Genomic DNA, 57068 nt, shown 5'->3' on the forward strand with positions numbered 1-57068 from the left:
TAGCCGCGCTGGCCGGCGCAAAGTACGTCGCGCCTTACGTTAACCGCGTCGACGCCCAGGGCGGGGACGGCATCCGCATGGTGCAGGAGCTGCAATCCCTGCTGGAAATGCATGCGCCCGAGAGCAAAGTTCTGGCGGCAAGCTTCAAAACGCCACGCCAGGCGCTGGATTGTCTGCTGGCTGGCTGTGAAGCAATCACCCTTCCACTAGATGTAGCGCAACAAATGCTCGGCACCCCTGCGGTAGAGTCAGCCATAGAGAAGTTTGAACAAGACTGGAATAACGCCTTTGGCACGCTGAATCTGTAACCGGATCCGCGAGCCGCCTGCGGGCGGCGTCACGGTCATCGAGGAGGAATCGAAATGGATCGCATTATTCAATCACCAGGCAAATATATCCAGGGCGCAGGCGCCATCAAGCGCCTCGGCGACTATCTGAAACCGCTGGCCGAGCGCTGGCTGGTGGTCGGTGATAAGTTCGTCCTGGGGTTTGCGGAAGAGATGCTGCGTAAAAGCCTGGCCGACGCTGGCCTGGCGGCCGAAATCGCGCCGTTTGGCGGTGAGTGTTCGCATAATGAAATCAACCGCCTACGCGATATCGCCGGCAACGCGAAGTGCACCGCCGTGCTGGGGATCGGCGGTGGCAAAACCCTGGATACCGCGAAAGCGCTGGCCCACTTTATGAATGTGCCGGTGGCGATCGCCCCCACCATCGCCTCCACCGATGCACCGTGCAGCGCGCTGTCGGTGATATACACCGACGAAGGGGAATTCGACAGCTACCTGATGCTGCCGCGCAACCCCAACATGGTCATTGTCGATACGCAGATCGTTGCCGGCGCGCCGGCCCGCCTGCTGGCCGCCGGGATTGGCGATGCGCTGGCCACCTGGTTCGAAGCCCGCGCCTGCTCCCGTAGCGGCGCCACCACCATGGCGGGCGGGAAGTGCACCCAGGCGGCGCTGGCGCTGGCCGAGCTATGCTACAACACCTTACTCGAAGAGGGTGAAAAAGCGATGCTGGCCGCCGAACAGCACGTGGTCACCCCGGCGCTGGAGCGGGTGGTGGAAGCCAACACCTATCTGAGCGGCGTGGGTTTCGAAAGCGGTGGTCTCGCGGCGGCGCACGCGATTCATAACGGCATGACGGCCATCCCTGACGCCCATCACTATTATCACGGGGAAAAAGTGGCGTTCGGAACCCTGACGCAGCTGGTGCTGGAAAATGCGCCGGTGGACGAAATAGAGACCGTCGCCGCGCTGTGCCACAGCGTTGGGCTGCCGATCACCCTGGCGCAGCTGGATATCAAAGGTGATATCCCGACCAAAATGCGTCTGGTGGCGGAAGCCGCCTGCGCTGAAGGCGAAACCATTCACAATATGCCGGGCGGCGTTGATTCCGACCAGGTCTACGCCGCACTGCTGGTGGCCGACCAGTATGGTCAGCGCTTCCTGCAGGAATGGGAATAAACCAGAGCAAAACACCCGGCGTCAGCCGGGTGTTTTTTATGCATCTCTGCAGGCCGGAGCAGGCTATGCCCCTCGTCTCTTGATACTGATCATCGCCAACGCCAGTACTATCAACGCAATGCCACAACCTTCCACCTTTCCTGGATTTTCATGTAGTAGCCACCAGGAAAATAGCACGCCACAGACCGGTACGGCCAGCGTACTCAGACCGGCTATACTTGCCGGTAAATTACGCAGTACAAAAAGCCACAGACTCCAGGCCAGCGCCGTTGCAAGGATTGCGCTGTAAGCCAGGGCCCAGAAAACGTCGGGCTGCCAGTCTACCGCTCGTTGCGGGACGAGCCAGGCCACTACGCTCATTACTACGGCGGCATATAGCATCTGCCATGTCGTTAGCGCCAGCAAATCAACCTGCGGATACCGGGTATACATACGCTTCGCGACGATCGCACCTGCCCCCCAGCTCACGCCGGAGAGGATCGCCAGCAAGGCGCTTTTCAGGGAGGTAAAGTCGAGTTGCCAAGGCTGAAGTACGAGTATCAGGCCCACGCATGCCACCCCGATGGCGATATACTGCCATCGCCGCATGCGCTCACCTAAGAATAACGCGGCCATCACCACTACCCAGAATGGCATGGTATAACTCAGGATCGCCACTTTACCGGCGCCACCGCTCATTAGCGCCCACTGTGCCAGACCGACCATGCCGCAGGTTTGCAATAACGCGATCGCCAGGGTGTAGCCGAAAGGCGTCGGCTTGAGCGCTTTACCGCGGATCAACATCACTATCCATAGCACCACGGCGCCAAAAATACAGCGCAGCGCCGTGAAGTCAAAAGCGCCGATATAGCTCGTCACTTGCTTCATCGCGATCCAGCTAAAGCTCCAGATCAGCGTTAATAACGCCAACCCACCAAACGCCAGTGGATCGCTCTTCCTTGCCATTGCATAACCCATCCCTGTCAATTATCAGGCTGGCACTATACGCGCTTTATCTTCTGCTCTCCCCTGACCTGTATCAGCGTTTTGGGCAAAAAAAAGCGATGGCGAATACCGGCTTCGCCATCGCACTAAACGTTAATGAAAACTCAGGCCGGGCGTACGCCCAGCGTATGGCAGATGGCGTAGCTCATCTCGGCGCGGTTCAGGGTGTAGAAGTGGAAATCCTTGACCCCTTCCCGGCTTAAGATCTTCACCATGTCCATGGCGATATTCGCCCCCACCAGTTGACGGGTTTCGGCGTCGTTATCCAGCCCTTCGAACATTTTTGACATCCACACCGGGATACGGACGTTGGTCATATCCGCAAACTTTTTCGCCTGTTTAAAGTTGGAGACCGGCAGGATACCGGGAATGATTTCCACGTCGATGCCTGCCGAGACGCAGCGATCGCGAAAACGCAGGTAGCTTTCCACATCGAAGAAGAACTGGGTGATCGCGCGGTTGGCCCCTGCTTCTACTTTGCGCTTCAGGTTCAGTAAATCCGCCTGCGCGCTTTTCGCCTCCGGATGCACTTCCGGATACGCGGCGACAGAGATATCAAAATCGCCTACCTCTTTCAGCAACGTCACCAGATCGGCGGCGTACATATCCGGTTTACCGCTGCCCGGCGGCAGGTCGCCGCGCAGGGCGACGATATGGCGGATACCGTTGTTCCAGTAATCCTGAGCGATAGTGCGCAACTCATCGCGGCTGGCATCGATACAGGTCAGGTGCGGCGCTGCTTCCAGACCGGTTCGCTCTTTAATGCCTTTGATGATGCTGTGGGTGCGATCGCGCTCGCCAGAGTTCGCGCCATAGGTTACCGAAACAAACTTCGGTTTCAGACTGCTCAGGCGATCGATGGATTTCCACAGGGTTTGCTCCATTTCACTGGTGCGCGGCGGAAAGAATTCAAAAGACACATTAATCTGGCCCTGGACTTCCGCCAGGCTCTGATTCAGGGCTTCCCGCTGATTGGCGTGAAAAAAGCTCATACCTTACCTCATCAATCGCATGTAATGGCTGTTATATTACGAACTTCTATACGTTTAGACGTCCAGATGTAAAAATGACGGAAAAGCGTGCGGGCGTCAATAGAAAAATCTGCGTAAAGAGTGAGGAATAGGTCACCTACATGAAAAAAGTTCATCTTCCGATCACCTGGCCACGCACAGGAAGCGGCTCGGTGGGCAATATAAGGTGGCTCGCGAGTCAGCCTGAGACTAGCCAGTCGCCAGAATGCCATCCAGCAGAGAAAGCCATTGCTGCACGGACTCTGCCTGGTGAGGCGCATAAATCACCCCAAGGCTTAACGGCATCGCGTCGCCCTCAGCCACCGGGCAGAACGCCACCCCCTGACGCTGAATCGCGGAAAAGGACGCCGGCAGCAGGATCATGCCTTCCCCGCGCGCAATACGCGCCAGCAGCACATCATGCTCGGCCGGTTCTTCCACATACGTCGGGGCATAGCCAGCCCGGTCGAAAATGCGGCGCGTGTAGTCAAAGAAACCAGGATTACGCTCGCGTTTAAACCAGAACAGCGGCCGATGATTGAGCGCGCTTAACGTCAGCCCTGGCCTGGCGGCTTCCGGCCAGGAGGCAGGTAATGCCGCAATGAGCGGCTCATGATACGGCAATGGGTGCAGGTGCAGCCCTTCAGTATTGAGCGGCAACGCGACCAGCGCCGCATCGAGTTTGCCTTTGCGTACCTGCTGAGCCAGCGGCGGTGAGGCGTGGCGGGTGATATGCAACGCGCGGGTATGTTCGCTCAGCGCAGCCTCAACGGCGGCGAAAATGCCCTGTTCGAAGGCCGTCGTCACGCCCAGACGTAGAGCCTGCGGCGAGTGGGCGGCGAGCTCACTCAATGCCGCCAGCGTGCGTTCCTGGAGCGCCAGCAGAGGTTGAATCATCTCCAGCACCTCTTTACCCGCGTCGGTCAGGATCAGGCCTTTGCTATGGCGCTGAAACAGCGTCACCCCCAACTGCGCTTCCAGATGGCGGATATGGCGGGTCAGCGGCGGCTGCGAGATAAATAACCGCTGCGCCGCCCGGCTGATGTTATTTTCCTCCGCTACCACGGCAAAGGCGCGCAGCAGGCGAATATCCAGGGAATGTAATCGCGATGTTGTCATACTGAAAAGGTATCACGAAAAGGGTATTACTCAAGTCCGGCACACTTCCCTACCCTTCCTCTTAACGCACCATCACAGAGAGGAAAAAAACGATGTCCAGCGAACGTTATATCATCGGTCAGGAAATGCTTCAGCGGGTGGATGGTAAGGGCGGGGAAGCCGTCGTCGAGAGCCTGCGGGATATCGCCCCCGATTTCGCCCGCTATCTGATTGAGTTCCCCTTCGGCGATATTTACGCCAGGCCAGGGCTCGATTTACGCAGCCGGGAAATCGCCACCATCGCCGCGCTCACGGCGTTGGGTAACGCCGAGCCACAGCTGAAAGTACACATTGCCGCAGGATTAAACGTCGGCCTGACGCAAGAGGAGATTACGGAAGCGATCATGCAGATGGCGGTCTATGCCGGATTCCCGGCGGCCCTCAACGGCCTGTTTGCCGCCAGGGCGGTATTTGCGGCCCACTGATCGCTTAAGGCCGGGCTGACTGCCCGGCCTTAAAAACTTATTTCTTCACATCGACAACGCGCTGCCCGTTAAGCTGCTCATCCGTTATCTTTTGCCCGGCTTTGAAATAGTCTACGACCGCATTTGAAACGTAATAGCCGCCGGAGGTATTACGCGCCTGCCCCTCGGTAAACGCGACAAAACCATCGCCGCCATCTGCAAGGAAGCTGTTGGTGACAATATGGTAAACCGTCGTATCGTCAATCGGTTTACCGTTTAGCCTGAATAACACAACGCGCTGGCCCACAGGTTTGCTGCTGTCATACTTCATTTCCAGTCCCCGGGAGACCTGCAGCACGCCGTTGCTCAACCCGGCGCCATGCTCCATCAGGCTACGCAACTGCTTCCCGGTTAGATCCATGGTGACCAGCTCGTTGGGAAACGGGAAGGTGCTGATAACGGCGCCCATGCTCACCGCCCCGGCGGGGATCTCATTCCGGATCCCGCCCGAGTTGGTTAACGCCATCTGCGTACTCCTACCTGCTGCCAACAGCAAGGCGTCAGCGGCAAGATTGCCCAACGGCGAAGAGATACCATACGCACGGGTCAGTTCAACGGGCGATTGTGTAATGACCTGCTGCACCAGTTGATCAAGTTGCTTATTCCAGCCGTCGATGACCTGTTTTGTCTGCGGATCAGGCTTCCACTCATCGGCATAAAGCGTCTTCAGCTCAAAGTGCTTCACCGTGAATTGGTGCGGTTTCTCCTGATAATCCAGCACCAGTTTACCCACATCGATGCCGCCGCTATCGGTAGAAAGAATCAACGTATTACCCACTTTAATGGGCTCCGGTGTGCCAACGTGAGCATGGCCGGTAATTAAAACGTCCAGGCCTTTCACCTGACCCGCAGTCTGAATATCTTTATCCAGCGCACGACGCACATCGGTTCCCCCCTGGCTCGACTGACGCGCCGGGACGCCTTCATGGATCAGGGCCACGGTCAGATCCACTTTACCGTTAAGTTCATCGATATAATGCTGTAGCCATTTCACCTCATCGCGCGCTTCGATACCCACTCGCGTCGCGGCAGAAACGGTGTCATTAAAAGCAAACACGCCGTGCAGGCCAATCACGCCAATTTTCACGCCATCTTTTTCGATAATGGTATAGGGCTTATCCCAGAACGATTTATCGCTGTTCTGATAAAAAATATTGCCCTGAACAATCGGGAATGTCGCCTGGCTAAGCTGAAGCAACGTATTATCCCAGCCGTGATCGAACTCATGATTACCGATAGTCACCGCATCGTAGGACATCGTATTCATAATATCGATTATCGCTTTGCCCTTCGTCAGGCTACTGATATAAGGCCCGGTAAAATAATCCCCGGCATCAAAAAACCAGGTCGCGTTATTTTTCGCTTTTTCCTGTTTCACCATCGTCGTGATATTCGCCCAACCACCAATATCTCGTTTACCATCCGCTATCCATGGCACTTTATAAGGTTCGACATGGGCATGAAGATCGTTGGTATAAATTATGGTGACATCTTTGGCGCAGGCCCAGAAAGGCAAAGTCAACAGAAGTGCTGCGCTCATTGCTTTTAGTTTCATCGGAGTTCCTTTCAGAGTGATAAAGAACCGCTAAGTTACGTTCTGAAAGACTTTTTTATGTGAGAGCATTCACAGTTGTATGCAACCTGAGCAGGACAAAATTAACGACCTGTAAAAATCGTTGGTATTGACCTGCCAGTGGATACTCTCTTTACCATTAATGCCTGTAAAACTTTTGGCTGCCGCAATTTAGGTTTACCGTCTGCGGCTGAGTATCATTTCCCGAATTTTCGGCTGGGCTACCCGGCGCTCTACTGCGCAGCCTGCGGCAGCTATCCCCCCCTGTTTAACGAACGGGAATTCCGCCCCTGGCTGGCGGCTTATCTGACGGATCATGCCCGCCGCTACGGCTATTTTTGCCCGGTATGCTATCAGCGGGATATTATTCGCTACGGCCGCAATCCGCAGGGTACGCAACGCCTTCAGTGCCGCCACTGTAAAAAGGTCTGGACGCCAAAATTCCCACACATCGCCCCAATTGAAGCCCCACGACGTATTTGCAGCGTACCGTTGATAGCGCCATTCCAGGGTAATGCCGCCGGGCAAAAGCTCTATTTTTTATTAAGCTTTGATGCCGTGCGCGGTAATGTTATTCATCTTACCTCTAATTTCACTCCTTTCGCGGTAGGCGAATCATTACGCTATCACTGGCGCGGCGGACAAGCCGACAGGGAGGAGACTGACGATATTATTCAACGTATTTCTCTCACTGAAATGCGCTTTTTACAACGCAGTCAGTTCGATGAAATCCAGTACGGCAGCGCAATGCAAAAGCGCCATGCCCGCGGCAATATATTGCGCCCGGTTATCGCCGCGCACGGTCATTTCAAACTGCTCAGCCAGCGGTTTCCAGAGGTGAAAACGCACGTTATTGCGCATGAATGCTTTTTACGCGGCGCGGCGATCGTTGCCTGGGCGCCGCTTTTTCGTCAGCGGCAAGGCGATCTATGGTATGTGGAAGAAGAGATAAGGAACCCAGCCAGCCCGGCTCCGTGGCAGCTACAGGGGAAAACCCATCATGGCTGGTGGCAAAATTCATGGCAGCGTTGGACGCAGGAAGAGAATCAGAAAATGGTCTGCCGGCTTGCCGGCACTGCAGAAGAGAACGCCTTCCTACCAGACCTTGCGGCCAGCCGACGGTTTACAATATGGCTGGAAAACAGACCCGCGTTTGCGCAGAGCGCCCTGTATTCCGCAGGGCGCGTAACGCAAATAGTGGCCTCACTGGTTCAAGAGTATAACGCGACGCTTACAGCAGCTGCGCCAGGCGGTTAATATCCGACTGGATTGCCCCGGCGGTCACATCGCGCCCGGCGCCGGGCCCGCGGATCACCAGCGGGTTATCGCGATACCAGCGGCTTTCGATGGCAAACACGTTATCGCACGGCAGCAGCGCCGCCAGCGGGTGCTCTTCGCGTACCGCTTCCACACCGACGCGTGCTTTGCCGTTGGCATCAAAGCGCGCCACGTAGCGGAGCACCAGCCCCATCTCGCGGGCCGCTTCCAGACGCTGCAGCATCTGCTCGTTCAGCTCTTCGCCATTCTCAAAGAAGTGATCGACCGACCCCTCTTCACAGTGCGCCGGTACCAGTGATTCCACACGCACCTGATCCGGTTCGATGTCATAGCCCGCTTCCCGCGCGAGGATCACCAGCTTACGCATCACATCCTTACCGGACAGATCGACGCGCGGATCCGGCTCGGTCAGCCCCTGCTGCCACGCCTGATCCACCAGGTCGGTGAACGGCACGGTGCCATCAAACTGCAGGAACAGCCAGGAGAGCGTTCCCGAGAAGATACCGCTCAGGCCGAGAATAGTATCGCCGCTGTCGATCAGGTCGCGCACCGTATGGTTCACCGGCAAGCCGGCGCCCACGGTGGCGTTATATAGCCAGTGGCGCCCCGTCTTCTCAAACGCGTCGTGGATCTGACGATATTTATCACTGCTGCTGGCGCCCGCCAGCTTGTTGGCGCTAATGACGTGGAAGCCATGGCTGGCGAAATCAAGATACTGGTCGGCCAGCTGTTCGCTGGCGGTGACGTCCAGCACCACTAAATCATCATACGGGTGCGCGCGCATCCACAGGAACAGCGACTCTTCATCCTGCTCCACCGCTTCATCGTTGAAGAAAGCCAGCGCCCGGCTGGCATCCAGCCCGTCGTAATTCAGCAGGCTGCGTTTACTGTCGACTACGCCGGCGAGAATAAACTCGAAACCGGTACGCGCCGAGAGCGTAGTTTGTTCACGGGCGAAAAGCTCCAGCCAGCGGGAACCAATGTTCCCTTTGCCGAACAGCATCAGGCCAATACGCTTTTCGGCGCGAAACAAGGACTGATGCAGCCCCTGGATCAGGCTTTCCGTCGGCCCGGCGCGTAGCACCGCCACCAGGCTGATCCCCTCTTCAGACTGCCAGGTGAACTCCACCGGCTGCCCTTTGAGCTGCTGCCAGAAACGGTGGCAGTGCAGCGGGTTACGGGTGACTCCCGCGCCCACCATCGCCACCAGCGCCAGCTTCTGACGCAGACGCAGCTCGCCCGGCAGACCGGCTTCATCGAGCAATTTCAGCGCGCTGTCGGCCACCTCGGAGGTATAGCAGAACTGCAGCAGCTTACGGTCGGCATGGACGCCAACGGCTAACGGGCGCAGCTGGGCGCGTTTGAGCAGAGCGTCCAGCTCTTTATGCGCCAGTTTGAAATCGTGACCGGCCGGCACCTGGAACTCCACCAGGCAGACGTCGTCATGGCTGGTGACAATCCGTGCGCCGGTACCGGAGGCCAGCACGCGCTCAATGCGCGTGGAACCCTGTTCCGGCGTGTAGCTGCAGCGTAACTGCAGATCGATATCACTGGCGGAAACCGGCTGTAGCGTGCGGGCATGGAGCACCGGCGCGGCCAGGCGCGCCAGCTCGCTGGCTTCGTCCAGACGCAGCAGCGGCAGCAGGCAGGCGTCTTTCACCTTGCGCGGATCCGCGCTGTACACCCCGGCAACGTCGCTCCAGATAGTGACCCGGGAGGCGCCCGCCAGCGCGCCGATCTGGGTGGCAGAGTAGTCAGACCCGTTACGGCCCAGCAGGACGGTTTCGCCGGCCTGGTTGCGGGAGATAAAGCCGGTCACCACCAGACGTTTGTTAGGATGCTGCGCCATCAGCTGCTGCAGCAGTGGGTAAGATAATCCCTCATCCACCTGCGGCTGCGCGGCGCGTTCCGCGCGCAGGAACGCGCGCGCGTCCAGCCAGGCGGCTTCCATACCCAGCTGGTTGAGAACCGCCGCCATCAGGCGCGCGGACCACACTTCCCCATGGCCGACCACTTCCGCATAGACCGCTTCGGAAACCCCGCCGTCCAGCAGACCAGCCAGACGCTCAAGGTCGTGGATAAAGGCGGCTATCAACGTATCCGCCGCCGCAGGCTCCAGCAGACCGCCAATCAGCTCGGTGTGATAGCGGCGAAGCGACTGCTGAACCTGATGCGCAGCAAGGCGATCGCTCTGGCTAAGCTTAAGCCAGCTGATCAGCTGGTTGGTGGTGCTGCCAGCGGCGGAGACGACCATCATATCCCCCGCCTGCGAATACTCCTTCATGATCCCCGCGACGCGCAGGTAACATTTCGCATCCGCTAAACTACTCCCACCAAATTTGTGCAGCTGACGACCCTTCGCCCCTGCCTGCGCAATCACACTCATCTTTATTCCTCGTTTGCTGCCCGGAAGCCATTTTCCAGGTCGGCAATTAAATCTTCACCATCTTCAATACCGGTCGATATACGCAGGAGCGTTTCTGAAATTCCGGCGGCGGCACGCGCTTCAGGCGCCATGCCGGCATGCGTCATCGTTGCCGCATGGGAAATCAGGCTTTCAACGCCCCCCAGCGATTCCGCCAGTGTAAACAGCGACAGCCCGCTCAGAAAACGGCGCAGCGTCTGCTCGTCACCGTCAAGCTCGAAGCTTAACATTGCGCCAAAACCTTTTTGCTGACGCGCCGCAATTTCATGCCCCTGGTTTTCCGGCAGCGATGGATGATACAGCTTTTTCACCAGCGGCTGGGTTTTCAGATACTCAACGATCGCCAGGGCATTTCGCTGCGCCACTTCCATCCGTGGAGACAGCGTCCGCAGCCCGCGCAACAGCAGATAGCTGTCGAAGGCGCTGCCGGTGACGCCAATATTATTCGCCCACCATGCCAGTTCGGTGACAGTTGCCGGATCTTTGGCAATCACCACCCCGGCCACCACATCGGAGTGACCATTGAGGTATTTGGTACAGGAATGCAGCACCAGATCGGCGCCCAGCGCCAGCGGGTTTTGCAACGCCGGGCTCAGGAAGGTGTTGTCCACCACGCTAATTGCCCCGGCCTCACGCGCCAGACCACAGATTTTCGCAATATCCACCACCCGCAGCAATGGATTACTTGGGCTTTCCACCAACACCAGCTTCGGTTTTTCCGCCAGCGCCGCCCGCAGCGCCTGCTCATCGCTTTGATCGACAAACTGGACGCGATAGCAGCCGCGCTTCGCCAGGCTGTCGAACAGACGGTAGCTGCCGCCGTAGCAGTCGTGCGGCGCCACCAGCAGATCGCCAGGTTTAAGGAACACCGTCGTCACCAGCAGGATCGCCGACATTCCGGTATTGGTCAGCACCGCGCCGGCGCCGCCCTCCAGCTCCGCTAAGGCGCGCTGCACCACATCGCGCGTCGGATTGCCACGACGGGAGTAGTCGTGGGCGCGCGGTTCATTAAAGCCGGTGAAGTTATAGGTACTGGAGAGGTGAATCGGCGGGACAACGCAACCGTACTGCTCGTCGTCATTTAAACCGCTACGCACTGCGATGGTGGCCTGTTTACGCGTCATGTTGGGAAGTTCCTGGGCTGAATCGGTGAAAAGTCAGGCTCCAGAGTAATCATTGTCACAATAGACGTCAATACATCTGGACATCTAAACTTCTTTGCGTATAGATTGAGCAAAGTGCAAATAGCCGTTAAAATTATATGCATTAGCGCACGTCGTCGGCGGCTTATCTCATGTCAGAAAGCCCGCGCATACGGTAAACTACGCGCAATTATAGCCCGGGCGGAATATTCTGGCCCTTCACTAATAAACAGAGGATTAAGGTATCTCATGGCTGAATGGAGCGGCGAATATATCAGCCCATACGCTGAGCACGGTAAGAAGAGTGAACAAGTAAAGAAAATTACGGTTTCCATTCCTCTGAAGGTGTTAAAAATCCTCACCGATGAACGCACGCGTCGTCAGGTGAATAACCTGCGTCACGCGACCAACAGCGAGCTGCTGTGCGAAGCGTTTCTGCATGCCTTTACCGGACAACCGTTGCCTAACGATGAAGACCTGCGTAAAGAGCGCAGCGATGAGATCCCGGAAGCGGCGAAAGCGATTATGCGTGAACTGGGAATCGACCCGGATACGTGGGAATACTGAGACGAAAAAAAGGGCGGAATAATCTTCCGCCCTTTTTTTCTTTCCCGCCCAGGCAGGCGGGAGAGACAAAAAAGCCGCCCTGAGGCGGCTTCTTCTGGCAACTTACTTGCTGCCCGGGATGCTGAAGCGCTTGTTGAAGCGGTCAACACGGCCACCGGTAGCAACATCACGCTGTTTGCCGGTGAAGAACGGGTGGCATTTGCCGCACACGTCGAGGTTCAGGTCGTGACCAACGGTGGAGCGGATTTTCATGACATTACCGCAAGAACAGGTAGCAGTAATTTCGTCGTAATTTGGGTGAATACCTTTTTTCATGGGAGAACCTCAGTTAAGGCCGCGTCGCTCTTCCAGCCCTAACGCCAGACACCACGCGATATTAGTAATTTCCCGTCGCCTTCTACGCTGCTGACAGCGTGAAGCACGCGGTAATGGTCAATCTTCAATGCGATATAAAGCGCATCAAAGGCGGCGAATCATACAGAATTTGACCAGCATATGCAAACTGATCCGCGCCGCCTTATCGTAATGTGTATACTATCCCGCCAGATTTCAAGTCAGGAAGATGACATGTCCGTCGCCCACGTTGCCCTACCCGTTCCGCTACCGCGCACTTTTGACTACCTGCTGCCTGAAGGCATGGCGGTCAAAGCGGGCTGTCGGGTGCGGGTGCCGTTCGGCAAACAGGAGCGGATCGGCATTGTCGCGGCGGTGAGCGAGCGCAGCGAACTGCCGCTGGATGAGCTAAAACCGGTCGCCGAAGCGCTGGACGACGAGCCGGTCTTCTCCACGACTGTCTGGCGACTGCTGATGTGGGCGGCTGAGTATTACCATCACCCGATCGGCGATGTGCTGTTCCATGCATTACCCGTTATGCTGCGCCAGGGCAAACCCGCCAGCGCCACGCCGCTGTGGTACTGGTTCGCCACCGAGCAGGGGCAGGTTGTCGACCTTAACGGTCTGAAACGCTCCCGGAAGCAGCAGCAGGCGCTGGCGGCGCTGCGCCAGGGCAAAATCTGGCGTCATCAGGTTGGCGAACTGGAATTCAATGAAGCGGCGCTGCAGGCGCTGCGCGGTAAAGGGCTGGCGGAGCTGACCTGCGAAGCGCCCGCCCTCACCGACTGGCGCAGCGAGTATTCGGTTGCCGGCGAACGCCTGCGCCTGAATACCGAGCAGGCCACCGCCGTCGGGGCGATCCACAGCGCCGCCGATCGTTTCTCCGCCTGGCTGCTGGCGGGTATTACCGGCTCCGGGAAAACGGAAGTCTATTTGAGCGTGCTGGAGAATGTGCTGGCGCAGGGGCGCCAGGCGCTGGTGATGGTGCCGGAGATCGGCCTGACGCCGCAAACCATCGCCCGATTTCGCCAGCGCTTTAACGCGCCGGTGGAAGTGCTGCACTCCGGGCTCAATGACAGCGAACGTCTCTCGGCCTGGCTGAAGGCGAAAAATGGCGAAGCGGCCATTGTGATCGGCACCCGCTCCTCGCTGTTTACCCCATTTAAAGATCTCGGCGTCATCGTCATCGACGAAGAGCATGACAGCTCCTACAAGCAGCAGGAAGGCTGGCGCTACCATGCCCGCGACCTGGCGGTATGGCGCGCCCACAGCGAGCAGATCCCGATAATTCTCGGCTCGGCGACGCCGGCGCTGGAGACTCTGCATAACGTCCGCCAGGGTAAATACCGCCAGTTAACCTTAAGCAAACGCGCGGGCAATGCGCGCCCGGCCCAGCAGCACGTGCTCGATCTCAAAGGGCAACCGCTGCAGGCGGGCCTGTCTCCCGCGCTGATTAGCCGTATGCGCCAGCACCTGCAAGCGGATAACCAGGTGATCCTGTTTCTTAACCGCCGCGGCTTTGCGCCAGCGCTGCTGTGCCACGATTGCGGCTGGATAGCGGAATGCCCGCGCTGCGACAGTTACTATACGTTGCACCAGGCGCAGCACCATCTGCGCTGCCACCATTGCGACAGCCAGCGCCCGATCCCGCGCCAGTGTCCTTCCTGCGGCTCCACGCATCTGGTGCCGGTAGGGATCGGCACCGAGCAGCTGGAGCAGGCCCTGGCGCCGCTGTTCCCTGAGGTGCCTATCTCGCGTATCGACCGCGATACCACCAGCCGCAAAGGAGCGCTGGAGGAGCATCTCGCCGCCGTCCATCGCGGCGGGGCGCGTATTCTGATTGGCACCCAAATGCTGGCCAAAGGGCACCACTTCCCGGACGTCACCCTCGTCTCCCTGCTGGATGTCGACGGGGCGCTGTTTTCCGCTGATTTCCGCTCCGCAGAGCGTTTCGCTCAGCTTTATACCCAGGTCTCCGGACGAGCGGGCCGGGCAGGAAAACAGGGCGAGGTCATTCTTCAAACCCACCATCCGGAACACCCTCTTTTGCAGACCCTGCTGTATAAAGGCTACGACGCCTTTGCCGAACAGGCGCTGGCAGAGCGGCGGACGATGCAGCTGCCGCCGTGGACCAGCCATGTGCTGATTCGTGCGGAAGACCATAACAACCAGCAGGCGCCGCTGTTTTTGCAACAGCTGCGCAATCTGCTGCAGGCCAGCCCGCTGGCCGACGAAAAGCTATGGGTGCTCGGTCCGGTTCCGGCGCTGGCGCCAAAGCGCGGCGGCCGCTGGCGCTGGCAAATATTGCTGCAGCATCCTTCGCGGGTGCGTCTGCAACATATCGTTAGCGGTACGCTGGCGCTGATCAATACGCTTCCGGAGGCGAGAAAAGTGAAGTGGGTGCTGGATGTCGATCCGATTGAAGGATAAGCCTTCTCTTGCGAGCCGGATCGAAAAATTTAACAAGCATCACGTTTTTCATGAAAATTCTGTAACTCACTGCCGCGACTATCTGATAAAAATGATGCAGCAGTTAGCGCCCAAGGGAAATGCCAGCGCCATTCAGCGAGGAGAAACCAGGTGAAGCCCAAAAAACAAGTGGTTGCCGCCACCATGAAAGACGTCGCCCTCAAGGCAAACGTTTCCACGGCAACCGTGTCCCGAGCGTTGATGAACCCTGATAAGGTGTCGCAAGCCACCCGTAACCGGGTCGAGCAGGCGGCGCTGGAAGTCGGCTATTTACCGCAGTCGCTCGGACGCAATATGAAGCGCAACGAATCGCGAACGATCCTCGTGATCGTCCCGGATATCTGCGATCCCTTCTTTAGTGAAGTGATCCGCGGTATTGAAGTCACTGCCGCCGAGCACGGCTATCTGGTGTTAATCGGCGATTGCGCCCACCAGAATCAGAAAGAAAAAACCTTTATCGACCTTATCATCACCAAGCAGATCGACGGCATGGTGCTGCTCAGCTCGCGCCTGCCGTTTGACGCCAGCGTGGAAGAGCAGCGCAATTTGCCGCCAATGGTCATGTCGAATGAGTTTGCGCCGGAGCTGGAGCTGCCCACCGTCCATATCGATAACCTGACGGCGGCCTTTAACGCGGTAAATTATCTCCACGAGCTGGGACATCAGCGTATCGGCTGTATCGCCGGCCCGGAAGATATGCCGTTGTGCCATTATCGCCTGCAGGGTTATGTGCAGGCGCTGCGCCGCAGCGGTATCACCGTCGATCCGCACTATATTGCTCGCGGCAACTTTACCTTCGAAGCCGGCGCCAATGCGCTGGAGCAGCTGCTGGCGCAGCCGGTGCCGCCCACGGCGGTCTTTTGCCATAGCGATGTGATGGCGCTGGGCGCCTTATCGCTGGCAAAACGTCGCGGTCTGAAAGTGCCGGACGACCTGTCAATTGTCGGCTTCGATAACATCGCGTTGTCTGAATTTTGCGATCCGCCGTTGACCACGGTTTCACAGCCACGGTTTGATATCGGCCGTGAAGGAATGCTGCTATTACTGGAGCAAATGCAGGGGCATAACGTGAACAGCGGCTCGCGTCTGCTCGATTGCGAACTGATTGTTCGCGGCAGTACGCAAAAAATCAGACGATAACCATCAGGCTTTCGGGCCTGCTCTTCTGGTCAAAGGCCCGCCGCTTAAGTAACATGGCGGGCTGACGAACGAATATAAGACAGCGAAACGATAGTGGCACAACGAGATTATGTACGCCGCAGCCAACCGGCTTCTTCGCGGCGCAAAAAGAGCACGACCCGAAGCTCAAGGAATAAGCAAAGCAGCCTTCCGGCGATTTCACCGGCGATGGTGGCGATCGCGGCGGCTGTGCTGGTGGCCTTTATCGGTGGCCTCTATTTCATTACGCATCATAAGAAAGAAGAAGCGGAAGCGATGCAAAATCGCCAGGCCGCCGGCAACGGCTTGCCGCCCAAACCGGAAGAGCGCTGGCGCTATATTAAAGAGCTGGAAAGCCGCCAGCCTGGCGTCCGCGCGCCGACCGAACCGACCGCCGGTGGCGAAGTCATGAAACCGGAACAGCTGACCGACGAGCAGCGCCAGCTGCTCGCCCAGATGCAGGCCGATATGCGCCAGCAGCCGACCCAGCTGACCGAAGTGCCGTGGAACGAACAAACGCCGGCGCAGCGCCAGCAGACGCTTCAGCGTCAGCGTTTAGCGCAGCAACAGCAGCAGGCGCAGCAGCAACAGTGGGCGCAGACTCAGGCGCAGACCGTCCAACAGCAGCCGCCGCGCGTTCAGCAGCCGAAGCCGGTTCAGCAGCAACAGCCGAAGCAGACCGCGTCAAACCAGCAGCCGTACCAGGATCTGCTGCAGACGCCAGCGCATACCAATACCACGCAGCCGCGTACCCAGGCCGCGGCGCCGGTAACTCGGGTGGAAGAAGCGCCGAAAACCACCGCCGAGAAGAAAGACGATCGTAGCTGGATGATCCAGTGCGGCTCCTTTAAAGGCGCCGAGCAGGCCGAAACCGTCCGCGCTCAGCTGGCTTTCGAAGGGTTTGCTTCGCACATTACCACTAACAACGGCTGGAACCGCGTGGTTATTGGCCCGTTGAAAGGCAAAGAAAGCGCCAACGAGATGATCACCCGCCTGAAGATGGCTGGACACGCGAACTGCATTCGTCTCGCCGCCAGGGGTTGAAACCCTCAAAATCCCCCCCATCTATAATTGCATTCGGCCCCGCGGACAGCGCGGGGCCCCTGTTCCGCTTTTGCAACCAAGGGGTCTGCTCGTGACTACAATTGTAAGTGTTCGCCGTAACGGCCATGTTGTTATTGCCGGTGATGGCCAGGCCACGCTGGGCAACACCGTGATGAAGGGCAATGTGAAGAAAGTGCGTCGTCTGTACAACGACAAAGTGATTGCCGGTTTCGCTGGCGGCACCGCCGACGCCTTCACGCTGTTCGAACTGTTTGAACGTAAACTGGAAATGCACCAGGGCCATCTGGTGAAGGCCGCCGTTGAGCTGGCCAAAGACTGGCGAACTGACCGGATGTTGCGCAAACTGGAAGCGCTGCTGGCCGTCGCGGACGAAAACGCGTCGCTTATCATCACCGGTAACGGTGACGTGGTACAGCCGGAAAACGATTTGATTGCTATCGGCTCCGGCGGTCCTTACGCCCAGGCCGCGGCCCGCGCGCTGTTGGAAAATACCGATATGGGCGCGCGCGACATCGCCGAGAAAGCGTTGGATATTGCAGGTGATATCTGCATCTACACCAACCATTTCCACACCATCGAAGAATTACCTTCTAAAGCGTAAGGATCTCCCATGTCTGAAATGACCCCACGCGAAATTGTCAGCGAACTGGACAAACACATTATCGGTCAGGACGCCGCCAAGCGTTCTGTTGCTATCGCCCTGCGTAACCGCTGGCGTCGGATGCAGCTTAACGAAGAGCTGCGTCATGAAGTCACGCCGAAAAACATTCTGATGATCGGCCCAACCGGCGTCGGTAAAACCGAAATCGCCCGTCGTCTGGCAAAACTGGCCAACGCGCCGTTTATCAAAGTTGAAGCGACGAAGTTCACCGAAGTGGGCTATGTCGGTAAAGAAGTGGACTCCATCATCCGCGATTTGACCGATGCGGCGATCAAAATGGTTCGCATGCAGTCCATCGATAAGAACCGTTACCGCGCGGAAGAGCTGGCGGAAGAGCGCGTGCTTGACGTGCTGATCCCACCGGCGAAGAACAACTGGGGCCAGACTGAGCCGTCGCAGGAACCGTCTGCAGCGCGCCAGGCGTTCCGTAAAAAACTGCGTGAAGGCCAGCTGGACGATAAAGAGATTGAAATCGATCTCGCTGCGGCGCCGATGGGCGTTGAAATCATGTCCCCTCCGGGCATGGAAGAGATGACCAGCCAGCTACAGTCTATGTTCCAGAACCTCGGCGGCCAGAAGCAGAAACCGCGTAAGCTGAAAATCAAAGACGCGATGAAGCTGCTGATTGAAGAAGAAGCGGCCAAACTGGTCAATCCGGAAGAGCTGAAGCAGGAAGCCATCGACGCTGTAGAGCAGCACGGTATCGTCTTTATCGACGAAATCGACAAAATCTGTAAGCGCGGCGGCAACACCTCCGGCCCGGACGTCTCCCGCGAAGGCGTACAGCGCGACCTGCTGCCGCTGGTGGAAGGCTGCACCGTCTCCACCAAACATGGGATGGTCAAGACCGACCACATCCTGTTTATCGCCTCCGGCGCATTCCAGGTGGCCAGCCCATCCGATCTGATCCCGGAACTGCAGGGGCGTCTGCCGATCCGCGTTGAGCTGAAGGCGCTGACCACCCACGACTTCGAGCGCATCCTGACCGAGCCGAATGCCTCCATCACCGTGCAGTACAAGGCGCTGATGGCGACCGAAGGGGTGAACATCGAATTCACTGAAGACGGCATCAAGCGCATCGCCCAGGCCGCATGGCAGGTAAACGAAACCACCGAGAACATCGGTGCGCGTCGCCTGCACACCGTGCTGGAGCGCCTGGTGGAAGATATCTCCTATGATGCCAGCGAGATGAACGGCCAGACCGTCACTATCGATGCCGAATATGTGAGTAAACACCTGGATGTTCTGGTGGCAGATGAAGATCTGAGCCGTTTTATCCTATAATCCGGTGCAATGCATTTTCATCACTGTTGATGGGGGCTATCGCCCCCATTTTTATTGGCTAGAATAACTATGACTGATATCAGCCGTTCACAGGCGTGGCTGGAAAGCCTGCGTCCTAAAACGTTACCGCTGGCATTTGCCGCGATTATTGTTGGCACCGTCCTTGCCTGGGAGCAGGGCCATTTTGATCCCTGGGTTGCCCTGCTGGCGCTGATCACCGCCGGCTTGCTGCAAATTCTTTCCAACCTCGCCAATGACTACGGCGACGCGGTTAAGGGGAGCGATAAACCGGATCGCATCGGGCCGCTGCGCGGGATGCAGAAAGGGGTGATTACCCCCCAGCAGATGAAGCGCGCCCTGATCGTCACCGTCGTACTCATCTGCCTGTTTGGTTTGGCGCTGCTGTGCGCCGCCTGGCAGAGCGTCGGCGATTTCATCGGCTTCCTCGCCCTGGGAGGCCTGTCTATCGTGGCCGCCATCACCTACACGGTGGGCACCCGTCCGTATGGATATATTGGTCTGGGTGATATCTCAGTACTCGTTTTCTTCGGCTGGCTGAGCGTCCTCGGCAGCTGGTATCTGCAAGCCCATAATGTGGAAGCGGCCATTTTTCTGCCGGCGACAGCCTGCGGTCTGCTGGCGACCGCCGTGCTGAACATCAATAATCTGCGCGATATCGACAGCGACCGGCAGAACGGGAAGAACACCCTCGCCGTGCGCCTGGGCCCGGTCAATGCCCGCCGCTATCATGCCTGCCTGCTGCTCGGCGCCCTGCTGTGTCTGGCGCTGTTTAACCTGCTGGCGCTGCATTCAGCCTGGGGCTGGCTGTTTATTCTCGCCACGCCGCTGCTGGTGAAACAGGCGCGCTACGTCCTGCGCGAATCCGATCCGCTGGCGATGCGGCCAATGCTCGAAAAGACGGTCAAAGGGGCTTTACTAACCAACCTGCTGTTTGTTATCGGAATTATTGCCAGTAAGCTGATGGCTTAACTGACAAATATCAATTAACAATTGATGATTTTGCCAACAATGCGATTCGCGGGATATACTAAAAACTCTCGCAGCAACTGAACGTTAAGCCTATGAAATACGATACTTCCGAGCTTTGTGACATCTACCAGGAAGATGTCAACGTCGTGGAACCGCTGTTCTCTAACTTTGGAGGACGGTCGTCGTTTGGTGGACAGATCATTACGGTTAAATGTTTCGAGGATAACGGGTTGCTCTACGATCTGCTCGAGCAGAATGGCCGTGGTCATATTCTCCTGATCGACGGCGGCGGCTCAGTACGACGCGCGTTAATTGACGCAGACCTGGCGCGTCTGGCCGTCCAGAATGAATGGGAAGGGTTGGTGGTCTATGGCGCGGTGCGCCAGGTTGACGACCTTGAGGAACTGGACATTGGTATTCAGGCGCTGGCGGCGATTCCGGTCGGCGCGGCTGGCGAAGGCATCGGCGAAAGCGACGTGCGCGTCAATTTCGGCGGGGTGACTTTCTTCTCCGGCGACCATCTGTATGCCGATAACACCGGGATGATCCTGTCGGAAGACCCGCTGGATATCGAATAAACCTTCCGCCATAAAAAAGGCCTTCTCCATGAGAAGGCCTTTTGTTTATCCGGCGCGTAACTTAGTACAGTTTCTTCGCGCAATCCAGCCAGTCGTTCTTGAACGGACGCTTCATGTTCTCGATGGCATCGATGATGTCGTGGTGCACCAGCTTCTCGTTCTGGATGCCGACGCAACGGCCGCCATGGCCCTGCAGCAGCAGCTCAATCGCATAGGCGCCCATGCGGGAAGCCAGGATGCGGTCGTAAGGAACCGGGGAACCGCCGCGCTGAATGTGGCCGAGGACGGTGGCGCGAGTTTCACGGCCAGTCTCTTTCTCGATGTAGCTTGCCAGCTCGTCAACGTCGCACATGTGCTCGGTGATGGCCACGATAGCGTGTTTTTTCCCTTTCGCGATACCGGCTTTGATTTCTGCCACCAGATCGTCACGGGTATATTCCACTTCAGGCACCATGATGAACTCACAGCCGCCGGCAATCGCCGCCGCCAGGGTCAGGTCGCCACAGTAACGGCCCATCACTTCCACCACGGAGATACGCTGGTGCGAAGAGGAGGTGTCGCGCAAACGGTCAATCGCTTCCACCACGGTGCTCAGGGCAGTAAAGAAGCCGATGGTGTAGTCAGTGCCTTTGATATCGTTGTCGATGGTGCCCGGCAGGCCGATGCATGGGAAGCCCATCTCGGTCAGGCGCATCGCCCCCATATAGGAACCGTCACCGCCGATAACCACCAGCGCGTCCAGGCCGCGCTTCTTCATGTTTTCGATAGCCACAGCGCGGATGTGTTCTTCGCGGAATTCCGGGAAGCGAGCGGAGCCCAGGAAGGTGCCGCCGCGGTTGATCATGTCGGAAACGCTGTAACGGTCGAGCTGAACCATACGGTCTTCATACAATCCGAGGTAACCGTCATAGATTCCAAAAACTTCCAGACCTTCCGTTAATGCCGCGCGCACAACGCCACGAATTGCTGCGTTCATGCCCGGCGCATCACCGCCACTTGTCAACACACCGATTTTCTTAATCATGACTACCTCTGAACTTAGGAAGCAAAAAATAATTCTGTTGCCTGAAGCGCTCCCTCACCAGGAGTGCACGACGCTAATGACAATAGTATATCAAACGCCTCAAGCTGAATTGATTCAGGTCAGACCAAACGGCGGTAATTTATACAAAAAATGCCGATCTGCCCCACATTTTTACATCGAGTTTACAGACTATAACCTAACGCTCAAAAAAGCCCTGCTGCGCCGCTGGCACCACAGAGCTGGGATCCTGATGGATAATGACATCGGACCCCGGGAAACGGCGCAGAATCGCCTGCTCCACCTGGTCTGCAATCACGTGGGCTTGCACCAGCGGGAGATTATCTTCCATTTCCAAATGAATCTGAATAAAGCGGGTCGGCCCTGACTGCCGCGTTCGTAGATCGTGCGCCCCGCGGATGCCGGGCCATGCGGTCACGATGGTGATAATGTCCTGACGCTCCTCGTCAGGCAAGGCGCGGTCGAGTAGTGACTGAACCGCCTCATAGCCCATCCGCAGCGCGCTATATAAAATATAGATGCCAATCCCCAGGGCAAACAACGCGTCGGCGCGATGCCAGCCGTACCAGGATAGGCCCAGCGCCACCAGAATGGCGCCGTTCATCATAACATCAGACTGATAATGAAGCATATCCGCCCGCACCGCCTGGCTCTGGGTTTTTCGCACCACCCAGCGCTGGAAAGTCACCAGCGCCAGCGTACTAACGAGGGCGATCAATGTGACGACGACCCCGACGCCGGCGGCCTGCAGCGGCTCCGGACGCACCAGGTGCTGAATGCCGGTGAGAAACAGGAACAGCGCCGAGCCGGAGATAAACATGCTTTGCGCCAGCGCCGCCAGCGACTCCGCTTTGCCATGACCAAAGGTATGTTCTTCATCAGCAGGCTGTAGCGAATAGCGAACCACCAGCAGGTTGGTCAGCGAGGCGGCAATGTCCACCAGCGAATCCACCAGCGCAGCCAGAATACTGACAGAACCGGTATACCACCACGCAAAAATTTTGATCAAAAGTAACGCGGAGGCCATAGCCGTCGCGGCGATAGCGGCGCGACTGACCAACCGGCCATAAGATTGATTCATATAGGCTCCTTCTCCTGCAATGCGCTTAGTATAACCCGAACTTGTGACGCTCACGGGATAGGCGAAGGAGTTGATTTACCGTAAAAAGGGCAAAAAAAACCCCCACATCATGTGGGGGAAGACAGGGATGGTGTCTATGGCAAGGAAAACAGGGTTTGTTACTGGGGTTGCAGGGTGTTGCTACTACTCGAAAGCATCATCGCTGAGCCTTTCTGCATCCTTGCAACCTCACGCAACTGATCCATACGCTGCTGGTGCTTAGCATTTAAAACCGCTTGCTGCTCTGGCGTAAGCAGGTGGTACATCTGGTTGCGAACCTTAGCCATCTCGACCTGGCGGGCAACCTGTTCCTGCGCCATCTTTTCTGCCTGAGCGCGCACAGCGTTTTCATCAAAATTTTCTGCGGTGACAAGGCGATGCATTGTCTCCATTTCGCTAACATTAACGGGGAGCCTGTCGTGGCGTGCCCGTTGCATAAGATCCCGTAACTGCTGACGTTGCTGCTCGGTTAAACTTATGCCGTCAAACATATGGCTTTGGCTACCGCGCTGTCCCCCTTCGTCTCCGGGGAGCCAGTTAACGCTGGTAACGACTTCAGCGGCCTGGCTATATGCACTTAGCGCCAGCGTTGAGGCCATGACGGCAGCGATAACATTGCGCATCACATACTCCCAAAACGTTTGTGTCGCGATTCAACGAGAGACAGTCTACGATTCAGGCTGCAAACATGCGTCAGGGGGTGTAAAACAACGTAAAGTCATGGATTAGCGGGCCTTGATGACGTAATTTCTGCCTCGGAGGTATTTAAACAATGAATAAAATCCTGTTAGTTGATGATGACCGGGAGCTCACCTCCCTGTTAAAAGAGCTGCTCGATATGGAAGGTTTTAACGTGCTGGTGGCCCATGATGGGGAACAGGCGCTGGCCCTTCTGGACGACAGCGTTGATTTATTGCTGCTCGACGTGATGATGCCGAAGAAAAACGGTATCGATACGCTGAAAGAGCTGCGTCAGACACACCAGACTCCGGTTATCATGCTAACAGCGCGCGGAAGCGAGCTGGATCGCGTTCTCGGCCTCGAGCTGGGCGCGGATGACTATTTGCCTAAGCCATTCAACGATCGCGAGCTGGTGGCCCGTATACGCGCGATTCTGCGCCGTTCCCACTGGAGCGAGCAGCAGCAGACGACCGAAGCCGGCTCACCAACCCTGGAAGTGGATGCCTTAAGCCTCAATCCGGGCCGCCAGGAAGCCAATTTCGATGGCCAGACGCTGGAGCTCACCGGCACCGAGTTCACCCTGCTCTATCTGTTAGCGCAGCATCTCGGTCAGGTAGTCTCCCGTGAGCATTTAAGCCAGGAAGTGTTAGGCAAGCGCCTGACGCCGTTCGACCGCGCCATCGATATGCATATTTCCAACCTGCGGCGTAAGCTGCCGGAGCGCAAAGATGGCCATCCGTGGTTTAAAACGCTGCGTGGCCGCGGGTATCTGATGGTTTCCGCTTCATGATTGGAAGTTTGACTGCACGCATCTTCGCCATCTTCTGGCTCACGCTGGCGCTGGTGTTGATGCTGGTGCTGATGTTGCCCAAACTGGATTCCCGGCAGATGACCGAGCTGCTGGAAAGCGAGCAGCGTCAGGGCATCATGATCGAGCAGCACGTCGAGGCCGAGCTGGCCAACGATCCGCCAAACGACCTGATGTGGTGGCGTCGTTTGTTTCGCGCCATCGATAAATGGGCGCCTCCGGGACAACGCCTGCTGCTGGTGACCAGCGAAGGCCGCGTGATCGGCGCAGAACGCAACGAGATGCAGATCATTCGTAACTTTATCGGCCAGGCCGATAACGCCGATCATCCGCAGAAAAAACGCTATGGCCGCCTGGAAATGGTGGGCCCGTTTTCCGTCCGGGACGGGGAGGATAACTATCAGCTCTATCTGATTCGTCCCGCCAGCACCTCACAATCCGACTTTATCAACCTGCTGTTTGACCGGCCGCTGCTGCTGCTGATCGTCACGATGCTGGTCAGCGCCCCGCTGCTGCTGTGGCTGGCGTGGAGCCTGGCGAAACCGGCGCGTAAGCTGAAAAATGCCGCCGATGAAGTCGCCCAGGGCAACCTGCGCCAGCATCCGGAGCTGGAAGCCGGGCCGCAGGAGTTTTTAGCCGCTGGCGCCAGTTTTAACCAGATGGTGACGGCCCTGGAGCGGATGATGACCAGCCAGCAGCGGCTGCTGTCCGATATCTCGCACGAGCTGCGCACGCCGCTTACGCGCCTGCAATTAGGTACCGCCCTGCTGCGTCGCCGCAGCGGAGAGAGTAAGGAGCTGGAGCGTATCGAAACTGAAGCGCACCGGCTGGACAGCATGATCAACGACCTGCTGGTGATGTCGCGCAATCAGGCGAAAAACGCCCTGGTCAGCGAGACGGTGAAAGCCAATCAGCTATGGAACGAAGTGTTGGACAATGCGGCCTTTGAAGCTGAGCAGATGGGGAAATCTTTTACCGTTGAGTATCCGCCGGGCCCATGGCCGCTGTACGGTAACCCCAATGCGCTGGAAAGCGCGCTGGAGAATATCGTGCGCAACGCCCTGCGCTACTCGCATACGAAAATTTCCGTCAGCTTCTCGGTGGATAAAGACGGGATTACGGTTAACGTCGATGACGACGGCCCGGGAGTCAGCCCGGAGGATCGCGAACAGATTTTCCGGCCATTCTACCGGACCGACGAGGCGCGCGACCGCGAGTCCGGCGGCACCGGCCTGGGGCTGGCGATTGTCGAAACCGCTATTCAGCAGCACCGCGGCTGGGTGAAGGCCGACGACAGCCCGCTGGGTGGTCTGCGTTTAACAATCTGGCTGCCGCTGTATAAACGAACCTGACGCCGACCCGGCCTGCGCTGTGCGGCGCTGCGCCGGGAGCATCCCCGGGAATACTTAATATGGGGGATTATTTCCCCCATAATCTCCGCGAACTATCCTCTATCTTGCCGCTTAAACGCCGTTTCTGCATCGTTCGGCTCCAGCTAACAGACAGGCCCGCTGCCGACAATAAGCGGTGGTACTGATCATCATCAAACGGCATCTGCCAGGCAATCGCCCCGGCCTCATGAACGCTGACATCACTCAGCCGGGAAACCAGCTCGAGCGGCGCATCGCTGGAAACTTGCCCTCCGGCAATCACCCGGTACAGCCAGCCGGTTTTTCCGCTGTTTTGCATCAGCTGCGCCATATCATTGATCGCAAAATGAAAGTTGAGCTTGAAGCACGGCGATCGCGGCTGGGTGACCTGGATCAGCGCCTCGCCCCAGCGAAAGATATCGCCGATATAAACGTTTTGCTCGGTAAGCCCGGTGGTGGAGAGGTTTTCGCCGAACGCCGGCGCGCAGAACCGCTCGGCCTGCTGGGGGAAGTCACGGATCCAGTCGGCATAGTGTTCGCGCGGATAATGACACAGCGCGCGGTCCGGCCCGCCGTGGATTTTCTTCTCCGCCTGCTGGTCCCCATTGAGACCGAGATCGCCGAGCTGCAATTCTCCGTCGACCTGGATTTTGCCGATCGCGCTGGGGCGACTGCCCGCGTAGTCCCTGATTTTGCCGACAAAGACATTCACCGGATAATGCATGGCTGCTCTCCTTGCTACAGATATAAAAAAAGCGAGTCATCAGACTCGCTTCTCTTTTAGCGCAATGCAACCTTATTTTTTGGCGGCAAAACGCGCTGCAGCTTCGTCCCAGTTCACTACGTCCCAGAAGGCTTTGATGTAGTCCGGGCGGCGGTTCTGGAATTTCAGGTAGTAAGCGTGTTCCCAGACGTCCAGGCCGATAATCGGGAAGCCGGAAGCGCCGGAAATGGCTTCGCCCATCAGCGGGGAATCCTGGTTGGCGGTGGAGACAACGGCCAGTTTGTCACCTTTCAGGACCAGCCACGCCCAGCCGGAGCCGAAACGGGTAGCAGCGGCTTTTTCGAATTCCGCTTTGAAGTTCTCCACGGAACCGAAATCGCGCTCGATAGCCGCTTTCAGGTCGCCCTGCAGGGTGGTACCGGTTTTCAGGCCTTTCCAGAACAGGCTGTGGTTCGCGTGGCCGCCGGCGTTGTTACGCAGTACGGTTTTTTTGTCAGCCGGCAGCTGATCCAGCTTGGTAATCAGCTCTTCAGCGGACAGGTTAGCGAACTCCGGCAGGCTTTCCAGCGCGGCGTTGGCATTGTTCACGTAGGTCTGGTGGTGTTTAGTGTGATGGATCTCCATCGTCTGCTTGTCGAAGTGCGGTTCCAGAGCATCGTAAGCGTAAGGCAGGGATGGCAGGGTATAGCTCATAATCATCTCCATTATTGTCGAGCGGCTCAAGTGTTAACGCCGCGTAAGCAGTTTGTCCATTATAGTTAATTAAATGGTATTGAAAATGCTTATCAATGCCGTATTTTTCATATGGATATAACCAGAAGAAATACCCGTCGTTTTGTGATGTAGAACAACTAATTAAGCCCATGGTTGCCAGGGTTCGCCATCCTGTGGCAACGTCCTGAAGGCGGCCAAAGCGGCCAATTTTTACACTCATCCCATCGGAAGCCGCCGTCTCCGATAAAAAAAAGATGAGGATAAAATCAATGAACCACGCGATTACGATGGGTATTTTTTGGCATTTGATAGGGGCCGCCAGTGCCGCCTGTTTCTATGCCCCGTTCAAGAAAGTAAAACACTGGTCGTGGGAAACCATGTGGTCGGTCGGGGGGATCGTCTCCTGGCTGATTCTGCCCTGGGCCATCAGCGCCACGCTGTTACCCGACTTCTGGGCCTACTACCGCTCTTTTAGCGCCTCCACGCTGCTGCCGGTCTTTCTGTTCGGCGCCATGTGGGGCATTGGTAATATCAACTATGGCCTGACCATGCGCTATCTTGGCATGTCGATGGGGATTGGCATCGCCATTGGCATCACGCTGATTGTCGGCACGCTGATGACGCCGATTATTAACGGTCAGTTTGCAGTGCTGATGCACACCCAGGGCGGTCAAATGACGCTGCTCGGCGTGCTGGTGGCGGTGATTGGCGTCGGCATCGTCACCCGCGCAGGCCAGCTGAAAGAGCGCAAAATGGGCATCAAAGCCGAAGAGTTCAATCTGAAGAAAGGGCTTCTGCTGGCGGTAATGTGCGGTATCTTCTCCGCAGGGATGTCGTTCGCGATGAACGCCGCCAAACCGATGCATGATGCCGCCGCGGCGCTCGGCGTCGACCCGCTGTACGCAGCGCTGCCAAGCTACGTGGTGACTATGGGCGGCGGGGCGCTGGTTAACCTTGGCTTCTGCTTTATTCGTCTGGCGAAAGTGAAGAACCTGTCAGTCAAAGCCGATTTCTCGCTGGCCAAACCGCTTATCATCAGCAACCTTCTGCTCTCTGCCCTCGGCGGTCTGATGTGGTATCTCCAGTTCTTCTTCTATGCCTGGGGCCACGCCAGCATTCCGGCGCAGTATGATTATATGAGCTGGATGCTGCACATGAGTTTCTACGTGCTGTGCGGCGGTGTGGTGGGTCTGGTGCTGAAGGAGTGGAACAACGCCGGCCGTCGTCCGGTGAGCGTCCTGAGCCTCGGCTGCGTGGTGATCATCATCGCCGCCAATATCGTCGGTCTGGGAATGGCCAGTTAATCACCGGATCATCTGCCTGACAACGACGCTCTTCAGGCGGCGGCGCGACTGCGCTGCCGCCACTGCCCCGGCGACATGCCGATTTCCCGGCTAAAAACCACCGAAAAGTAGTTACTGTCCTCAAAGCCGCACTGCATGGCGATATCGCCGATTAAGCGCTCGGTATGCTGCAGCAGATACTGCGCATGGCAGATCCGCAGCTGGCGTAAATAGTGATTGATGGTCATCCCGGTTTGCTGGCGAAACTGCTGGCGAAGCGCCCGCTCGCTGCCGCCCTCCTGCTCGCAGAAACGCTCCAGAACAAAGGGGCGGCTAAGGCTGGCCGCCAGCGCGGCCAGCAGTTTGTCCAGCAGCGCTTCGCGCTGCGTCGCCGCGGGATCATCCGTCGCGTAGCGATGGCGCTGCAGCGTCAGCGCCAGCTGGGCAAAAAGCAGTTCGGCCATCGCATTTCCCTGCGCGTCGCGCCGGGCGCACTCATGCTCAAGCTGGCTAATCACCTGGCGCGCCTGCGCCATACCTGTGCTGCCCATGCGCCAGTGGGGCTTCCACGGCGTGCCGAAGAGGCCAGGGATCGCCCCGGCCCAGTCAAAATTGAGCTGCAGCCGCTCCGGGCAATAGATGATGTTCTGCAGAACCAGATCGTTAACGGAAGCATAGGAGTGTTTATCTTCGGCGCGAATGTAGAACAGATCGCCGCGGGTAATGCGCCAGGGACGATCGTTAAGGACGTGCAGCCCGTTGCCTCGCCACACCAGCACCAGCTCGCTGAACTCATGGGTATGTTCGGCAAAGACATTTTGCGGGTAGCGGTCTGCCACCGCCACTGCCTGTGTGGCGGAAGGGAAAAACTCCTCTTTACGTAAAATCAGACCGGCCACGGCTCACACTCCAAACGCGGATAACGGCGCATTATTCGCGTTTTTAGTCTGCAATACGTTGACTCTTCTCGCGTTACTGAAGAATGGCGTCGCGCCCCTGGCGGATATCGCGCGGCGACCAGTCGAACTCCCGGCGAAAAAGCGTCGAAAAGTGGTTACTGTCGCCGAAGCCGCAGCGATAAGCGATATCAGTCACGCTTTCATCGCTGTGGCGCAGCAGGTGGCGGGCTTTCATCAGGCGCACCCGATTAAGATAGCGCTGTGGCGTCAGACCGGTCTGCTGCTTCAGCTGGCGGTGCAGCGTACGCAGCGACAGCGAAAACTGCGCCGCCACCTCCTCCCAGCAGATCTCCTGCGCAAAATGGTCTTCAAGCCAGGCCAACAGCTGATTCAGCCGCGCATCGTTGTTGGTGGCCTCTTCCGCAAGGCTGCTTTTACGTAACAGCACCAGCAGCTGCATAAACAGGATCTCACGGCTGGCGACGGCATGAGTATCCGTATCGCTCCCCACGGCCTCGATCTGCGCCACGATATGCCGCACCTGTTGCAGGACGGTTTGATTCACCCGCCAGTGCGAGGGGTAGTTTCCTTCCTGTTCCTGGGGCAGTAGTTGACTGACCCCGGCGAGAAAGCGAAACGCATCCGGCGCGCGATAGAGCACATTGGTCAGACACAGATTATCCGTGTGCTCGTAAAGATGGCGGTCGTGATCGCGGATAAAACAGACCGAACCGCCGCCAATGGTGTAGGGCTGGCCATTGAAGACGTGAATACCCGATCCCTGCTCCACGATAACTATTTCATGGAAATCATGGTGATGTTCCGGAAAGGCCGACTGAGGGAGGCGGGGTTCAATAGCCACCGTCGAGATCCCGGCCTTAAAGAAATCCGTACTGTGCAATATGGTCATGATGCCACCCTCGTAATGAGAAAAATTATCAGTCACCGGCTGATAGTAATGAAGGGTTGGCTATCCGGCCTTCAATTTTTGACCGCGAAATTCGTAAATCCTGCCGCTTTTTCAAGAATCAGCCGGAAAGATGCGGAACTGCGGAGGCCATCACATCCCCCTCGCCATCCCCTAAAACCGCAAACTGTGATGTCCCTCACGGTCACCTTTGCTTTCTTGCCAGCGGCCAGTTTTGGCTGTCCGTAGCGAGAAGGTGTCAGTAAACGGCCTTTTTTAGACTGCGGACAATGATTTTAAGAAGGATCGTTTCATGAGTATTCGTCATTGTGTCGCTGTCGATTTAGGCGCCTCCAGCGGGCGGGTGATGCTCGCCAGCTATCAGCCCGGGCCGCGCGCCCTGACGCTGCGCGAAATTCATCGCTTCACCAATAGTCTGCAGAAAGTAGACGGCTTCGACTGCTGGGATGTAGATAGCCTGGAAGGCGAGATCCGCTGCGGGCTGGAGAAAGTGTGTGAGCAGGGCATTCTGATAGACAGTATCGGCATCGATACCTGGGGGGTAGATTATGTCCTGCTGGATAAGCAGGGCCAGCGCGTCGGGCTGCCGATTTCCTATCGTGACGACCGCACCCAGGGCCTGCTGCGTCACGCTGAAGCGCAGCTGGGCCGGGCGGAAATCTATCGCCGCAGCGGCATTCAGTTTTTGCCGTTTAACACGCTTTATCAGCTGCGCGCTCTGGTGGAGCAGCAGCCGGAGCTGGTCAGTCAGGCTGCCCATGCCCTGCTGATCCCCGACTATTTCAGCTTCCGCCTGACCGGCAATCTGAACTGGGAATATACCAACGCCACCACCACCCAGCTGGTCAATATTAACAGCGATAGCTGGGATGAGACGCTGCTGAACTGGACCGGCGCGCCGTTGGCGTGGTTCGGAAAGCCGACCCACCCCGGCAATGTGATAGGCCACTGGATCTGCCCGCAGGGTAACCGAATTCCGGTAGTCGCTGTCGCCAGCCACGACACCGCCAGCGCGGTGATCGCCTCCCCGCTGGCCGACCGCCATGCCGCCTATCTCTCCTCCGGCACCTGGTCGCTGATGGGGTTTGAAAGCCTGACGCCGTACACCTGCGACGCGGCGCTGCAGGCCAATATCACCAACGAAGGCGGAGCCGAAGGCCGCTATCGGGTGCTGAAAAATATCATGGGCCTGTGGCTGCTGCAGCGGGTGCTAAAAGAGCAAAACGTCGGCGACCTGCAGGGGCTGATCGCCCGCACCGCCGCGCTACCGGCGTGCCGCTTCATAATTGACTGCAACGATGACCGCTTTATCAACCCGGCCAGTATGAGCGCCGAGATCCAGGCCGCCTGTCGCGACGCCGGGCAGCCGGTTCCTGAAAGCGATGCCGAACTGGCGCGCTGCATTTTCGACAGCCTGGCGCTGCTCTACGCCCGGGTGCTTAACGAGCTGGCGGCGCTGCGCGGCCACCCCTTCAGCCAGCTGCATATCGTCGGCGGCGGCTGTCAGAACACGCTGCTCAACCAGCTGTGCGCTGACGCCTGCGGGATCGCCGTCGTGGCCGGCCCGATAGAGGCCTCCACCCTCGGCAATATCGGCATCCAGTTAATGACCCTCGACGAGCTGGCCAATGTCGATGAGTTTCGTCAGGTAGTGCGCGGCAACGCGGCGCTCACCACTTTTACCCCCAATCCTGATAGTGAAATTGCCCGTTTCGTGGCGCAGTTTCAGCCACAACAGACCAAGGAGCTTTGCGCATGACCACTCAACTTGAACAAGCCTGGGAAATTGCTAAGCAGCGCTACGCCGCCGTCGGCGTGGATGTCGAGGAGGCCCTGCGCCAGCTGGACCGTCTGCCCGTCTCCATGCACTGCTGGCAGGGTGACGACGTCGCCGGTTTCGAAAACCCGGCGGGAAGCCTGACCGGCGGCATCCAGGCGACCGGCAACTACCCGGGCAAAGCGCGCAATGCAGAAGAACTCCGCGCTGACCTTGAGCAGGCGCTGAGCCTGATCCCGGGGCCAAAGCGTCTCAATCTGCACGCTATTTACCTGGAATCCGACGCGCCGGTAGCGCGCAATGAGATTAAGCCGGAGCACTTTAAAAACTGGGTTACGTGGGCGAAAGCCAACAAACTGGGGCTGGATTTCAACCCCTCCTGCTTCTCGCATCCGCTGAGCGCCGACGGCTTTACCCTGTCGCACGCCAACGATGAGATCCGCCAGTTCTGGATCGGCCACTGCAAAGCCAGCCGCCGCGTATCCGCTTATTTTGGCGAACAGCTGGGCACGCCGTCGGTGATGAATATCTGGGTGCCGGACGGCATGAAGGATATAACCGTTGACCGCTTCGCCCCGCGCCAGCGGCTGCTGAACGCCCTGGATGAGGTGATCAGCGAGAAGCTCGACCCGGCGCACCATATCGACGCCGTGGAGAGCAAGCTGTTCGGCATCGGCGCCGAAAGCTACACCGTCGGCTCCAACGAGTTCTATATGGGTTACGCCACCAGCCGTCAGACGGCGCTGTGCCTCGATGCCGGCCACTTCCATCCGACGGAAGTGATCTCCGACAAGATCTCCGCCGCCATGCTCTACATCCCGCGCCTGCTGCTGCACGTCAGCCGTCCGGTGCGCTGGGACAGCGACCACGTGGTGCTGCTGGATGATGAAACCCAGGCCATCGCCAGCGAAATCATTCGCCATAACCTGTTTGACCGCGTGCACATCGGCCTCGACTTCTTCGATGCCTCCATCAACCGCATCGCGGCCTGGGTGATTGGCACCCGCAATATGAAAAAAGCGCTGCTGCGCGCCCTGCTGGAACCGACCGCCCAGCTGCGCCAGCTGGAGAACGACGGCGATTACACCGCCCGCCTGGCGCTGCTCGAAGAGCAAAAATCGCTGCCGTGGCAGGCCATCTGGGAGATGTACTGTCAGCGTCACGACACGCCGGCGGGCAGCCAGTGGCTGGACAGCGTACGGGCTTATGAGAATGCGGTTCTGAGCCAGCGCGGGTAATGCACGAGCTTCCCCGGGTCGCGGCTGACGCCTTACCCGGGCTACGAACCGGTAGCCCGGATAAGCCGTTTACGGCGCAATCCGGGGGCACGCACATATTTAGGGTGAGGGGGTCAACCCCGCACCGAATCAACAGGAAAGACAAGACTATGCAGACCATTATCGACGCCTGGTTCGTCCAGGGCATGATCAAAGCCACCTCCGACGCCTGGCTGAAAGGCTGGGACGAACGCAACGGCGGCAACCTGACGCTGCGTCTGGATGAAGCGGATATCGAACCTTACGCGGCGGATTTCCACGCCAAACCGCGCTATATCGCCCTCAGCCAGCCGATGCCAACCCTGGCCAACCAGCCGTTTATCGTCACCGGCTCCGGCAAATTCTTCCGTAACGTCCAGCTCGACCCGGCCGCTAACCTCGGCGTGGTGAAGGTCGACAGCGACGGCGCGGGATACCATATCCTGTGGGGCCTGACGGAGGATGCCGTCCCGACCTCCGAGCTGCCGGCACACTTCCTGTCGCACAGCGAGCGCATCAAACTGACCGGCGGCAAAGACCGGGTGATCATGCACTGCCATGCCACCAACCTGATCGCCCTGACCTATGTTCTGGAGAACCACAGCGATCTTTTCACCCGTAAGCTGTGGGAAGGTAGCACCGAATGTCTGGTGGTCTTCCCGGATGGCGTCGGCATTCTACCGTGGATGGTGCCGGGCACCGATGAAATCGGCCAGGCGACCGCCGAAACCATGCAAAAACACTCGCTGGTGCTGTGGCCGTTCCACGGCGTCTTCGGCAGCGGCCCCACGCTGGATGAGACCTTCGGCCTGATCGATACCGCCGAGAAGTCCGCCGAAGTGCTGGTGAAAGTCTTGTCGATGGGCGGGATGAAGCAGACCATCACCCGCGACGAGCTTATCGCCCTTGGCAAACGCTTCAACGTGCAGCCGCTGCAGTCCGCTTTAGATCTTTATCCATAACAACATCGCGCCCCGCTCACCGAGACGGGGCGAAATATCACCTGCAAACCCTACAAAACTAACTCATGTGGAGTAAAAGCAATGAAAACAAAGACAAGCTTGATCCTCACCGTTGCCGCCCTGGCGTTGTCCGGTTCCGCCTTAGCCGAAGTTAAAATCGCCCTTGTGGCGAAATCGCTGGGAAATGGCTTCTTCGAAGCCGCCAACGTTGGCGCCCAACAGGCAGCCAAGGAGTTAGGTGATGTCAAAGTGATCTACACCGGCCCGACCACTACCACCGCCGAGGCGCAGATCGACGTGCTGAACGGGTTGATCGCCCAGGGGGTGGATGCGATCGCCATTTCCGCCAACGATCCGGACGCGGTGGTGCCGGTGCTGAAAAAAGCGATGCAGCGCGGCATCAAGGTGGTCTCATGGGACTCCGGCGTGGCGCCGGCAGGCCGTCAGATCCATCTTAACCCCTCAAATAACGCCTTAATTGGCGAAACCAACGTCAAGCTTGCCGCCGATGCGCTGCAGGCGCTGAACGTTGAGAAAGGCGAGGTGGCCGTGTTAAGCGCCACCCCAACCTCCACGAACCAGAACATCTGGATTGAGGAGATGAAAAAGGTGCTACCGCAGTATCCGTCGGTGCAGCTGGTCACCGTCGCCTACGGTGACGATCTGTCGGATAAAAGCTACCGCGAAGCGGTGGGTCTGCTGAAATCATATCCGGACCTGAAAGTCATTGTCTCGCCGTCGTCGGTGGGGATTGTTGCCGCCGCGCAGGCGGTGAAGGACCAGGGCAAAATCGGCAAAGTGTATGTCACCGGGCTGGGGCTGCCGTCGGAAATGGCCGGCGCGATCAAGTCCGGCGCCAGCAAAAGCTTCGCCATCTGGAACCCGATTGACCTGGGCTACGCCGCCACCTATCTGGCCGACGATTTAGTCAAAGGCACGGCGACCAAAACCGAAGCCAGTATGGGCAAGCTGGGCAAAGTGAAGCTGGACGCCGAGGGGAATGGCGCGATGGCCAAGCCGTTTGTCTACGATGCGAGCAACATCGATAAGTTCTCGAAAATTTTCTAATCCTTGTTCCCTCACCCCGGCCCTCTCCCGGAGGGAGAGGGGGAACGGCTGGCCCTCTGCGCGATGCGGCCAGCGGACGCCGGACCGTTCCCTCGCCCCTGTGGGGGAGGGTTAGGGTGAGGGGTGATTTTTGTGGAGAACTATCATGTCAGCATCAACGCCACTGCTGTCGCTGAAGGGGATCACCAAAATTTTTCCCGGTGTGCGCGCCCTTGAGAACGTGCAGCTTGATCTCTGGCCCGGCAAAGTGACCGCCTTAATCGGCGAAAACGGCGCGGGGAAATCCACGCTGGTCAAAGTGATGACCGGTATTTATCAGCCCGAAGAGGGCGAGATCCTCTATAAAGCGATCCCCATTCATCTGCCAACGCCGGAGTCGGCGCATAAGGTAGGGATCACCGCCATTCACCAGGAAACCGTGCTGTTTGACGAACTCTCGGTCAGCGAAAACATTTTCGTCGGCCAGTATCTGTATAAGGGACTGCTGAAAACGCTCGACTGGCCGGCGATGCACCGCAGAGCCAACGAGATCCTCACCCGGCTGGAAGTCCAGATCGACCCGCGAGCCACGCTGAAAACCCTCAGCATCGCCCAGCGTCACATGGTGGCGATTGCCCGGGCGCTGGCTTTCGACGCCCAGGTGGTGATCCTCGATGAGCCGACCGCCGCGCTTTCCCAGCATGAAATCCTCGAGTTTTATCACATCGTTGAGCGTCTGAAGCAGGACGGCAAAGCGATCCTGTTTATCTCGCATAAGTTCGATGAAATCTTCGAGCTGGCCGATTATTACACCATCCTGCGCGATGGGGTGTACGTCAGCTCCGGGGCGATAAGCGACATCACCGAAGAGCGGATGGTGTCGATGATGGTGGGCCGGGCGATCAGCCAAACCTACCCGAAAGTCGACTGCACGCCCGGAGAAACGGTGCTGGAGGTGACCGATCTCTGTCATCCTACCGAGTTTGCCCATATCAGCTTCCGCCTGCGCAAGGGAGAAATTCTCGGCTTTTACGGCCTGGTGGGCGCCGGACGCACCGAGCTGATGCAGGCGCTCTCCGGTGTCTCGCGCCCCTCCTCCGGCGAGATCCGCCTGAACGGCAGAACCATGCGCTTTCACCAGCCCGCCGACGCCATCCGCGCGGGCATCGTCTGCGTGCCGGAAGAGCGGCAGAAACAGGGAGCGATCATCGCCCTGCCTATCGCCCAGAACATCAGTTTACCGCAGCTCAGCAAGCTCAACCCTAACGGCGTCCTGAACGACGCCCGGGAATGGCGGCTGGCCGACGAGTACGCCTCGCGCCTGCAGGTAAAAGCCTTCAGCTGGCGGCAGCCGGTGGAGACCCTCTCCGGCGGCAACCAGCAGAAAGTGGTGATTGGCAAATGGCTGGCGACCCAGCCCGAGGTGATCATTCTCGATGAGCCGACCAAAGGCATCGATATCGGCTCAAAGGCCGCCGTGCATCAGTTTATGTCCGAGCTGGTCAGCCAGGGGCTGGCGGTGATTATGGTGTCGTCAGAGCTGCCGGAAGTGATGGGCATGGCCGACCGGATTATCGTAATGCACGAAGGGCTGATGGTCGCCGAGTACCGGGCAGGGGAAGCGACGGCGGAAACCATCGTTAGCGCCGCCAGCGGCATCGGCCAGGAGGCGGCATGATGGGACACGCATGGCTGAAACATCGCGAAGCGCTGCTGGCGGTGGTCATTATTTTGATGATCGGCGCCATCGGCAGCCGGGCGCCGTCGTTCGTTTCACCGGGCAATCTGGTGGAGATGTTTAACGATACCGCCATCCTTATCATCCTCGCCCTCGGCCAGATGATGGTGTTGCTCACCAAAGGCATTGATCTGTCGATGGCCGCCAACCTGGCGCTGACCGGGATGATCGTCGCCCTGATTAACGCCCACTATCCGGGTATTCCGGTGGTAGCGCTGCTGGCGCTGGCGACTCTGCTGGGCCTGCTGATGGGAGTAATTAACGGCCTGCTGGTCTGGCGCCTCGGCATTCCCGCCATTGTGGTGACCCTGGGCACTATGAGCATTTATCGCGGCATTATCTTCCTGCTGACTGACGGCGGCTGGGTTAACTCACATCAGATGAGCGCTGATTTTCTCAGTCTGCCGCGCAGCCCCCTCCTGGGGCTGCCGCTACTGAGCTGGTGCGCCATCGCCGCGCTGCTGCTGGTGGGTTATTTCCTGCGCTACAGCCGCACCGGCCGGGCCTTATACACCGCGGGCGGCAACGCGACGGCGGCATACTACACCGGCATTAACGCCGGAAAAATGCAGTTCGTCAGCTTCTGTCTCTCCGGCGCGCTGGCCGGCTTCTGCGGCTATCTGTGGATCTCGCGCTTCGCCGTCGCCTATGTCGACGTCGCCAACGGTTTTGAACTCCAGGTGGTCGCCGCCTGCGTGATCGGCGGTATCAGCACCATGGGCGGAAGCGGACGGGTGCTGGGCTGCCTGTGCGGCGCGCTGTTCCTTGGGGTCATCAATAACGCCCTGCCGGTGATCGGCATCTCGCCCTTCTGGCAAATGGCGATTTCCGGGGCGGTGATCGTCATGGCGGTGCTGCTCAACGAGCGCGGCAATCGCGGTCACGGGCGGTTAATCCTGCGCAACGCGGCGTTAGCCCGACAGAAACAGGCGGTGAAATCATGAGCAAAATGATGGTATCTGAAGAGATGAAAAACGCCCCGGCCGCGCCGTCGCCGCTGCGCCGCCTGCTGTGCTGGGAAGGGTTTTTACTGGCGGTCACCCTGGCGGTATTTATCGGCAACGCCGTGGCTTCCCCGTACTTCCTCAATATCTGGAACCTGTCGGACGCCACCTTTACCTTTACCGAGAAGGCGATCGTCGTCCTGCCGATGGCGATGCTGATTATCGCCCGGGAAATCGATCTGTCGGTAGCCTCGACGATGGCTCTCAGCTCAACGGTGATGGGCTTCTGCGCGGCAGCGGGGATGGACACTCCGCTGCTGGTGGTCATCGGCCTGGGCGTAGGTCTGCTGTGCGGCCTGTGCAACGGCTTGCTGGTGACCCGCTTTAACCTGTCGTCCATTGTGATCACCATCGGCACCATGAGCCTGTATCGCGGCATCACCTATATCCTGCTGGGCGATCAGGCACTCAATCACTATCCGGAGAGCTTTGCCTGGTTCGGCCAGGGGTACGTGTGGGGGGCGCTCTCTTTTGAGTTTGCGCTATTTATCCTCCTCGCGGCCGCCTTCACCTTCCTGCTGCATAAAACCAACTTTGGTCGCCGGACCTACGCCATCGGCAATAACCCGACCGGCGCCTGGTTCTCCGGGATTAACGTTAAGCGTCATAACCTGGTGCTGTTCGCGCTGGTTGGGCTGATGGCCGGGCTGGCGGCGGTCCTGCTGACCTCACGGCTCGGCAGTACCCGCCCCACCCTGGCGATGGGCTGGGAGCTGGCGGTTGTCACCATGGCGGTGCTCGGCGGCGTCAATATTCTCGGCGGCTCCGGCAGCATGCCCGGGGTGATCATCGCCGCCTTTCTGATGGGGCTGGTGACCTTCGGCCTGAGCCTGCTGAACGTCCCCGGCATCGTGATGTCGGTGATTATCGGCGCCATGCTGATCGTGGTGATCTCCCTGCCGATTATTACCCGGCGGATGATGCAGCGAAGACGATGTTAATTTCCCCCTCACCCTGGCCCCCTCCCTGCGGGAGAGGGTCAGGGTAGGGGAAACGGATTTCCCAAAATCAACATTAAGGAGAATTATCATGAGTTTTATGTTGGCACTACCTAAAATCAGCCTCCACGGCGCAGGCGCGATCGGTGATATGGTCAAGCTGGTAGCGGGCAAACAGTGGGGCAAGGCGCTGATCGTCACCGACGGTCAGCTGGTGAAGCTGGGCCTGCTGGACAGCCTGTTCGCCGCGCTGGATGAACAGCAGATGGCTTATCAGCTATTTGACGAGGTATTCCCCAACCCCACCGAAGCGCTGGTGCAGCAAGGCTATGCGGCTTACCAGGCGGCCCGCTGCGATTACCTGATCGCCTTCGGCGGCGGTAGCCCGATTGATACCGCCAAAGCGATAAAAATCCTCACCGCCAACCCAGGCCCCTCCACCGCCTACTCCGGCGTCGGCAAAGTGAAAAACGCTGGCGTGCCGCTGGTGGCCATCAACACCACCGCCGGCACGGCGGCGGAGATGACCAGCAACGCGGTAATTATCGATAGCGAGCGGCAGGTGAAAGAGGTGATTATCGACCCGAACCTGATCCCGGATATCGCCGTCGACGACGCCAGCGTGATGCTCGACATTCCGCCAGCCGTTACCGCCGCCACCGGCATGGATGCCCTGACCCACGCCATCGAGGCCTTTGTCTCCGTTGGCGCCCATCCGCTGACCGACGCCAACGCCCTCGAGGCCATTCGTCTGATTAACCTGTGGCTGCCGAAAGCGGTAGACGATGGGCACGATCTGCAGGCCCGCGAGCAGATGGCCTTTGGCCAGTATCTGGCGGGCATGGCGTTCAACAGCGCCGGTCTCGGGCTGGTACATGCCCTGGCCCATCAGCCTGGCGCCACCCATAATCTGCCGCACGGGGTATGCAACGCCATCCTGCTGCCGATCATCGAAAACTTTAACCGCCCGAACGCGGTGGCGCGCTTTGCCCGCGTGGCGCAGGCGATGGGCGTCGATACTCGCGGCATGAGCGATGAAGCTGCCAGCATGGAGGCCATCAATGCCATCCGCACGCTGAGCAAACGCGTAGGGATCCCCCAGGGTTTTAGCCAGCTTGGCGTCAGCAAAGCCGATATCGAAGGCTGGCTGGATAAAGCGCTGGCCGACCCATGCGCGCCGTGTAACCCGCGCCCCGCCAGCCGCGATGAGGTTCGCGAGCTCTATCTGGAGGCCTTATGATCCGTAAAGCCTTCGTCATGCAGGTGAACCCCGACGCGCACGAGGAGTACCAGCGCCGCCATAACCCCATCTGGCCGGAGCTGGAAGCAGTGCTGAAAGCGCACGGCGCGCACCACTACGCCATTTATCTCGATAAAGAACGCCATCTCCTGTTCGCGACGGTGGAGATTGAATCGGAAGCCCGCTGGGAAGCGGTCGCCAGCACGGAAGTATGCCAGCGTTGGTGGAAATACATGCGCGAGGTGATGCCCAGCAACCCGGACAACAGCCCGCTGAGCGCGGAGCTCAAAGAAGTGTTTTATCTGGCGTAAAAATAACTGGCCTCCCTCCAGACGGGAGGCCGGTCGATTAAACGGTCATTGCATTATCGCGCAGCGGCTCGGTTTTCGTCTTACCCGCTAACGTAAACGCGGAGATTAAGGTGACGGTCAGGGCAATACCGCCGAGGATCATATAGGTATCCTGAAAGCCGATCCGATCGTACATATTGCCGGCGAAAGCGGAGAGGAAGATCGCCGCCACCTGCTTGGCGAACTGGAAGCCCACCAGATAAATGGTCGCCGACAGCCGGACGTCAAACACGCCGGTGATGTATTTAAAGGCGCCCACCAGCAGGAACGGCACCTCCAGCGCATGGAGCATTTTCAACGCTACGACTTCCGCGGCGGTGGTGGCGAAGGAAGAGCCAATCATTCTTGCCGCCATCACCATCCCGGCGATCAGCAGGGTATTCTTCGCTCCGATACGGTTAATAATCCACGGCGAGCTGAACATAATGATGGCGTTACATATTTCTCCCGCGGTGGTGGCGAAACCAAAGGCGCGGGTGCCCGCTTCCGGGGTCGCGAAGAACGATTTGAAGAAGGTGGCGAACTGCTGATCGAAAACGTCATACACGCAGGCCACGCCGATAACATACAGAATAAACATCCACATCTTACGCTGGCGGAACATGCGCACCGCCGTTTTTAAATCGATCGCCGGGCGATTGGCGCCGAGCGAGTCCATTACCTGCGCGGACTGACTGGCCTGCGGTTTGGCGATGGCCACCAGCACCACCAGCAGCAGCGCGGCGGCCGACCCCATCCAGAACACCCATTCGGGATTAATGCTGAACAGCATTCCGGCGGTAGTCGCGCACAGCGCCCATCCCAGGCAGCCAAAGGTGCGCGCCTTGCCGTATTCAAACCCGCTGTTGCGGCTTACCCGTTCGATATAGGCCTCCATCGCGCCGGCGCCTGCGGAGAATACAAAGCCGATATAGGCGCCGCCGCTCAGCGCTCCGAGCCAGATATTGGTTTTCAGCAGCGGAGCGAAAACATAAAGGAAGAAGGGAGCAATCAGCACCAGCAGAACGGTCACGATCCACATCAGGTGTTTTTTCAGCCCCAGCTTGTCAGAGATCACTCCGAGGATCGGCTGGAAACAGATGGCGAACAGCGACAGGCTGGAGAAAACGAGGCCGGTTTCGGTTTTATTCAGGCCGATGACGTCCGACAGCCAGATCGGCAGAAACGGAAAGCAGGTGGCCATGATGAAGAAGTAGAGAAAGAAGAACAGCCCGAAAATCCAGAAGTTGGGGTTGTTTTTGTGGGTACAGACGGTCGGGTTCATTATATTTTCCTCAAGAAGGGCCGCAGCGCGGCCCGATACCATCACACGCGTTGCAGACCAATCAGAATGGCGCTTTCCGGGTCGAGGATGGGCAGCGCCAGCCCCGCCTGCTGCAGCCACTCACCGCTCACCGTCTGCAGCGTCGTCATCCATGCCGGCAGCTTCCGCATGGTGTGGCCGCCCTCGCCGGTGATCTGAATGTTCGGATGATCGAGGAGCGTCACCTGATAGCGGGCGCTCGCCTCCAGGCCCGCCAGGCGCAGCGGCGCCATCAGGGTGTAGTCCGGCATCGCCAGCTGGCTAACGAGGAAAATCGCCTGCGCTTTATCCGGGCTGACGACGCCATGGGCAAGAGTGGTAGCATCCGGCATATCTATTCGCCACTGCACGCCGTGATGGATCACGTCGCGCCACTGTTTATGCAGGGCCGCATATTTTCGGTATCCGGCGCGCTCTTCTTCATCGGCGCTCACCGGATCCAGCTCAAGGCCCATATGACCGAACAGCGCCGTCAGGCCGCGGAAGGCGATACTATGCTGGCGGAAGGTGGCATGACAGTGGCGATTGCCAATATGCGCGCCCATTACCTCGGGTGGAAAGAAGTAGCTCATGCCGCGCTGGATGGTGTTGCGCTCAAGGGCGTCATTGTTGTCAGAAGCCCAGAAGCGATGGCTGCGTTTGAGGACTTCATAATCGATCCGTCCGCCGCCGGAGGAGCAGGATTCAAATTCAATGTGCGGGAAACGGGCCACCAGCGTATCCAGCAGGCGGTAAAACTGGCGCGTTTGCGCGTCCGCAGCGGCGCGTCCCTGATGCCCAGGCTGCACCAGCTCGCGGTTCATATCCCACTTCACGTAGTCCACCGCATGCTCGCCCAGCAGCCAGCTCATCCGCTCCAGCAGATAATCAAACGCTTCGGGAATGTTGAGGTTCAGGACAAACTGATGGCGGCCGGTCAGCGGGGTATAGCCCGGCAGCGCCAGCACCCAGTCCGGGTGCGCCCGGTACAGATCGGAATCCGGGTTAATCATTTCCGGCTCCACCCAGATACCGAATTCCATACCCAGAGACTTCACGTGATCGATAACCGGCGTCAGGCCGTAGGGGTATTTTTTCTCATCGAGATACCAGTCGCCAAGCGCCGCCCAGTCGTCGTTGCGCCCTTTAAACCAGCCGTCATCGATAATAAAGCGCTCGACGCCCAGGGCCGCCGCTTCGTCGGCCATACGCATGATGTAGTCCGGGTCGTGGTCGAAATAGATCCCCTCCCAGGTGTTGAGATGCACCGGGCGCGGTTTGTTGCCCGGGAAACGAATAATCCGTTCGCGCAGATAACGATGGAACTGCTGGCTCATGCCGTTCAGCCCATTCGCCGAGTAGCTGGCATACAGGTACGGCGTCCACAAGGTTTCCCCTTCCGCCAGCGCCATTTCGCCCGGCAGATAGAGCGCCTCGGCCTGCAGATAGCGACGGCCATCGGTTTTCACCTCCGCCCGCAGGCGATGGTTACCGCTCCAGGCCAGATGCACGCCCCAAACTTCACCCTGCATCTCGCTAAAGGCGCGGCTGCCGGTGATCAGGGCCGGGAAATGTTCGTGAGAGGTGCGCCCGCGGCGGTTCTCCAGCACAAAGCTGTCGTGCTCCAGCGTCAGGCGATGAGGCTGAAACTCGCGGATCCAGCGGCCATGGAAAGCCATCACCTCGCGAGCGCGTTCGGCGACCGGCAGCGTGACCGCCAGGCGATCCACCTGCCATGGGCTGGCGCGCAGATTGGTCACGCCATGGCGCACGCTCAGCACGCCGCTGGCATCCAACGCGATCTCGCTCTGCAGGCGCAGGCCGGCCTGCGGATCTTCGCTGACCAGGGTCAGCGTCTGGCCCTCGTGCCGCACTTCGCTGGTGGTGAACAGCGGAGAGGCATCCAGCCCCTGACGATGGCCTTCAATGCCCGGCGCGCCAAACAGACCATGGCCCAGCTCCGCCATTAAGGTCACTGGCGAATCGACATCCAGTCTGCCGTTGGCGACCGGGCGCGTCAGGCTGTCGGCATCCTGCGGCGAAAAGTGGCTTAAATGCGGTCCCCAGTAGACAATTTCGGCGAAAGGGCGGGTTTTAATCACAATATCGGCACCGGCACTTTGCAGGTGAATCAGCGAATCAGACATCAGACATCTCCATCACAAGGAATGTCTTACTGTTGATCCGAAACGTTTCGGATGCCAACCAAAACGTTTCGGATCCGTGATCGGCTTCAGAATTACGGGTTAAAAAGGGGTCAGATCAGGCGGTTTCACCCGGGAAAAATTCCGGCTGCCATAGCACCTGCAGCGTGGCGAGATCCTCCCCGGCGATTAAGCGACGCACCATATCGGCAATCTGCCGTCCCACGCCCTGGCGCGTGGACTGGATCACCGCGGCGACATCGGTCTCAATGATGCTGTCCTGCGGCAGCCCGTCGTACACCACCAGGGCGACGCGGTTGTCGCCGGTTAAACGCCCCAGGTGAGCGAGCGCCATCGCGGCGCCATCGCCATGGGTGTTGCAGTCGGTGATAATCGCGGTAGGCGGCTCAGGCAGACGCAGCAGCTCCAGCGTGGCCTGATAGCCGGCGCGGCGCGTCGCCGGCACGCTACGCAGCCATGCATCGGATAACCCCGCCTCGCGCAGGGCATCGAGGTAGCCGTTACGCCGTTGCAAAATAAACGCCTGATTGTTGTTCTCGCCCAGCAGAGCGATACGCTGGTGGCCCTGTTGAATCAGATGGCGGGTGGCGCGGCAGGTGCCGGCATAGTTATCGAAATCAAACCAGGCGTAGGGCTGCGCCAGGCGGCTACGGCCGAGCGCCAGAAACGGAAAGCCGGAGGCCTGCAGCTGCGCCAGCCGCGGATCGTCATCCAGAGTATGGGCCACGATTAATGCATCGACGCGACGGCCCTGCACCATGCGCATATAGCCATGTTTATCCGCCTGCTCATCATCGGCGATCAGCAACAAATCAATGTCATGGCGCGCCAGCTCATGGCTGATCTCCCCGACCATCTCGAGAAAAACGTTATTGTTGAGCGGCGCGGGGCGGACAGGGAAGACGAGACCAACGGCATCGATGGTGCCCATTTTCAGGCGGCGGGCGAAAGTGTTGGGGCGATAGCCCCGGCGCTGCGCTTCAGCCTCAACCCGGGCGCGGGTCTCCTGCGACACATCGTCGTAGCCGTTCAACGCCCGGCTGACGGTCGTGACGGAGATCCCAAGTTGTTTGGCAATGGCTTTCAGCGACATAAAAATCCCTGTTTTCGCATAGGAAAGCTAGTTTCCCGCAATATGGCTATGACGTCCAGCGAGCTCGCGTCCCCCGCCGACGCGATGTCAGTTTTGCTCAGCGATCAGCAGGGCCTGAGTATCCGGCTCCAGCGCCTGAAAAACATGCTCCTGATCCGCCGGGTAGCAGATATAGTCGCCCTCGCCGAGCTCTTCCGGCGCCGACGTCAGCCCTACTCGCGCCCGCCCCTGGGTGACGATAATATGTTCCACCGAGCCTGGCGGATGCGGATGCGAAATGCGGTCGGCGCCGGGCTGGGTGAGCAGCAAATAGATGTCCCGACGCGCGCCGGGCGGACAGGCGGCCAGCAAAATGGCCTGATAGTTCGCCTGCTCTGCCACCACTTTGGTCCCCTCGCCGCGGCGGATCACCTGCGTTTTGTTCACCTGCGGCTCAAGCAGCCTGGCAAATGGAATATCCAGCGCTACGCAGAGCGACCACAGCGTTTCCAGACTCGGGTTGCCGTTGCCGGACTCCAGTTGCGATAGCGTGGATTTTGCGATACCCGCCCGACGCGCGACTTCCGCCAGCGAAAGCCCGGTCCGCGCCCGCTCCCGCACCAGACTTTTGGCGATAACGCTGATTGGCTGTGTCATACACGCCCCTTGTTTTTTATATCGAACAATTCGTTCGCCTTGAAAAACGATCATTATATGTTCATTATAATGGAAATTCGTTCGATATGGCTAAGTGATATGAAACAAACTCTCTCCAGTCTCAGCGGAGACACGATAAAAGCGATTGTTTTGGTCTGCCTTGCCGTCGGGGTGGTGGGCATGTCCTATGGGTCGCTGGCGGTGGCTTACGGCTTCCCTTTATGGGTGCCGCTCTTGCTTTCGGTGTCCGTGCTGGCAGGCGCTTCTGAATTCATGTTTATCGGCATTGTCGCCAGCGGCGGTAGTCCGCTGGCCGCCGCCGCCGCCGGCCTGTTAGTCAATGCGCGTCATATCCCGTTCGGGGTGACCGTACGCGAACTGGTTGGTCGGCGCGCCTTAAGCTTTATCGGGTGCCACATTATGAACGACGAGAGCGTGGTCTTTGGCTTGTCGCAGCCCACCCCCGCGCAGCGCAAAGCGGCCTACTGGCTGTGCGGCGCTGGCGTCGCGCTGATCTGGCCCCTCGGTACGCTAACCGGCGCGGCCGTCGGCAAACTGCTGCCAGCGCCGGAAACCATCGGGCTTGATGCGGTCTTCCCGGCGATCCTGCTGGCGCTGGTGATCCCAGCCTTTAAAAACCGCACTACGCTGATCCGCGCCGCCAGCGGCGCCGCGCTGGCGCTTGCCGCCGTACCGTTTGTGCCCACCGGGCTGCCGGTGCTGCTTTCGCTGTTCGGTTTACTGTCGAGGAAAAAATAATGGGCAATATGACGCTGTTTATCGCCGGTATCGCCATCCTGTCGCTGGGAACCTATCTGATGCGCCTCGGCGGCGCGAAGCTCGGCAATCGGCTGGCATTTTCCGAGCGCTCGCAGGCGCTGCTTTCCGATGCGGCGACGGTGCTGCTTTTTTCCGTCGCCCTTGCCACCACTTTCTATGAGGGCGCACATTTCGCCGGTATGGCGCGCGTTCTGGGCGTTGCTTTCGCTGTGTTCCTCGCCTGGCGCAAGGTCCCGCTGATCGGCGTGATTATCGCCGCCGCCGTGGTGACCGCGCTGCTGCGCCTGGCGGGTATAAACTAAAAAAGCGCCCTGAGGCGCTCTTTCGACAGTTGCTATACGCTTATTTGTTCAGTTCGGCAGTCATATGCACGCGGTTGCCGGTAAACGCTTCGGTGATTTTGTAAGACGAAGCGCCGGCAGCCTGCGCCTGTGCGGCGATTTTCGCTTCCGCGCCGTCCATTGTGGAGGCGGTTGCGGTCACGGTTTCAGCAGCGAAGGAAGCGAAAGAGGCGGCCATAGCGATTACTGCGACAAAAGTTTTGATGCTTTTCATGATATAAACCCTTTCATTTAGTTGTTTAGATAAGGCGCTGTGCCTTGATGTGTTAAATAGTATCCCGCACATCGCTAAACAAAAAGCGGAAGGATTTGCTGTCATTGTTCAAATTTATTGACCAATATTTAACCCGCAATTAAACGCTGCGGATGGGTGTAAACTGTCGCCCTGCCCGGCTTGCAAAAGCCCACCAGCGTCAGATTGCAGCGCTCGGCAACTTCCACTGCTAAGGTGGTGGCCGCCGAGACCGCGAACAGGATCTCGACGCCGCACATCGCCGTCTTCTGCACCATTTCATAGCTGGCGCGGCTGGAGACCAGCGCGGCGCCATGCTGCCACCCCTCGCCGACTTCCGCCCGCCGGCCCAGCAATTTATCCAGGGCGACATGCCGGCCAACGTCTTCAAACCCCCCCGCCAGTTCGCCCGTCAACCGGACCCACGCGGCCGCGTGAGTACAGCCGGTGAGCCGGCCAACCGGTTGAAAGTCGTTAAGATGCGCCAGGGCCTGATCGAGATTGGCTAAATCGAACGACTGAGTGAACGGCAGCGGCTGGACCGGCTTACCAATATCATTGAGCTGCTCGACGCCGCATACGCCGCAGCCGGTGCGCCCGGCCAGCGCGCGACGCCGGGCTTTGAGGCCCATAAAACGCCGGCTGGAGAGCTCAATCTGCACCTCAAGGCCGTTGCACACCGCTACCACGTCCATGCCGAAAATCTCCCGCCGGTGCTCGATAATCCCTTCGGATAAGGAGAAGCCGACGGCGAATTGCTCGATATCTTTCGGGGAGGCCATCATCACCACGTGGGAGATACCGTTGTAGACCAGCGCGACGGGCACCTCTTCCGCTAACTCATCTGGCTGAGGGTGTTGCAGATCCTCGCGTTTCCAGAGGGAGACCTGGCGATATCCTGTGACATTCATCACATTTTTGATTTGTTCGAGAGGCTTCTTGTTCACTTTGCTTTAACCGTATTGGAACAGGCATACACACAATGTGGTATTCTGTTTTTATCCCTTCAGGAATGAGGGAAATTTGCCCTAATTCTGAACCTTTGCGGCCTTCACCGCAAAGCAAATAACTACATGTGACAATGTCGAAACAAGGAGCGAACCATGCAGGTCAGCAGAAGGCAGTTCTTTAAGATCTGCGCTGGCGGTATGGCGGGAACCACGGCAGCAGCGCTGGGCTTTGCCCCGGCAACTGCGCTCGCGGAGACACGGCAGTACAAATTGCTGCGCACGCGCGAAACCCGTAACACCTGCACATACTGTTCTGTCGGCTGTGGGCTGTTGATGTATAGCCTCGGCGACGGCGCGAAAAACGCCAAAGCATCCATTTTCCATATCGAAGGCGATCCGGATCATCCGGTCAACCGTGGTGCGCTCTGTCCGAAAGGGGCTGGTCTGGTGGACTTTATCCATTCTGAAAGCCGCCTGAAATTCCCGGAATATCGCGCGCCAGGCTCCGATAAATGGCAGCAAATCAGTTGGGACGAAGCGTTCGATCGCATCGCCAAGCTGATGAAAGAGGACCGCGACGCCAACTTTATCGCGCAAAACGACGCCGGCACCACCGTCAACCGCTGGTTGACTACCGGGATGCTGTGCGCCTCCGCCTCCAGTAACGAAACCGGCTATTTAACGCAAAAATTCACCCGCGCCCTCGGGATGCTGGCGGTGGATAACCAGGCGCGTGTCTGACACGGACCAACGGTAGCAAGTCTTGCTCCAACATTTGGTCGCGGTGCGATGACCAACCACTGGGTGGATATTAAAAACGCCAACCTGGTCGTAGTGATGGGCGGTAACGCCGCAGAAGCGCATCCGGTGGGGTTCCGCTGGGCGATGGAAGCCAAAATTCATAACGGCGCCAAGCTCATCGTTATCGATCCGCGCTTTACGCGTACGGCGTCGGTGGCTGATTTCTATACCCCGATTCGTTCCGGTACCGACATTACCTTCCTGTCGGGCGTGATCCTGTATCTGCTGAATAACGAAAAATTCAACCGCGAATACACCGAAGCCTACACCAACGCCAGCCTGATCGTGCGTGAGGACTATAGCTTCGACGACGGGCTGTTCAGCGGCTATAACGCAGAAAAACGTCAGTACGACAAAACCAGCTGGAACTATGAGCTGGACGAAAACGGCTTCGCCAAACGCGATACTACGCTGCAACATCCGCGCTGCGTCTGGAACCTGCTGAAGCAGCATGTTTCCCGTTATACCCCGGATGTGGTCGAAAACATCTGCGGTACGCCGAAGGCCGACTTCCTCAAAGTCTGTGAATACATTGCTGAAACCAGCGCGCCGGATAAGACCGCATCGTTCCTGTACGCTCTCGGCTGGACCCAGCACTCCATCGGTGCGCAGAATATCCGCACCATGGCGATGATCCAGCTGCTGCTCGGCAACATGGGGATGGCGGGCGGCGGCGTCAACGCCCTGCGCGGCCACTCCAATATCCAGGGTCTGACCGACCTCGGTCTGCTCTCCACCAGCCTGCCAGGCTACATGTCGCTGCCGAACGAAAAACAGGCCGACCTGCAGACCTACCTGACGGCTAACACGCCGAAGCCGCTGCTGAAAGACCAGGTCAACTACTGGGGCAACTATCCGAAGTTCTTCGTCTCCATGATGAAAGCCTTCTTCGGCGACAAAGCCACCGCGGAAAACAGCTGGGGCTATGACTGGCTGCCGAAGTGGGATAAGAGCTACGACGTTCTGCAGTACTTCGAGATGATGAATCAGGGCAAAGTGAATGGCTATATTTGCCAGGGCTTTAACCCGGTCGCCTCGTTCCCGAATAAAAACAAGGTCGTCGCTTCCCTGTCGAAGCTGAAGTTCCTCGTGACTATCGACCCGCTCAATACCGAAACGTCCACCTTCTGGCAAAACCATGGTGAGTCGAACGATGTCGATCCGGCGAAAATCCAGACCGAAGTGTTCCGTCTGCCCTCCACCTGCTTCGCCGAAGAGAATGGGTCTATCGTCAACTCCGGCCGCTGGCTGCAGTGGCACTGGAAAGGCGCGGACGCCCCGGGGATCGCCGTCACCGATGGTGAAATTCTCGCCGGTATCTTCACTCGCCTGCGTAAGATGTATGCCGAAGAGGGTGGCCCGGCGCCGGAGCCGGTGCTCAACATGACGTGGAACTACTCCACGCCACACGAGCCGGCATCGGAAGAAGTGGCGATGGAAAGCAACGGTAAAGCGCTGGCGGATATCACCGACCCGGCAACCGGCGCGGTGATCGTCAAGAAAGGCCAACAGCTGAGCTCCTTTGCGCAGCTGCGAGATGATGGCACCACCTCCAGCGGCTGCTGGATCTTCGCCGGGAGCTGGACGCCGGAAGGTAACCAGATGGCGCGCCGCGATAACGCCGATCCATCCGGTCTCGGCAATACCCTGGGCTGGGCCTGGGCCTGGCCGCTCAACCGCCGCATCCTGTATAACCGCGCCTCCGCGGACCCGCAGGGTAAACCGTGGGATCCGAAGCGTCAGTTGCTGAAATGGGACGGCGCCAAATGGGGCGGCGTGGATATTCCGGACTACAGCGCCGCAGCGCCTGGCAGCGACGTCGGTCCGTTTATCATGCAGCCGGAAGGGATGGGCCGTCTGTTCGCTATCGACAAGATGGCGGAAGGACCGTTCCCGGAACACTACGAGCCGTTTGAAACGCCGCTCGGAACCAACCCGCTGCACCCGAACGTGGTCTCTAACCCGGCCGCTCGCGTCTTCAAAAGCGATCTCGAGCAGATGGGTAAGGCCGAGAAGTTCCCGTACGTCGGCACCACTTACCGTCTAACCGAGCACTTCCACTACTGGACCAAGCATGCGCTACTTAACGCCATCGCCCAGCCGGAACAGTTCGTGGAGATCGGGGAAAAACTGGCGAATAAGCTCGGCATCGGCCACGGCGATACCGTGAAAGTTTCCTCCAACCGCGGCTATATCAAAGCCAAGGCGGTGGTGACCAAACGTATTCGCACGCTGAAAGTTGACGGTAAGGATATCGATACCATCGGCATTCCTATTCACTGGGGCTATGAGGGCGTGGCGAAAAAAGGCTTTATTGCCAATACCCTGACGCCGTTCGTCGGTGATGCGAATACGCAGACGCCGGAGTTCAAAGCTTTCCTTGTGAACGTGGAAAAGGTGTAACGGAGACGACTTATGGCTTACCAATCGCAAGATATTATTCGTCGTTCCGCGACTAACGGTTTCACCCCCGCGCCTCAGGCGCGGGACCACCAGCAGGAGGTGGCGAAGCTTATCGACGTCACCACCTGTATCGGCTGCAAAGCCTGTCAGGTGGCCTGCTCCGAATGGAACGATATTCGTGATGAAGTCGGTCACAATGTCGGGGTGTATGACAACCCGGCGGACCTGACCGCCAAGTCATGGACGGTCATGCGCTTCTCGGAGGTGGAACAAAACGACAAGCTGGAATGGCTCATCCGCAAGGATGGCTGCATGCACTGCGCGGACCCGGGCTGCCTGAAGGCCTGCCCGTCAGAAGGCGCGATCATTCAGTACGCCAACGGCATTGTCGACTTCCAGTCCGAGCAGTGCATCGGCTGCGGCTACTGTATCGCCGGCTGTCCGTTCGATGTACCGCGTCTGAACCCGGAAGACAACCGCGTCTACAAATGTACCCTGTGCGTAGACCGCGTGACCGTCGGCCAGGAACCAGCCTGTGTGAAAACCTGCCCGACCGGCGCAATCCACTTTGGCTCCAAAGAGGATATGAAAACGCTGGCCGGCGAACGCGTGGCTGAGCTGAAAACCCGCGGTTATGACAATGCGGGCCTGTACGATCCGGCCGGCGTCGGTGGCACCCACGTCATGTACGTGCTGCACCATGCCGACAAGCCGAATCTGTACCACGGCCTGCCGGAAAACCCGGAGATCAGCCAGACCGTCAAGTTCTGGAAAGGCATCTGGAAACCGCTGGCGGCCGTCGGCTTCGCCGCGACCTTCGCAGCCAGTATCTTCCACTACGTCGGCGTCGGTCCGAACCGCGCGGAAGAGGAAGAGGACAATCTGCATGAAGAGAAAGACGAGGTGCGCAAATGAAAAGACGTGACACCATCGTGCGCTACACGGCGCCGGAACGCATCAACCACTGGGTCACCGCCTTCTGCTTCGTCCTGGCGGCGGTGAGCGGGTTAGGCTTTTTCTTCCCGTCCTTTAACTGGCTGATGCATATCCTCGGCACGCCGCAGCTGGCGCGAATTCTCCACCCGTTCGTCGGGGTGGTGATGTTCGCGTCGTTTATCATCATGTTTTTCCGTTACTGGCATCACAACCTAATCAATCGGGATGATATCTTTTGGGCGAAGAATATTCGTAAGATCGTCGTCAACGAGGAGGTGGGCGATACCGGGCGCTATAACTTCGGCCAGAAATGCGTATTCTGGGCGGCGATTATCTTCCTGGTACTGCTGCTGGTGAGCGGTGTGATCATCTGGCGTCCGTATTTTGCGCCGGCTTTCTCAATCCCGGTGATCCGATTTGCGCTGATGCTGCATTCATTTGCCGCAGTGGCGTTAATTGTGGTTATCATGGTGCATATCTACGCCGCCCTCTGGGTGAAAGGCACCATTACCGCGATGGTGGAAGGCTGGGTTACCAAAACGTGGGCGAAGAAACATCACCCGCGCTGGTACCGAGAGGTCCGCCAGAAACAGGAAAAGTCATCTGAATGAGTATTCGCATAATCCCGCAAGACGAGCTGGGTTCGAGCGAGAAACGCACGGCGGAAGCAATTCCGCCGTTACTGTTCCCCAGGCTGAAAAATCTGTATAACCGCCGCGCTGAACGCTTGCGCGAGCTGGCCGCTAATAACCCGCTAGGCGATTACCTGCGCTTTGCCGCGCTGATTGCCCATGCCCAGGAAGTAGTGCTGTACGACCATCCGCTGCAGATGGATCTCACCGCCCGCATTAAAGCGGCCAGCGAACAGGGCAAGCCGCCGCTGGATATCCACGTCCTGCCGCGCGACAAGCACTGGCACAAGCTGTTGCACTCGCTGATTGCCGAGCTGAAGCCGGAGATGAGCGGCCCGGCGCTGGCGGTCATTGAGAATCTGGAAAAAGCCTCTGAGCAGGAGCTGGAGCAGATGGCCAGCGCGCTGTTTGTTTCCGATTTCGCCTCCGTCAGTAGCGACAAAGCGCCGTTTATCTGGGCTGCGCTGTCGCTCTACTGGGCGCAGATGGCCAGTCTGATCCCAGGAAAAGCGCGCGCCGAATACGGCGAACAGCGCCAGTTCTGCCCGGTGTGCGGCTCGATGCCGGTCTCCAGCATCGTGCAAATCGGCACCACTCAGGGGCTGCGCTATCTGCACTGCAACCTGTGCGAAACTGAGTGGCACGTAGTACGCGTCAAGTGCAGCAACTGCGAGCAGAGCCGCGACCTGCACTACTGGTCGCTGGACAACGAGCAGGCGGCGGTGAAAGCCGAAAGCTGCGGCGACTGCGGAACCTACCTGAAGATTATGTATCAGGAGAAGGATCCGAAAGTCGAAGCCGTCGCCGACGATTTGGCCTCCCTGGTGCTCGACGCCCGCATGGAACAGGAGGGCTTCGCCAGAAGCTCAATTAACCCGTTCATGTTCCCCGGCGAAGGGGAGTAAGTTCTGCAGTATGATTTCGGGCGGCTCTTGTCGCCCGTTTTCCTTCTTGTGACACGAACGTGCGCAGGGATTATTCACACGCGTCACTGACCGTTATCAGAGGCCAACCTTTGGCTGGAGATATTCGTTTCAGACGAGTTTATCGCTCACTTGCCGTCCTCCTGCCACTCGAATTATTCAGGGTGGATTTCGTACGGCGTGACTACGCCAGGAATACCGGCAAAATCCTTCGTATTCCGCGTAATTAGTTCCAGACGATGGAGTTGCGCCGTCGCCAGAATGATGGCATCCGGCAGCTTAAGCTTATACTCCTGCCGCAGCGCAACGCTTCGCTCTGCAATATCCTGTGAGATGTTAATGATATTAAAGGTGCTCAGCGCCATTCGCGTGCGCTGCTCCTGGTGATATTTTTTAGCGCCAACCATCACCTCCATCCAGGTAATCAGACTGATCGCATTCTGCGGTGGCCAGGCCTCCAGCGCCTGTTTGGCTTCGCGACGCCCGCTAAATAAATCAATAAGAATATTGGTATCAAAAAGCGCAGATCCGGAGGTCATTACCACTCCTTGCGTAGCTGACGTTGATATTCCATGCCGTCTTCTTCGCAGTCTTGCCACAGACCCAGCGCACTGGAGATGGTATCTTTAGCTCGATCTTGTTTCTCCAGATATTGTTCAACCGCTTCACGTAACAGTTCCGCTCGCGGAATGTTACGCTGCACTTTGAGGTCATCGAGACGTTGAATGACATCGTCTGATAAATCGAGAAGAATTCTGCCCATATCCCTTTCAGCCATCATGCTCATATATACCTCAAGTATATCACCAGTGATGAAGTTATGAGCAATCTACAGCTTTTGAAATCGGAAACAAACAGGATTTTGTCAGGTAAACTCTTTTTTGCGAGCCGCTTTCCATAATGCACAGGCGACCTCAACAGGCCTGTCTTTTCGCCATAATCCAGGCTATAACACTGGATATTAAAACAGTATAAGGAACTTCATATGGCGCTGGAAAAAGGGATTGCTTCGCTGGTTGAGGCATTTATTGCGGCAGGTCGTCCGTCATCACGCGATCAGCATATTGATGATCGGAGGGCCGGCTATATCGCCAGTGCGGTACTCGCCGGGGAGACGGAAACGCGAGTGCGGGTGGAGGATATCACCCTGGAGGGTATGCACTTCCGCGTCGTTTCACCGCCCACAGCCGACGGCCTGCTACCCACGCTTATCTACTACCACGGCGGCTGTTTTGTCAGCGGCGGCTTTACCACCCACGATAACCAACTCCGTCAGTTAGCCATGTTCAGCGGTTGCCGGGTGATCGCTGTACAGTACCGCCTGGCGCCGGAGCATACCTTTCCGGCGGCGCACGATGACGCAGAACAAGGTGTCATGATTATCCACCGGCACGCGGAGCAGCTTGGCGTTGACGCATCACGTATCACCCTGGCTGGCGACAGCGCCGGCGGGCATCTCGCCCTGGTCACGGCTCTGCGCCTGAAAGCGGCGGGAACATGGCAGCCTGCACAGCTTATCTTGATTTACCCGATGCTCGACGCTACCGCCAGCATGGCAAGCTACGCCAGCAACGGCGAGGATTACATCATTACCCGGGACACGCTGCTTAGCGGCTACGAAATGTATTTAGCGGCCACACCCGCTACCCATCCGGATGCCAGTCCGCTGTGGCGCGAAGATTTTCACGGTCTGCCACCGGTCCACATCCTGACGGCGGAGTTCGATCCTTTACGTGATGAGGGCGAAGTGCTGTACCGAAGGCTGACGGAGCAAGGGGTGGAGAGTTCCTGTCAGCGCTATCTGGGGGTGATCCACGGCTTCTTTCAGCTGGGAGGCGTCAGCAACGCCGCGCGTGATGCCATGCGGGATATCGCCTGGCGTGTGGCATCGCCAGGACGATAACTGCCGCAGGCGCTTACTCTTCCTCGTTGCCGCCCTCTTCGTACGAGCCAAAGGGCTTCGCCGGCAGCACGATGTAGATCCCCTCGAAAACGGCGCCCTGTTTATCGTCGCCAAAAAGCTCCACCTGCATTTGCACGCGGGCTTTACGCCCGCGCGCCAGTCGGTCGAGATCGCCGCTCAGAGAACCGAGGTCGGCGATGGCGCTGGGGCGGCCGCTAATAGGCTGGCTGTAGCGGATATGCGCATCCGCCAGAATAATGGTGCCTCCCAGGTGCCGCTCGCGCAGCATCAGCCAGATAAGCCCCCATCCGGTTAAGGTAGCGAGCGAAAACAGGCTGCCGGCGAACAGCGTATGGTGCGGATTCTGGTTCCCCGCCTCCGGCATGGTGGTAATAAATTTCTGCCCGGTGTACTGCTGAATACGTACGCCCATTTTTTCACTCAGCGGAATATGCTGATACCACGCCTGCTGGAGCTGTGCGCACCAGTCGCCGCGGTGCAAAATATCGTCCAGCGACGCGACCGGTTTGATCATCAGAAAATGACGGATCGGCGTGGTGGTCGGGGTGGTGATCTCACCCTGATTGACAAATCCGAGCTTGGCGAAAAATTCCACCGCATCTTCGCGCGCGCTGCAGGTAACCCGCTTAACCCCTTCCTGACGCGCGACGGACTCCAGGGTCATCGCCATCAGCGTACCCAGCCCTTTATCCTGCACCGAGGGATGCACAGCCATAAAGCGGATGGAGGCTTCATTCTCCGCATTGATATATAGCCGGCCGACGGCAACCAGGTTGCCCTCTTCATCCACTACCATCTGATGATGCGCCATCGCATCCCAGGCGTCACGTTCCGATCCCTTAGGCTGATGCAGCGGCTTACGCAGCATCTCCCAGCGGAACTGGTAGTAGCTCTCTAACTCTTCTGCTGTTTGCGGTACACGAAGGTGATACATAGTCGTACTCTCTTTTGTTACCCGCAGCCTGCCCGGAAGCTGGGTCATACCTGCAACCAAAAGGTCACGGGACCATCATTGACCAAAGAAACCTGCATATCCGCAGCGAATCTTCCGGTCTGGGTGTGCATTTCCTGCTGGCGACAGCGGGCGACGAAATACTCATACAGCGCCTCAGCGCGGTCAGGGGCAGCGCCTTTCGAGAAGCTCGGTCGCATCCCCCGCTCGGTATCGGCCGCCAGCGTAAATTGCGAAACCACCAGCACGCTGCCGCCCGCCTGCTGGACATTCAGGTTCATTTTCCCTTCCGCATCACTGAAGATGCGGTAGCCCAGCACGCGTTCACAAAGGCGATTCGCCTTTTGTTCATCATCGTCTTTCTCGACGCCCAGCAGCACCAGAAGCCCCGGGCCAATTTCGCCCGTCACCTCGTCCGCCACGGTAACGCTTGCACGGGATACGCGTTGAATTAATGCAATCATGGTTGTTCTGTTTCTTCTGTTTTAAGTTTGCGGTATTCACCGAGAGTGACAGTAATTTCAGCGCCAAG

General features: G+C 58.3%; 56 protein-coding genes (2 of these 56 cut by a window edge). 31 read left to right on the forward strand and 25 right to left on the reverse strand.

What is annotated here, in order from left to right:
* Together fsa and gldA are read left to right on the forward strand one after the other, a co-directional pair.
* Positions 1–308 carry the final stretch of a fructose-6-phosphate aldolase gene (gene fsa, locus KB890_RS13680; protein WP_004181633.1) on the forward strand. It extends 355 nt beyond the left edge of the window, so only the last 308 of its 663 coding nucleotides appear in the window; its start codon lies beyond the left edge, outside the window; the stop codon is at positions 306–308.
* Between the two features lie 54 nt (positions 309–362).
* Positions 363–1466, forward strand: coding sequence for a bifunctional L-1,2-propanediol dehydrogenase/glycerol dehydrogenase (gldA, locus tag KB890_RS13685; RefSeq protein WP_004146274.1), 1104 nt, complete (start codon positions 363–365; stop codon positions 1464–1466).
* A 63-nt stretch (positions 1467–1529) separates the two neighbouring features.
* On the opposite strand, the gene KB890_RS13690 is transcribed toward gldA, so the two are convergent.
* The 3 genes from KB890_RS13690 to KB890_RS13700 form a co-directional block, all read right to left on the reverse strand.
* Positions 1530–2411: a DMT family transporter gene (locus KB890_RS13690; protein WP_004177983.1), complete on the reverse strand. Its 882-nt coding sequence runs from the start codon at positions 2409–2411 to the stop codon at positions 1530–1532.
* 143 nt (positions 2412–2554) lie between these two features.
* Entirely contained in the window at positions 2555–3442 is an 888-nt protein-coding gene (gene metF, locus KB890_RS13695; RefSeq protein WP_002882952.1) for a methylenetetrahydrofolate reductase, read from the reverse strand.
* 228 nt (positions 3443–3670) lie between these two features.
* Positions 3671–4579, reverse strand: a complete 909-nt coding sequence (locus tag KB890_RS13700; protein WP_004181632.1) for a LysR family transcriptional regulator — start codon at positions 4577–4579, stop codon at positions 3671–3673.
* A 92-nt stretch (positions 4580–4671) separates the two neighbouring features.
* Between KB890_RS13700 and KB890_RS13705 the strand changes: the two genes are divergently transcribed.
* On the forward strand, positions 4672–5043 hold the full coding sequence (locus KB890_RS13705; protein ID WP_004181631.1) for a carboxymuconolactone decarboxylase family protein: 372 nt from the start codon (positions 4672–4674) through the stop codon (positions 5041–5043).
* Positions 5044–5080: 37 nt separating this feature from the next.
* Here KB890_RS13705 and KB890_RS13710 read toward each other — a convergent pair whose 3' ends face one another.
* The gene (locus tag KB890_RS13710) at positions 5081–6637 is read right to left on the reverse strand and encodes a bifunctional metallophosphatase/5'-nucleotidase (RefSeq protein ID WP_020324696.1); all 1557 of its coding nucleotides are present in this window, start codon (positions 6635–6637) and stop codon (positions 5081–5083) included.
* A 138-nt stretch (positions 6638–6775) separates the two neighbouring features.
* Between KB890_RS13710 and KB890_RS13715 the strand changes: the two genes are divergently transcribed.
* Entirely contained in the window at positions 6776–7912 is a 1137-nt protein-coding gene (locus tag KB890_RS13715) for an IS1/IS1595 family N-terminal zinc-binding domain-containing protein (protein WP_004181629.1), read from the forward strand.
* On the opposite strand, the gene KB890_RS13720 is transcribed toward KB890_RS13715, so the two are convergent.
* Both KB890_RS13720 and metB read right to left on the reverse strand, forming a co-directional pair.
* On the reverse strand, positions 7887–10319 hold the full coding sequence (locus KB890_RS13720; RefSeq protein WP_002882944.1) for a bifunctional aspartate kinase/homoserine dehydrogenase II: 2433 nt from the start codon (positions 10317–10319) through the stop codon (positions 7887–7889). The two genes, KB890_RS13715 and KB890_RS13720, sit on opposite strands and share 26 nt — an antisense overlap.
* Before the next feature lie 2 nt (positions 10320–10321).
* Positions 10322–11482 (reverse strand): cystathionine gamma-synthase, encoded by a 1161-nt coding sequence (metB, locus tag KB890_RS13725; protein WP_004150388.1) that lies wholly within the window; start codon positions 11480–11482, stop codon positions 10322–10324.
* 267 nt (positions 11483–11749) lie between these two features.
* Here metB and metJ point away from each other — a divergent pair, with 267 nt between their 5' ends.
* Positions 11750–12067 carry a met regulon transcriptional regulator MetJ gene (gene metJ, locus KB890_RS13730; protein WP_002882924.1) on the forward strand — a complete coding sequence of 106 codons (318 nt, stop codon included), beginning with the start codon at positions 11750–11752 and terminating at the stop codon, positions 12065–12067.
* A 102-nt stretch (positions 12068–12169) separates the two neighbouring features.
* On the opposite strand, the gene rpmE is transcribed toward metJ, so the two are convergent.
* On the reverse strand, positions 12170–12382 hold the full coding sequence (gene rpmE / locus KB890_RS13735) for a 50S ribosomal protein L31 (RefSeq protein ID WP_002882922.1): 213 nt from the start codon (positions 12380–12382) through the stop codon (positions 12170–12172).
* A gap of 252 nt (positions 12383–12634) precedes the next feature.
* On the opposite strand from rpmE, the gene priA reads away from it, so the two are divergent.
* The 7 genes from priA (at position 12635) to rraA (ending at position 20605) form a co-directional block, all read left to right on the forward strand.
* A complete protein-coding gene (gene priA, locus KB890_RS13740; protein ID WP_004181628.1) occupies positions 12635–14830 on the forward strand; it encodes a primosomal protein N' in 2196 nt (731 codons plus the stop codon).
* A gap of 150 nt (positions 14831–14980) precedes the next feature.
* Complete coding sequence (gene cytR, locus KB890_RS13745; protein ID WP_002882921.1) at positions 14981–16009, forward strand: DNA-binding transcriptional regulator CytR; 1029 nt, start codon at positions 14981–14983, stop codon at positions 16007–16009.
* Between the two features lie 93 nt (positions 16010–16102).
* Complete coding sequence (ftsN, locus tag KB890_RS13750) at positions 16103–17071, forward strand: cell division protein FtsN (protein ID WP_002882919.1); 969 nt, start codon at positions 16103–16105, stop codon at positions 17069–17071.
* Between the two features lie 91 nt (positions 17072–17162).
* A complete protein-coding gene (gene hslV, locus KB890_RS13755) occupies positions 17163–17693 on the forward strand; it encodes an ATP-dependent protease subunit HslV (protein ID WP_002882918.1) in 531 nt (176 codons plus the stop codon).
* A gap of 9 nt (positions 17694–17702) precedes the next feature.
* A complete protein-coding gene (hslU, locus tag KB890_RS13760; RefSeq protein WP_002882917.1) occupies positions 17703–19037 on the forward strand; it encodes an HslU--HslV peptidase ATPase subunit in 1335 nt (444 codons plus the stop codon).
* A 69-nt stretch (positions 19038–19106) separates the two neighbouring features.
* A complete protein-coding gene (gene menA, locus KB890_RS13765) occupies positions 19107–20027 on the forward strand; it encodes a 1,4-dihydroxy-2-naphthoate polyprenyltransferase (RefSeq protein WP_002882914.1) in 921 nt (306 codons plus the stop codon).
* A 92-nt stretch (positions 20028–20119) separates the two neighbouring features.
* Entirely contained in the window at positions 20120–20605 is a 486-nt protein-coding gene (gene rraA, locus KB890_RS13770; RefSeq protein ID WP_002882913.1) for a ribonuclease E activity regulator RraA, read from the forward strand.
* A 61-nt stretch (positions 20606–20666) separates the two neighbouring features.
* Here the strand turns inward: rraA and pfkA are convergent, their stop codons facing one another.
* The 3 genes from pfkA to cpxP form a co-directional block, all read right to left on the reverse strand.
* On the reverse strand, positions 20667–21629 hold the full coding sequence (gene pfkA / locus KB890_RS13775; RefSeq protein WP_002882911.1) for a 6-phosphofructokinase: 963 nt from the start codon (positions 21627–21629) through the stop codon (positions 20667–20669).
* 196 nt (positions 21630–21825) lie between these two features.
* Positions 21826–22728 carry a CDF family cation-efflux transporter FieF gene (gene fieF / locus KB890_RS13780; RefSeq protein WP_002882907.1) on the reverse strand — a complete coding sequence of 301 codons (903 nt, stop codon included), beginning with the start codon at positions 22726–22728 and terminating at the stop codon, positions 21826–21828.
* A 158-nt stretch (positions 22729–22886) separates the two neighbouring features.
* Positions 22887–23390: a cell-envelope stress modulator CpxP gene (cpxP, locus tag KB890_RS13785; RefSeq protein ID WP_004178004.1), complete on the reverse strand. Its 504-nt coding sequence runs from the start codon at positions 23388–23390 to the stop codon at positions 22887–22889.
* A gap of 149 nt (positions 23391–23539) precedes the next feature.
* Between cpxP and cpxR the strand changes: the two genes are divergently transcribed.
* Positions 23540–24238 (forward strand): envelope stress response regulator transcription factor CpxR, encoded by a 699-nt coding sequence (cpxR, locus tag KB890_RS13790; protein WP_002882901.1) that lies wholly within the window; start codon positions 23540–23542, stop codon positions 24236–24238.
* Positions 24235–25608 carry an envelope stress sensor histidine kinase CpxA gene (cpxA, locus tag KB890_RS13795; protein ID WP_002882898.1) on the forward strand — a complete coding sequence of 458 codons (1374 nt, stop codon included), beginning with the start codon at positions 24235–24237 and terminating at the stop codon, positions 25606–25608. The genes cpxR and cpxA overlap by 4 nt, the downstream gene beginning before the upstream one ends.
* 67 nt (positions 25609–25675) lie before the next feature.
* On the opposite strand, the gene yiiM is transcribed toward cpxA, so the two are convergent.
* Both yiiM and sodA read right to left on the reverse strand, forming a co-directional pair.
* Positions 25676–26350 (reverse strand): 6-hydroxyaminopurine reductase, encoded by a 675-nt coding sequence (gene yiiM / locus KB890_RS13800; protein ID WP_004181626.1) that lies wholly within the window; start codon positions 26348–26350, stop codon positions 25676–25678.
* Between the two features lie 72 nt (positions 26351–26422).
* Complete coding sequence (gene sodA / locus KB890_RS13805; RefSeq protein WP_002882894.1) at positions 26423–27043, reverse strand: superoxide dismutase [Mn]; 621 nt, start codon at positions 27041–27043, stop codon at positions 26423–26425.
* Between the two features lie 290 nt (positions 27044–27333).
* Here sodA and rhaT point away from each other — a divergent pair, with 290 nt between their 5' ends.
* Complete coding sequence (gene rhaT / locus KB890_RS13810) at positions 27334–28368, forward strand: L-rhamnose/proton symporter RhaT (RefSeq protein WP_004181625.1); 1035 nt, start codon at positions 27334–27336, stop codon at positions 28366–28368.
* A gap of 32 nt (positions 28369–28400) precedes the next feature.
* On the opposite strand, the gene rhaR is transcribed toward rhaT, so the two are convergent.
* Together rhaR and rhaS (KB890_RS13820) are read right to left on the reverse strand one after the other, a co-directional pair.
* Positions 28401–29246, reverse strand: coding sequence for an HTH-type transcriptional activator RhaR (rhaR, locus tag KB890_RS13815; protein WP_004181624.1), 846 nt, complete (start codon positions 29244–29246; stop codon positions 28401–28403).
* A 73-nt stretch (positions 29247–29319) separates the two neighbouring features.
* Positions 29320–30156 carry an HTH-type transcriptional activator RhaS gene (gene rhaS / locus KB890_RS13820; RefSeq protein WP_002882888.1) on the reverse strand — a complete coding sequence of 279 codons (837 nt, stop codon included), beginning with the start codon at positions 30154–30156 and terminating at the stop codon, positions 29320–29322.
* A gap of 310 nt (positions 30157–30466) precedes the next feature.
* On the opposite strand from rhaS (KB890_RS13820), the gene rhaB reads away from it, so the two are divergent.
* The 9 genes from rhaB (at position 30467) to rhaM (ending at position 40447) form a co-directional block, all read left to right on the forward strand.
* On the forward strand, positions 30467–31933 hold the full coding sequence (gene rhaB / locus KB890_RS13825) for a rhamnulokinase (protein WP_004181623.1): 1467 nt from the start codon (positions 30467–30469) through the stop codon (positions 31931–31933).
* Positions 31930–33189 (forward strand): L-rhamnose isomerase, encoded by a 1260-nt coding sequence (gene rhaA, locus KB890_RS13830; protein WP_004181622.1) that lies wholly within the window; start codon positions 31930–31932, stop codon positions 33187–33189. Before rhaB ends, rhaA begins: the two co-directional genes overlap by 4 nt.
* Before the next feature lie 149 nt (positions 33190–33338).
* Positions 33339–34169 carry a rhamnulose-1-phosphate aldolase gene (gene rhaD / locus KB890_RS13835; protein WP_002882882.1) on the forward strand — a complete coding sequence of 277 codons (831 nt, stop codon included), beginning with the start codon at positions 33339–33341 and terminating at the stop codon, positions 34167–34169.
* A gap of 81 nt (positions 34170–34250) precedes the next feature.
* Positions 34251–35237, forward strand: coding sequence for a rhamnose ABC transporter substrate-binding protein (gene rhaS / locus KB890_RS13840; RefSeq protein WP_002882880.1), 987 nt, complete (start codon positions 34251–34253; stop codon positions 35235–35237).
* 145 nt (positions 35238–35382) lie between these two features.
* The gene (locus tag KB890_RS13845) at positions 35383–36894 is read left to right on the forward strand and encodes a sugar ABC transporter ATP-binding protein (RefSeq protein WP_004150373.1); all 1512 of its coding nucleotides are present in this window, start codon (positions 35383–35385) and stop codon (positions 36892–36894) included.
* Positions 36891–37898, forward strand: a complete 1008-nt coding sequence (locus tag KB890_RS13850) for an ABC transporter permease (protein WP_004181621.1) — start codon at positions 36891–36893, stop codon at positions 37896–37898. The genes KB890_RS13845 and KB890_RS13850 overlap by 4 nt, the downstream gene beginning before the upstream one ends.
* Positions 37895–38899 carry an ABC transporter permease gene (locus tag KB890_RS13855; RefSeq protein ID WP_004181620.1) on the forward strand — a complete coding sequence of 335 codons (1005 nt, stop codon included), beginning with the start codon at positions 37895–37897 and terminating at the stop codon, positions 38897–38899. The genes KB890_RS13850 and KB890_RS13855 overlap by 4 nt, the downstream gene beginning before the upstream one ends.
* Before the next feature lie 88 nt (positions 38900–38987).
* Positions 38988–40136, forward strand: coding sequence for a lactaldehyde reductase (gene fucO / locus KB890_RS13860; protein ID WP_002882871.1), 1149 nt, complete (start codon positions 38988–38990; stop codon positions 40134–40136).
* Positions 40133–40447, forward strand: a complete 315-nt coding sequence (gene rhaM, locus KB890_RS13865) for an L-rhamnose mutarotase (protein ID WP_004181618.1) — start codon at positions 40133–40135, stop codon at positions 40445–40447. The genes fucO and rhaM overlap by 4 nt, the downstream gene beginning before the upstream one ends.
* Positions 40448–40484: 37 nt before the next feature.
* Here rhaM and KB890_RS13870 read toward each other — a convergent pair whose 3' ends face one another.
* The 4 genes from KB890_RS13870 to KB890_RS13885 form a co-directional block, all read right to left on the reverse strand.
* Positions 40485–41750 (reverse strand): MFS transporter, encoded by a 1266-nt coding sequence (locus KB890_RS13870; RefSeq protein ID WP_004181617.1) that lies wholly within the window; start codon positions 41748–41750, stop codon positions 40485–40487.
* 41 nt (positions 41751–41791) lie between these two features.
* Positions 41792–43915 (reverse strand): alpha-galactosidase, encoded by a 2124-nt coding sequence (locus KB890_RS13875; protein WP_004181616.1) that lies wholly within the window; start codon positions 43913–43915, stop codon positions 41792–41794.
* Positions 43916–44030: 115 nt separating this feature from the next.
* Positions 44031–45026 carry a substrate-binding domain-containing protein gene (locus KB890_RS13880; protein WP_004181615.1) on the reverse strand — a complete coding sequence of 332 codons (996 nt, stop codon included), beginning with the start codon at positions 45024–45026 and terminating at the stop codon, positions 44031–44033.
* An 87-nt stretch (positions 45027–45113) separates the two neighbouring features.
* Complete coding sequence (locus KB890_RS13885) at positions 45114–45662, reverse strand: helix-turn-helix domain-containing protein (RefSeq protein ID WP_002882865.1); 549 nt, start codon at positions 45660–45662, stop codon at positions 45114–45116.
* A gap of 99 nt (positions 45663–45761) precedes the next feature.
* Here KB890_RS13885 and KB890_RS13890 point away from each other — a divergent pair, with 99 nt between their 5' ends.
* The gene (locus KB890_RS13890; protein ID WP_004195589.1) at positions 45762–46421 is read left to right on the forward strand and encodes an AzlC family ABC transporter permease; all 660 of its coding nucleotides are present in this window, start codon (positions 45762–45764) and stop codon (positions 46419–46421) included.
* Positions 46421–46744 carry an AzlD domain-containing protein gene (locus tag KB890_RS13895; RefSeq protein WP_004146241.1) on the forward strand — a complete coding sequence of 108 codons (324 nt, stop codon included), beginning with the start codon at positions 46421–46423 and terminating at the stop codon, positions 46742–46744. The genes KB890_RS13890 and KB890_RS13895 overlap by 1 nt, the downstream gene beginning before the upstream one ends.
* Before the next feature lie 40 nt (positions 46745–46784).
* Here the strand turns inward: KB890_RS13895 and KB890_RS13900 are convergent, their stop codons facing one another.
* Complete coding sequence (locus KB890_RS13900) at positions 46785–46997, reverse strand: YdgH/BhsA/McbA-like domain containing protein (protein ID WP_002882830.1); 213 nt, start codon at positions 46995–46997, stop codon at positions 46785–46787.
* A 128-nt stretch (positions 46998–47125) separates the two neighbouring features.
* Positions 47126–47962, reverse strand: coding sequence for a formate dehydrogenase accessory sulfurtransferase FdhD (gene fdhD, locus KB890_RS13905; RefSeq protein ID WP_020324700.1), 837 nt, complete (start codon positions 47960–47962; stop codon positions 47126–47128).
* A 156-nt stretch (positions 47963–48118) separates the two neighbouring features.
* On the opposite strand from fdhD, the gene fdnG reads away from it, so the two are divergent.
* Genes fdnG through fdhE form a run of 4 tightly spaced genes read left to right on the forward strand, consistent with a single transcriptional unit; the run spans position 48119 to position 53642 of the window.
* Complete coding sequence (gene fdnG, locus KB890_RS13910) at positions 48119–51169, forward strand: formate dehydrogenase-N subunit alpha (protein WP_020946914.1); 3051 nt, start codon at positions 48119–48121, stop codon at positions 51167–51169.
* A gap of 12 nt (positions 51170–51181) precedes the next feature.
* Positions 51182–52084 (forward strand): formate dehydrogenase subunit beta, encoded by a 903-nt coding sequence (gene fdxH / locus KB890_RS13915; RefSeq protein ID WP_002882822.1) that lies wholly within the window; start codon positions 51182–51184, stop codon positions 52082–52084.
* Complete coding sequence (gene fdoI / locus KB890_RS13920; protein ID WP_002882818.1) at positions 52081–52716, forward strand: formate dehydrogenase cytochrome b556 subunit; 636 nt, start codon at positions 52081–52083, stop codon at positions 52714–52716. The genes fdxH and fdoI overlap by 4 nt, the downstream gene beginning before the upstream one ends.
* Positions 52713–53642: a formate dehydrogenase accessory protein FdhE gene (gene fdhE / locus KB890_RS13925; RefSeq protein ID WP_004150358.1), complete on the forward strand. Its 930-nt coding sequence runs from the start codon at positions 52713–52715 to the stop codon at positions 53640–53642. Before fdoI ends, fdhE begins: the two co-directional genes overlap by 4 nt.
* 173 nt (positions 53643–53815) lie before the next feature.
* Here fdhE and KB890_RS13930 read toward each other — a convergent pair whose 3' ends face one another.
* Together KB890_RS13930 and KB890_RS13935 are read right to left on the reverse strand one after the other, a co-directional pair.
* Positions 53816–54199: a type II toxin-antitoxin system VapC family toxin gene (locus KB890_RS13930; protein ID WP_002882817.1), complete on the reverse strand. Its 384-nt coding sequence runs from the start codon at positions 54197–54199 to the stop codon at positions 53816–53818.
* Positions 54199–54441: a ribbon-helix-helix domain-containing protein gene (locus KB890_RS13935; protein ID WP_004150355.1), complete on the reverse strand. Its 243-nt coding sequence runs from the start codon at positions 54439–54441 to the stop codon at positions 54199–54201. Before KB890_RS13935 ends, KB890_RS13930 begins: the two co-directional genes overlap by 1 nt.
* A 204-nt stretch (positions 54442–54645) precedes the next feature.
* On the opposite strand from KB890_RS13935, the gene KB890_RS13940 reads away from it, so the two are divergent.
* The gene (locus KB890_RS13940; RefSeq protein ID WP_004181612.1) at positions 54646–55563 is read left to right on the forward strand and encodes an alpha/beta hydrolase; all 918 of its coding nucleotides are present in this window, start codon (positions 54646–54648) and stop codon (positions 55561–55563) included.
* Between the two features lie 13 nt (positions 55564–55576).
* Here KB890_RS13940 and fabY read toward each other — a convergent pair whose 3' ends face one another.
* The 3 genes in view from fabY to KB890_RS13955 are tightly spaced (at most 44 nt apart) and all read right to left on the reverse strand, a layout consistent with a single transcriptional unit that may run on beyond the window.
* Positions 55577–56518, reverse strand: coding sequence for a fatty acid biosynthesis protein FabY (fabY, locus tag KB890_RS13945; RefSeq protein ID WP_004178031.1), 942 nt, complete (start codon positions 56516–56518; stop codon positions 55577–55579).
* Between the two features lie 44 nt (positions 56519–56562).
* Positions 56563–57000 (reverse strand): D-aminoacyl-tRNA deacylase, encoded by a 438-nt coding sequence (dtd, locus tag KB890_RS13950; RefSeq protein ID WP_002882809.1) that lies wholly within the window; start codon positions 56998–57000, stop codon positions 56563–56565.
* On the reverse strand, positions 56997–57068 hold the 3' portion of the coding sequence (locus tag KB890_RS13955; RefSeq protein ID WP_004146232.1) for a virulence factor BrkB family protein. It continues 789 nt past the right edge of the window; only the last 72 of its 861 coding nucleotides appear in the window; its start codon lies beyond the right edge, outside the window — the gene reads right to left on this strand; the stop codon is at positions 56997–56999. The genes dtd and KB890_RS13955 overlap by 4 nt, the downstream gene beginning before the upstream one ends.

The sequence above is a fragment of the Klebsiella sp. P1954 genome, from assembly GCF_018199955.1.
Taxonomy (GTDB): domain Bacteria; phylum Pseudomonadota; class Gammaproteobacteria; order Enterobacterales; family Enterobacteriaceae; genus Klebsiella; species Klebsiella pneumoniae.

Excerpts from the sequence above, each read along its gene's own strand:
- gldA (WP_004146274.1), top strand. The coding sequence starts at position 363 with ATGGATCGCATTATTCAATCACCAGGCAAATATATCCAGGGCGCAGGC.
- KB890_RS13690 (WP_004177983.1), bottom strand. The coding sequence starts at position 2,411 with ATGGCAAGGAAGAGCGATCCACTGGCGTTTGGTGGGTTGGCGTTATTA.
- metF (WP_002882952.1), bottom strand. The coding sequence starts at position 3,442 with ATGAGCTTTTTTCACGCCAATCAGCGGGAAGCCCTGAATCAGAGCCTG.
- KB890_RS13700 (WP_004181632.1), bottom strand. The coding sequence starts at position 4,579 with ATGACAACATCGCGATTACATTCCCTGGATATTCGCCTGCTGCGCGCC.
- KB890_RS13705 (WP_004181631.1), top strand. The coding sequence starts at position 4,672 with ATGTCCAGCGAACGTTATATCATCGGTCAGGAAATGCTTCAGCGGGTG.
- KB890_RS13710 (WP_020324696.1), bottom strand. The coding sequence starts at position 6,637 with ATGAAACTAAAAGCAATGAGCGCAGCACTTCTGTTGACTTTGCCTTTC.
- KB890_RS13720 (WP_002882944.1), bottom strand. The coding sequence starts at position 10,319 with ATGAGTGTGATTGCGCAGGCAGGGGCGAAGGGTCGTCAGCTGCACAAA.
- metB (WP_004150388.1), bottom strand. The coding sequence starts at position 11,482 with ATGACGCGTAAACAGGCCACCATCGCAGTGCGTAGCGGTTTAAATGAC.
- metJ (WP_002882924.1), top strand. The coding sequence starts at position 11,750 with ATGGCTGAATGGAGCGGCGAATATATCAGCCCATACGCTGAGCACGGT.
- rpmE (WP_002882922.1), bottom strand. The coding sequence starts at position 12,382 with ATGAAAAAAGGTATTCACCCAAATTACGACGAAATTACTGCTACCTGT.
- priA (WP_004181628.1), top strand. The coding sequence starts at position 12,635 with ATGTCCGTCGCCCACGTTGCCCTACCCGTTCCGCTACCGCGCACTTTT.
- hslU (WP_002882917.1), top strand. The coding sequence starts at position 17,703 with ATGTCTGAAATGACCCCACGCGAAATTGTCAGCGAACTGGACAAACAC.
- menA (WP_002882914.1), top strand. The coding sequence starts at position 19,107 with ATGACTGATATCAGCCGTTCACAGGCGTGGCTGGAAAGCCTGCGTCCT.
- rraA (WP_002882913.1), top strand. The coding sequence starts at position 20,120 with ATGAAATACGATACTTCCGAGCTTTGTGACATCTACCAGGAAGATGTC.
- pfkA (WP_002882911.1), bottom strand. The coding sequence starts at position 21,629 with ATGATTAAGAAAATCGGTGTGTTGACAAGTGGCGGTGATGCGCCGGGC.
- fieF (WP_002882907.1), bottom strand. The coding sequence starts at position 22,728 with ATGAATCAATCTTATGGCCGGTTGGTCAGTCGCGCCGCTATCGCCGCG.
- cpxP (WP_004178004.1), bottom strand. The coding sequence starts at position 23,390 with ATGCGCAATGTTATCGCTGCCGTCATGGCCTCAACGCTGGCGCTAAGT.
- cpxR (WP_002882901.1), top strand. The coding sequence starts at position 23,540 with ATGAATAAAATCCTGTTAGTTGATGATGACCGGGAGCTCACCTCCCTG.
- cpxA (WP_002882898.1), top strand. The coding sequence starts at position 24,235 with ATGATTGGAAGTTTGACTGCACGCATCTTCGCCATCTTCTGGCTCACG.
- yiiM (WP_004181626.1), bottom strand. The coding sequence starts at position 26,350 with ATGCATTATCCGGTGAATGTCTTTGTCGGCAAAATCAGGGACTACGCG.
- sodA (WP_002882894.1), bottom strand. The coding sequence starts at position 27,043 with ATGAGCTATACCCTGCCATCCCTGCCTTACGCTTACGATGCTCTGGAA.
- rhaT (WP_004181625.1), top strand. The coding sequence starts at position 27,334 with ATGAACCACGCGATTACGATGGGTATTTTTTGGCATTTGATAGGGGCC.
- rhaS (WP_002882888.1), bottom strand. The coding sequence starts at position 30,156 with ATGACCATATTGCACAGTACGGATTTCTTTAAGGCCGGGATCTCGACG.
- rhaB (WP_004181623.1), top strand. The coding sequence starts at position 30,467 with ATGAGTATTCGTCATTGTGTCGCTGTCGATTTAGGCGCCTCCAGCGGG.
- rhaA (WP_004181622.1), top strand. The coding sequence starts at position 31,930 with ATGACCACTCAACTTGAACAAGCCTGGGAAATTGCTAAGCAGCGCTAC.
- rhaD (WP_002882882.1), top strand. The coding sequence starts at position 33,339 with ATGCAGACCATTATCGACGCCTGGTTCGTCCAGGGCATGATCAAAGCC.
- rhaS (WP_002882880.1), top strand. The coding sequence starts at position 34,251 with ATGAAAACAAAGACAAGCTTGATCCTCACCGTTGCCGCCCTGGCGTTG.
- KB890_RS13845 (WP_004150373.1), top strand. The coding sequence starts at position 35,383 with ATGTCAGCATCAACGCCACTGCTGTCGCTGAAGGGGATCACCAAAATT.
- KB890_RS13850 (WP_004181621.1), top strand. The coding sequence starts at position 36,891 with ATGATGGGACACGCATGGCTGAAACATCGCGAAGCGCTGCTGGCGGTG.
- KB890_RS13855 (WP_004181620.1), top strand. The coding sequence starts at position 37,895 with ATGAGCAAAATGATGGTATCTGAAGAGATGAAAAACGCCCCGGCCGCG.
- fucO (WP_002882871.1), top strand. The coding sequence starts at position 38,988 with ATGAGTTTTATGTTGGCACTACCTAAAATCAGCCTCCACGGCGCAGGC.
- rhaM (WP_004181618.1), top strand. The coding sequence starts at position 40,133 with ATGATCCGTAAAGCCTTCGTCATGCAGGTGAACCCCGACGCGCACGAG.
- KB890_RS13870 (WP_004181617.1), bottom strand. The coding sequence starts at position 41,750 with ATGAACCCGACCGTCTGTACCCACAAAAACAACCCCAACTTCTGGATT.
- KB890_RS13875 (WP_004181616.1), bottom strand. The coding sequence starts at position 43,915 with ATGTCTGATTCGCTGATTCACCTGCAAAGTGCCGGTGCCGATATTGTG.
- KB890_RS13880 (WP_004181615.1), bottom strand. The coding sequence starts at position 45,026 with ATGTCGCTGAAAGCCATTGCCAAACAACTTGGGATCTCCGTCACGACC.
- KB890_RS13885 (WP_002882865.1), bottom strand. The coding sequence starts at position 45,662 with ATGACACAGCCAATCAGCGTTATCGCCAAAAGTCTGGTGCGGGAGCGG.
- KB890_RS13890 (WP_004195589.1), top strand. The coding sequence starts at position 45,762 with ATGAAACAAACTCTCTCCAGTCTCAGCGGAGACACGATAAAAGCGATT.
- KB890_RS13895 (WP_004146241.1), top strand. The coding sequence starts at position 46,421 with ATGGGCAATATGACGCTGTTTATCGCCGGTATCGCCATCCTGTCGCTG.
- KB890_RS13900 (WP_002882830.1), bottom strand. The coding sequence starts at position 46,997 with ATGAAAAGCATCAAAACTTTTGTCGCAGTAATCGCTATGGCCGCCTCT.
- fdxH (WP_002882822.1), top strand. The coding sequence starts at position 51,182 with ATGGCTTACCAATCGCAAGATATTATTCGTCGTTCCGCGACTAACGGT.
- fdoI (WP_002882818.1), top strand. The coding sequence starts at position 52,081 with ATGAAAAGACGTGACACCATCGTGCGCTACACGGCGCCGGAACGCATC.
- fdhE (WP_004150358.1), top strand. The coding sequence starts at position 52,713 with ATGAGTATTCGCATAATCCCGCAAGACGAGCTGGGTTCGAGCGAGAAA.
- KB890_RS13930 (WP_002882817.1), bottom strand. The coding sequence starts at position 54,199 with ATGACCTCCGGATCTGCGCTTTTTGATACCAATATTCTTATTGATTTA.
- KB890_RS13935 (WP_004150355.1), bottom strand. The coding sequence starts at position 54,441 with ATGATGGCTGAAAGGGATATGGGCAGAATTCTTCTCGATTTATCAGAC.
- KB890_RS13940 (WP_004181612.1), top strand. The coding sequence starts at position 54,646 with ATGGCGCTGGAAAAAGGGATTGCTTCGCTGGTTGAGGCATTTATTGCG.
- fabY (WP_004178031.1), bottom strand. The coding sequence starts at position 56,518 with ATGTATCACCTTCGTGTACCGCAAACAGCAGAAGAGTTAGAGAGCTAC.
- dtd (WP_002882809.1), bottom strand. The coding sequence starts at position 57,000 with ATGATTGCATTAATTCAACGCGTATCCCGTGCAAGCGTTACCGTGGCG.